Source organism: Methylobacterium sp. J-070, assembly GCF_022829385.1.
Lineage (GTDB): Bacteria > Pseudomonadota > Alphaproteobacteria > Rhizobiales > Beijerinckiaceae > Methylobacterium.
This window is the reverse complement of the sequence record NZ_JAKSXX010000101.1, coordinates 113,889-169,786: the sequence shown is the minus strand read 5'-3', so window position 1 is coordinate 169,786 and position 55,898 is coordinate 113,889. Positions and strand designations below refer to the sequence as shown.

Annotated in this window: 52 protein-coding genes (2 of these 52 cut by a window edge); 28 read left to right on the top strand and 24 right to left on the bottom strand. The window is 70.7% G+C overall.

The window, feature by feature from the left end:
* The 3 genes in view from lptC to lptB are tightly spaced (at most 8 nt apart) and all read left to right on the top strand, a layout consistent with a single transcriptional unit that may run on beyond the window.
* Positions 1 to 348: the 3' end of an LPS export ABC transporter periplasmic protein LptC gene (gene lptC / locus MKL01_RS08025; protein ID WP_243904683.1), read on the top strand. The gene continues 372 nt to the left of window position 1, outside the view; the window shows 348 of its 720 coding nt (coding positions 373–720); its start codon lies beyond the left edge, outside the window; it ends in the stop codon at positions 346 to 348.
* The gene (locus MKL01_RS08020) at positions 345 to 1,037 is read left to right on the top strand and encodes an LptA/OstA family protein (protein WP_243904682.1); all 693 of its coding nucleotides are present in this window, start codon (positions 345 to 347) and stop codon (positions 1,035 to 1,037) included. The genes lptC and MKL01_RS08020 overlap by 4 nt, the downstream gene beginning before the upstream one ends.
* An 8-nt stretch (positions 1,038 to 1,045) precedes the next feature.
* Entirely contained in the window at positions 1,046 to 1,903 is an 858-nt protein-coding gene (lptB, locus tag MKL01_RS08015) for an LPS export ABC transporter ATP-binding protein (RefSeq protein ID WP_243904681.1), read from the top strand.
* On the opposite strand, the gene MKL01_RS08010 is transcribed toward lptB, so the two are convergent.
* Both MKL01_RS08010 and MKL01_RS08005 read right to left on the bottom strand, forming a co-directional pair.
* Positions 1,893 to 3,089 carry an MFS transporter gene (locus MKL01_RS08010; RefSeq protein WP_243904680.1) on the bottom strand — a complete coding sequence of 399 codons (1,197 nt, stop codon included), beginning with the start codon at positions 3,087 to 3,089 and terminating at the stop codon, positions 1,893 to 1,895. The two genes, lptB and MKL01_RS08010, sit on opposite strands and share 11 nt — an antisense overlap.
* Positions 3,090 to 3,294: 205 nt before the next feature.
* Positions 3,295 to 4,446 (bottom strand): dimethylmenaquinone methyltransferase, encoded by a 1,152-nt coding sequence (locus MKL01_RS08005; RefSeq protein ID WP_243904679.1) that lies wholly within the window; start codon positions 4,444 to 4,446, stop codon positions 3,295 to 3,297.
* Between the two features lie 182 nt (positions 4,447 to 4,628).
* Between MKL01_RS08005 and MKL01_RS08000 the strand changes: the two genes are divergently transcribed.
* The 4 genes from MKL01_RS08000 (at position 4,629) to MKL01_RS07985 (ending at position 9,139) form a co-directional block, all read left to right on the top strand.
* Entirely contained in the window at positions 4,629 to 5,942 is a 1,314-nt protein-coding gene (locus MKL01_RS08000) for an MFS transporter (RefSeq protein WP_243904678.1), read from the top strand.
* A 521-nt stretch (positions 5,943 to 6,463) separates the two neighbouring features.
* The gene (locus tag MKL01_RS07995) at positions 6,464 to 7,567 is read left to right on the top strand and encodes a helix-turn-helix transcriptional regulator (protein ID WP_243904677.1); all 1,104 of its coding nucleotides are present in this window, start codon (positions 6,464 to 6,466) and stop codon (positions 7,565 to 7,567) included.
* Between the two features lie 201 nt (positions 7,568 to 7,768).
* The gene (locus MKL01_RS07990; RefSeq protein WP_243904676.1) at positions 7,769 to 8,299 is read left to right on the top strand and encodes a GNAT family N-acetyltransferase; all 531 of its coding nucleotides are present in this window, start codon (positions 7,769 to 7,771) and stop codon (positions 8,297 to 8,299) included.
* 228 nt (positions 8,300 to 8,527) lie between these two features.
* Positions 8,528 to 9,139 (top strand): DUF2147 domain-containing protein, encoded by a 612-nt coding sequence (locus MKL01_RS07985; RefSeq protein WP_243904675.1) that lies wholly within the window; start codon positions 8,528 to 8,530, stop codon positions 9,137 to 9,139.
* Between the two features lie 13 nt (positions 9,140 to 9,152).
* Here MKL01_RS07985 and MKL01_RS07980 read toward each other — a convergent pair whose 3' ends face one another.
* Both MKL01_RS07980 and MKL01_RS07975 read right to left on the bottom strand, forming a co-directional pair.
* Positions 9,153 to 10,376, bottom strand: a complete 1,224-nt coding sequence (locus tag MKL01_RS07980; protein WP_243904674.1) for a serine hydrolase domain-containing protein — start codon at positions 10,374 to 10,376, stop codon at positions 9,153 to 9,155.
* A 52-nt stretch (positions 10,377 to 10,428) separates the two neighbouring features.
* Positions 10,429 to 10,926 carry a DUF427 domain-containing protein gene (locus MKL01_RS07975; protein WP_243904673.1) on the bottom strand — a complete coding sequence of 166 codons (498 nt, stop codon included), beginning with the start codon at positions 10,924 to 10,926 and terminating at the stop codon, positions 10,429 to 10,431.
* Positions 10,927 to 11,039: 113 nt separating this feature from the next.
* On the opposite strand from MKL01_RS07975, the gene otsB reads away from it, so the two are divergent.
* The 3 genes from otsB to MKL01_RS07960 all read left to right on the top strand — a co-directional run bounded on the left by otsB (position 11,040) and on the right by MKL01_RS07960 (position 13,485).
* Entirely contained in the window at positions 11,040 to 11,783 is a 744-nt protein-coding gene (otsB, locus tag MKL01_RS07970) for a trehalose-phosphatase (protein WP_243904672.1), read from the top strand.
* 180 nt (positions 11,784 to 11,963) lie between these two features.
* A complete protein-coding gene (locus MKL01_RS07965; protein ID WP_243904693.1) occupies positions 11,964 to 12,413 on the top strand; it encodes a DUF4260 domain-containing protein in 450 nt (149 codons plus the stop codon).
* Between the two features lie 64 nt (positions 12,414 to 12,477).
* Positions 12,478 to 13,485, top strand: a complete 1,008-nt coding sequence (locus MKL01_RS07960) for a glucokinase (RefSeq protein ID WP_243904671.1) — start codon at positions 12,478 to 12,480, stop codon at positions 13,483 to 13,485.
* A gap of 102 nt (positions 13,486 to 13,587) precedes the next feature.
* Here the strand turns inward: MKL01_RS07960 and MKL01_RS07955 are convergent, their stop codons facing one another.
* Complete coding sequence (locus MKL01_RS07955; protein WP_243904670.1) at positions 13,588 to 15,060, bottom strand: MFS transporter; 1,473 nt, start codon at positions 15,058 to 15,060, stop codon at positions 13,588 to 13,590.
* Positions 15,061 to 15,216: 156 nt separating this feature from the next.
* Between MKL01_RS07955 and MKL01_RS07950 the strand changes: the two genes are divergently transcribed.
* The 3 genes from MKL01_RS07950 (at position 15,217) to MKL01_RS07940 (ending at position 17,661) form a co-directional block, all read left to right on the top strand.
* A complete protein-coding gene (locus MKL01_RS07950) occupies positions 15,217 to 15,507 on the top strand; it encodes a hypothetical protein (RefSeq protein WP_243904669.1) in 291 nt (96 codons plus the stop codon).
* 95 nt (positions 15,508 to 15,602) lie between these two features.
* Positions 15,603 to 16,544, top strand: coding sequence for a 2-hydroxyacid dehydrogenase (locus tag MKL01_RS07945; protein WP_243904668.1), 942 nt, complete (start codon positions 15,603 to 15,605; stop codon positions 16,542 to 16,544).
* 268 nt (positions 16,545 to 16,812) lie between these two features.
* Positions 16,813 to 17,661, top strand: a complete 849-nt coding sequence (locus MKL01_RS07940; RefSeq protein ID WP_243904667.1) for an oxidoreductase — start codon at positions 16,813 to 16,815, stop codon at positions 17,659 to 17,661.
* A gap of 265 nt (positions 17,662 to 17,926) precedes the next feature.
* Here the strand turns inward: MKL01_RS07940 and MKL01_RS07935 are convergent, their stop codons facing one another.
* The 10 genes from MKL01_RS07935 to urtA all read right to left on the bottom strand — a co-directional run bounded on the left by MKL01_RS07935 (position 17,927) and on the right by urtA (position 27,627).
* A complete protein-coding gene (locus tag MKL01_RS07935; protein WP_243904666.1) occupies positions 17,927 to 18,496 on the bottom strand; it encodes a ClpP family protease in 570 nt (189 codons plus the stop codon).
* Between the two features lie 65 nt (positions 18,497 to 18,561).
* Entirely contained in the window at positions 18,562 to 19,617 is a 1,056-nt protein-coding gene (locus tag MKL01_RS07930) for an aliphatic amidase (protein WP_243904665.1), read from the bottom strand.
* Positions 19,618 to 19,829: 212 nt separating this feature from the next.
* Entirely contained in the window at positions 19,830 to 20,147 is a 318-nt protein-coding gene (locus MKL01_RS07925; protein WP_243904664.1) for an FmdB family zinc ribbon protein, read from the bottom strand.
* A 2-nt stretch (positions 20,148 to 20,149) separates the two neighbouring features.
* The gene (gene fmdA, locus MKL01_RS07920) at positions 20,150 to 21,379 is read right to left on the bottom strand and encodes a formamidase (protein ID WP_243904663.1); all 1,230 of its coding nucleotides are present in this window, start codon (positions 21,377 to 21,379) and stop codon (positions 20,150 to 20,152) included.
* A gap of 62 nt (positions 21,380 to 21,441) precedes the next feature.
* Positions 21,442 to 22,461: an alpha/beta fold hydrolase gene (locus tag MKL01_RS07915; protein ID WP_243904662.1), complete on the bottom strand. Its 1,020-nt coding sequence runs from the start codon at positions 22,459 to 22,461 to the stop codon at positions 21,442 to 21,444.
* A gap of 10 nt (positions 22,462 to 22,471) precedes the next feature.
* On the bottom strand, positions 22,472 to 23,179 hold the full coding sequence (urtE, locus tag MKL01_RS07910; RefSeq protein WP_243904692.1) for an urea ABC transporter ATP-binding subunit UrtE: 708 nt from the start codon (positions 23,177 to 23,179) through the stop codon (positions 22,472 to 22,474).
* A gap of 56 nt (positions 23,180 to 23,235) precedes the next feature.
* Positions 23,236 to 24,021, bottom strand: coding sequence for an urea ABC transporter ATP-binding protein UrtD (urtD, locus tag MKL01_RS07905; protein ID WP_243904661.1), 786 nt, complete (start codon positions 24,019 to 24,021; stop codon positions 23,236 to 23,238).
* A gap of 8 nt (positions 24,022 to 24,029) precedes the next feature.
* A complete protein-coding gene (urtC, locus tag MKL01_RS07900) occupies positions 24,030 to 25,202 on the bottom strand; it encodes an urea ABC transporter permease subunit UrtC (RefSeq protein ID WP_243904660.1) in 1,173 nt (390 codons plus the stop codon).
* A gap of 13 nt (positions 25,203 to 25,215) precedes the next feature.
* Entirely contained in the window at positions 25,216 to 26,142 is a 927-nt protein-coding gene (urtB, locus tag MKL01_RS07895; RefSeq protein ID WP_243904659.1) for an urea ABC transporter permease subunit UrtB, read from the bottom strand.
* A gap of 219 nt (positions 26,143 to 26,361) precedes the next feature.
* Positions 26,362 to 27,627 carry an urea ABC transporter substrate-binding protein gene (urtA, locus tag MKL01_RS07890; protein WP_243904658.1) on the bottom strand — a complete coding sequence of 422 codons (1,266 nt, stop codon included), beginning with the start codon at positions 27,625 to 27,627 and terminating at the stop codon, positions 26,362 to 26,364.
* A gap of 262 nt (positions 27,628 to 27,889) precedes the next feature.
* Here urtA and MKL01_RS07885 point away from each other — a divergent pair, with 262 nt between their 5' ends.
* The 4 genes from MKL01_RS07885 to MKL01_RS07870 all read left to right on the top strand — a co-directional run bounded on the left by MKL01_RS07885 (position 27,890) and on the right by MKL01_RS07870 (position 32,898).
* Positions 27,890 to 31,258, top strand: coding sequence for an ATP-binding protein (locus tag MKL01_RS07885; protein ID WP_243904657.1), 3,369 nt, complete (start codon positions 27,890 to 27,892; stop codon positions 31,256 to 31,258).
* A complete protein-coding gene (locus MKL01_RS07880) occupies positions 31,251 to 32,168 on the top strand; it encodes a DNA-binding response regulator (protein ID WP_243904656.1) in 918 nt (305 codons plus the stop codon). Before MKL01_RS07885 ends, MKL01_RS07880 begins: the two co-directional genes overlap by 8 nt.
* Before the next feature lie 113 nt (positions 32,169 to 32,281).
* Positions 32,282 to 32,494 carry a hypothetical protein gene (locus tag MKL01_RS07875; RefSeq protein ID WP_409566218.1) on the top strand — a complete coding sequence of 71 codons (213 nt, stop codon included), beginning with the start codon at positions 32,282 to 32,284 and terminating at the stop codon, positions 32,492 to 32,494.
* A 32-nt stretch (positions 32,495 to 32,526) separates the two neighbouring features.
* Positions 32,527 to 32,898 (top strand): DUF6894 family protein, encoded by a 372-nt coding sequence (locus tag MKL01_RS07870; RefSeq protein ID WP_243904655.1) that lies wholly within the window; start codon positions 32,527 to 32,529, stop codon positions 32,896 to 32,898.
* 12 nt (positions 32,899 to 32,910) lie between these two features.
* Here MKL01_RS07870 and MKL01_RS07865 read toward each other — a convergent pair whose 3' ends face one another.
* Positions 32,911 to 33,354 (bottom strand): DUF488 family protein, encoded by a 444-nt coding sequence (locus MKL01_RS07865; protein ID WP_243904654.1) that lies wholly within the window; start codon positions 33,352 to 33,354, stop codon positions 32,911 to 32,913.
* A gap of 202 nt (positions 33,355 to 33,556) precedes the next feature.
* Between MKL01_RS07865 and MKL01_RS07860 the strand changes: the two genes are divergently transcribed.
* Positions 33,557 to 34,441, top strand: a complete 885-nt coding sequence (locus MKL01_RS07860) for a glycoside hydrolase family 25 protein (protein ID WP_243904653.1) — start codon at positions 33,557 to 33,559, stop codon at positions 34,439 to 34,441.
* A gap of 136 nt (positions 34,442 to 34,577) precedes the next feature.
* Positions 34,578 to 35,348 (top strand): Crp/Fnr family transcriptional regulator, encoded by a 771-nt coding sequence (locus MKL01_RS07855; RefSeq protein WP_243904652.1) that lies wholly within the window; start codon positions 34,578 to 34,580, stop codon positions 35,346 to 35,348.
* A 29-nt stretch (positions 35,349 to 35,377) separates the two neighbouring features.
* Here the strand turns inward: MKL01_RS07855 and MKL01_RS07850 are convergent, their stop codons facing one another.
* On the bottom strand, positions 35,378 to 35,773 hold the full coding sequence (locus tag MKL01_RS07850) for a VOC family protein (protein ID WP_409566217.1): 396 nt from the start codon (positions 35,771 to 35,773) through the stop codon (positions 35,378 to 35,380).
* A gap of 204 nt (positions 35,774 to 35,977) precedes the next feature.
* Here MKL01_RS07850 and MKL01_RS07845 point away from each other — a divergent pair, with 204 nt between their 5' ends.
* Positions 35,978 to 36,907 carry a DnaJ C-terminal domain-containing protein gene (locus MKL01_RS07845; RefSeq protein ID WP_243904651.1) on the top strand — a complete coding sequence of 310 codons (930 nt, stop codon included), beginning with the start codon at positions 35,978 to 35,980 and terminating at the stop codon, positions 36,905 to 36,907.
* A 139-nt stretch (positions 36,908 to 37,046) separates the two neighbouring features.
* Positions 37,047 to 37,871, top strand: a complete 825-nt coding sequence (fabI, locus tag MKL01_RS07840; RefSeq protein WP_243904650.1) for an enoyl-ACP reductase FabI — start codon at positions 37,047 to 37,049, stop codon at positions 37,869 to 37,871.
* Between the two features lie 98 nt (positions 37,872 to 37,969).
* On the opposite strand, the gene MKL01_RS07835 is transcribed toward fabI, so the two are convergent.
* Together MKL01_RS07835 and MKL01_RS07830 are read right to left on the bottom strand one after the other, a co-directional pair.
* Positions 37,970 to 39,124, bottom strand: a complete 1,155-nt coding sequence (locus tag MKL01_RS07835; protein WP_243904649.1) for an AAA family ATPase — start codon at positions 39,122 to 39,124, stop codon at positions 37,970 to 37,972.
* Positions 39,125 to 39,139: 15 nt separating this feature from the next.
* Positions 39,140 to 40,075, bottom strand: coding sequence for a polyphosphate kinase 2 family protein (locus MKL01_RS07830; RefSeq protein WP_243904648.1), 936 nt, complete (start codon positions 40,073 to 40,075; stop codon positions 39,140 to 39,142).
* Between the two features lie 96 nt (positions 40,076 to 40,171).
* On the opposite strand from MKL01_RS07830, the gene MKL01_RS07825 reads away from it, so the two are divergent.
* From MKL01_RS07825 to MKL01_RS07810, 4 genes are all read left to right on the top strand, one after another.
* On the top strand, positions 40,172 to 40,759 hold the full coding sequence (locus MKL01_RS07825) for a histidine phosphatase family protein (protein ID WP_243904647.1): 588 nt from the start codon (positions 40,172 to 40,174) through the stop codon (positions 40,757 to 40,759).
* Positions 40,760 to 40,870: 111 nt separating this feature from the next.
* Positions 40,871 to 44,938, top strand: coding sequence for a Pls/PosA family non-ribosomal peptide synthetase (locus MKL01_RS07820; protein WP_243904646.1), 4,068 nt, complete (start codon positions 40,871 to 40,873; stop codon positions 44,936 to 44,938).
* 358 nt (positions 44,939 to 45,296) lie between these two features.
* A complete protein-coding gene (locus MKL01_RS07815; protein ID WP_243904645.1) occupies positions 45,297 to 46,448 on the top strand; it encodes a sensor domain-containing diguanylate cyclase in 1,152 nt (383 codons plus the stop codon).
* A 324-nt stretch (positions 46,449 to 46,772) separates the two neighbouring features.
* A complete protein-coding gene (locus MKL01_RS07810) occupies positions 46,773 to 46,979 on the top strand; it encodes a SlyX family protein (protein ID WP_243904644.1) in 207 nt (68 codons plus the stop codon).
* Positions 46,980 to 46,995: 16 nt separating this feature from the next.
* Here the strand turns inward: MKL01_RS07810 and MKL01_RS07805 are convergent, their stop codons facing one another.
* The gene (locus MKL01_RS07805) at positions 46,996 to 48,429 is read right to left on the bottom strand and encodes an NAD-dependent succinate-semialdehyde dehydrogenase (protein WP_243904643.1); all 1,434 of its coding nucleotides are present in this window, start codon (positions 48,427 to 48,429) and stop codon (positions 46,996 to 46,998) included.
* 98 nt (positions 48,430 to 48,527) lie between these two features.
* Positions 48,528 to 49,319: a class II glutamine amidotransferase gene (locus MKL01_RS07800; protein ID WP_243904642.1), complete on the bottom strand. Its 792-nt coding sequence runs from the start codon at positions 49,317 to 49,319 to the stop codon at positions 48,528 to 48,530.
* 322 nt (positions 49,320 to 49,641) lie between these two features.
* On the opposite strand from MKL01_RS07800, the gene MKL01_RS07795 reads away from it, so the two are divergent.
* A complete protein-coding gene (locus MKL01_RS07795) occupies positions 49,642 to 50,034 on the top strand; it encodes a response regulator (protein ID WP_243904641.1) in 393 nt (130 codons plus the stop codon).
* Between the two features lie 519 nt (positions 50,035 to 50,553).
* Here MKL01_RS07795 and rpsU read toward each other — a convergent pair.
* The gene (gene rpsU / locus MKL01_RS07790; RefSeq protein ID WP_243904640.1) at positions 50,554 to 50,889 is read right to left on the bottom strand and encodes a 30S ribosomal protein S21; all 336 of its coding nucleotides are present in this window, start codon (positions 50,887 to 50,889) and stop codon (positions 50,554 to 50,556) included.
* 323 nt (positions 50,890 to 51,212) lie between these two features.
* On the opposite strand from rpsU, the gene MKL01_RS07785 reads away from it, so the two are divergent.
* Positions 51,213 to 52,259 (top strand): threonine aldolase family protein, encoded by a 1,047-nt coding sequence (locus MKL01_RS07785; RefSeq protein ID WP_243904639.1) that lies wholly within the window; start codon positions 51,213 to 51,215, stop codon positions 52,257 to 52,259.
* Positions 52,260 to 52,645: 386 nt separating this feature from the next.
* On the opposite strand, the gene MKL01_RS07780 is transcribed toward MKL01_RS07785, so the two are convergent.
* Positions 52,646 to 53,833, bottom strand: coding sequence for a DUF1501 domain-containing protein (locus MKL01_RS07780; RefSeq protein ID WP_243904638.1), 1,188 nt, complete (start codon positions 53,831 to 53,833; stop codon positions 52,646 to 52,648).
* The gene (locus MKL01_RS07775; protein WP_243904637.1) at positions 53,830 to 55,359 is read right to left on the bottom strand and encodes a DUF1800 domain-containing protein; all 1,530 of its coding nucleotides are present in this window, start codon (positions 55,357 to 55,359) and stop codon (positions 53,830 to 53,832) included. The genes MKL01_RS07780 and MKL01_RS07775 overlap by 4 nt, the downstream gene beginning before the upstream one ends.
* 194 nt (positions 55,360 to 55,553) lie before the next feature.
* Here MKL01_RS07775 and MKL01_RS07770 point away from each other — a divergent pair, with 194 nt between their 5' ends.
* Positions 55,554 to 55,898, top strand: partial view of a peptide chain release factor 3 gene (locus MKL01_RS07770; RefSeq protein ID WP_243904636.1) — the 5' end (the start) only. The gene runs 1,269 nt beyond the window's last position; the window shows 345 of its 1,614 coding nt (coding positions 1–345); the start codon lies at positions 55,554 to 55,556; the stop codon falls past the right edge of the window.

Genomic DNA, 55,898 nt, shown 5'->3' with positions numbered 1-55,898 from the left:
CAGGGCGGCGTCGCCCGGCTCTCGGCGGCCTCGGGCCTGTTCGACACCACCCGCGAGGCCCTCGACCTCAAGACCGACATCCGGATCTGGACCGACAAGGGCGAGGAGGCGCGCCTGCGCTCGGCCGCCGTGGCGCTCAAGACCGGTGCCATCAGCTCGCAGGAGCCCGTCACGGTGTCGAGCCCGCGGGCCCAGGTGGATGCCGACAGTCTCGATGTGGTCGAGAGCGGCAAGCGGATCTCCTTCGTGGGCAACGTCCACGTGGTCATCGTCAATGAGGATCAGGCCGAGAAGCCGGCTTTGCGCGTCCAGACCTCGGATGCCCGGCCGGCGGACGCGGCCCGATGAGCGCCGCCCGCATCCTCTGCGCTGTTTGGGCGGTCGGGCTGCTTCTCGGCGGCCCGGCCCTGGCCGAGAAGCCGGCGCGCAAGGATTCGCCCTTCGGCAACATCGGCGGCGGCGGCAAGGACCCGATCAAGATCGACGCCGACCGGCTCGACGTGTTCGATCGGGAGAACCGGGCGGTCTTCGCCGGCAACGTCGTGGCCGTGCAGGGCGACAGCACGATCCGATGCTCGACCATGACGGTCTACTACAAGCGCGGCAAGGACGGGTCGGCCAGGGACGGGTCGGGCAAGGACGCTAAGGGCGAGGCGAAGGCCGGCGAGGCCGCCGAGGCGGCCCCGGCCCGGAACCCCGCCGAGAACGGCATCCAGAAGGTGGACTGCGCCGGTCCGGTGACGGTGGTGCAGAAGGATCAGGTCGCCACCGGCGACCACGCGGTGTTCGACCAGGACGCCAAGCGGATCGTCCTCACCGGCAACGTCGTGCTGAGCCAGTGCCAGAACGTCACCCGCGGGCAGCGGCTGGTCTACGACATGAATACCGGCCGGGCCAACATGGACCCGGTGGCGGGCGGCCGCGTCTCGGCCCTGTTCGTGCCGGGCGAGAAGGCCGAGGCGAAGGACGGCAAGGCGAAGGGCTGCGCGCAGCCGCCGGCCAACCTGCCGACCAAGCCCCGGGCGCAGGCCAATTGAGCGGCGCCATGGCGTTCCAGGCGGGCCCGCAGGAACCGGCGGGCCGTTCGGGCTGGCTCGGCCGCCTGTTCGGCCGGCGCGGGCGGCCGCCGGCCGGCGCTGAGGCCGAGGCCGATGCATGGCCGCGGACCGACGAGGGCGGACCGGGCATCCTCAGCGTGCGCGGCCTGCGCAAGAGCTACGGCGCCCGCACGGTGGTCCACGAGGCCGGTCTGACGGTGCGCACCGGCGAGGCCGTGGGGCTGCTCGGGCCGAACGGCGCCGGCAAGACCACGATCTTCTACATGATCACCGGCCTGGTGGCGGCCGACCGCGGCGACATCAGCCTGGACGGGCTGCCGATCACACACCTGCCGATGTATCAGCGGGCGCGGCTCGGCATCGGCTACCTGCCGCAGGAGGCCTCGATCTTCCGCGGGCTCACCGTCGAGGACAACATCCGCGCGGTGCTGGAGGTGACGGAGCCCGACCGCAAGGAACGCGCGCGCCGGCTCGACGCGCTGCTCGAGGAGTTCGACATCGCCCGCCTGCGCAAGGCCCCGTCGATCGCGCTCTCGGGCGGCGAGCGCCGGCGCTGCGAGATCGCCCGGGCGCTCGCCTCCTCGCCGACCTTCATGCTGCTCGACGAGCCCTTCGCGGGCATCGACCCGATCGCGGTGGGCGACATCCAGGATCTGGTGAAGCACCTGAAGCAGCGCGGCATCGGCGTGCTGATCACCGACCACAACGTCCGCGAGACGCTGGGCCTGATCGACCGCGCCTACATCGCCCATTCCGGCCGCATCCTCACCGAGGGTACGCCGGATGAGATCGTGGCGAACCCGGAGGCGCGCCGGCTGTATCTCGGCGAGGATTTCAAACTCTGAGGGGTGCCGGCGTCTCCGCTTTGGGCCGGCGCCGCGTCAGGGCCAGGAACGTCGCCGTCGCCGTCAGGACGCATCCGGCGGTGAGAAGCAAGACAGCCTCCCGGCCCAACGTCGTCAGGATCGTCGCCAGGATCGGCGGGGCGGCCGCCGTCACGAGGTTGAGGGGGAGCGCGATGCGGGAGGCGGCGCGCGCATAGGCGGCCTTGTCGTAGAACGCCATCGGCAGGGTCGCGCGAACCACCGCCAGGACGCCGCTCCCAAGGCCGTAGATCAGGATGAAGAGCATCACGGCGCCCGGGGTCCCGCCGCCCGCGGCGAGCAGGATCAGCGCCGTGACCACGAGGGCTCCGGCGAACAGGCCGCTGGTCAACCCGTCCCACCGGCCGCCGCCGAGGAAGTCAATGCCCCGCGCGCTCACTTGGACGATGCCGAGCATCGAGGCGTAGCCGACGGCCTCCGGCCGGCTCAGTCCCTCGGCCACCAGCAATTCGATCAGGGTGGCGCTGAGGCCGAACGTGACGAAGGCGTTGAGGGTGATCCCGCAGGCAATCAGCCAGAACGTACTCGTCTGAGGCAGCGCGCTCACCTCGGGTCCCGGCTCCGCCCCGGTGGGGGGCCGCACGCGCGGCGGCAGGCCCCAGCGGTACAGGGGCAGGCAGAGGAACCACATCGCCCCGGCATAGACGAGGCAGGTCGCCCGCCAGCCGCCGAGACCGGTCAGGAACGCCGTGGTCGGCCAGAACAGGCTGCTCGACAGGCCGGTGGCCAGCATCAGCGCCGCGATGGCCCGGCGGGCGCCGTGCCCGGCAATCTCGTTCAGGAGAATGCTGGCCGCATTGGTGAGCGTCGCACATCCGGCCACGCCGAGGATCGTCCAGGCCGCTAAATAGGCGACCGGACCGTGCGCCGCCGCCAAGAGGACGAAACCCGGACCGGCGAGCGCGCTCCCGGCGATCATCACGGTCCGCGCGCCATACCGGACGAAGGCGCGCCCGAGGATCGGCGCGGCCACACCCATGGTGGCGTAGCGCACCGAGTTCCCGGCGAACACCGCGGCCAGGTCCATCCCGAGATCGGCCGCGACCAGGGGGGCGACCACCGCCGTGAGACCGACGCTGCCCCAACCGATGATCTGGGCGGCCGCGAGGACGATCAGGACGCGCAGGCTCGCGTGTTCGGGGCGCATCGGCGATGGGAATTTCGAGGCGGCATCGGGTGCCAAACGTCCATGATCAGTCCGCTTGGTGACAGAAGAATGTCGTGACTGCGCAGCGTGCAGTCGCTGCCGCCGGTCAATCGTTCGCAAATTCTGCTTGATGCAACTTGAAATTATTGATGGCGTGGCGCGAAAACTCGGTGCGGCGCGATCAGTCTTCTCTGCGCGGCGAGCCTCACCCCTTCCAATTCTTCAGCGCCGCGAACGGGCTGTCCGAGCCTGCGGGCTTCTCAGGGTTCAGCACCGGTTCCACCTGCGCGATCGCGTCGGCCATCGAGAAGGCCGAGCCGCTCTGGAGACGGCCCCCGGCGGCGTCCCGGTGGCCGCCGCCGCGGAACAGGCGGGCGCCGTCGAGCGCCGTGCCGTCGTTGGAGCGGAACGACAGGTTGCCCATCCGCTGGACGTTGACCACGCGCTTGGCCCGGCCCGCATCCATGATCAGGTCGGACACCCGCTGGAAGGTCCCGGAATCGAGGGCGAAGGACAGGAGCGTGCCGTCCTTGAGCGGGCGGAACAGGGTGTCCGAGCGGGCGAGCGCCCGGGCGAGCCGCATCCGCGTGGTCAGCGCCGGGTCGTCGTCCGGGGCCTCGCGCAGCAGGGCGTCGACCACGCCGGTGCGGATCGCCGTGGCGCGGCGCTCGAGGTCGGCCGGGCTCGCGCCCTCCCGCAGGGCCGCGGCTGCCGCCAGCAGGATGTCGGAGACGAACCGGTCGTGCCAGGGATGCCCGACCGGTACGAAGCTCGACACCACGTCCCAGAACAGCTCGTCGAGCGCGAGGCCGCCCCGGAAGGCCGGGCTCTCCTTGCGCCAGAGGTCGAGGGCATCGACCGCCGTCAGCAGGCTCGACAGGTCGGCCTCGGGCTCGCGGGTGGCGAACAGGGCCCGGTGCTCGAAGGTCATCCGGGTGGCGCAGATGTCCTCCTCGATCAGCACCGCACTCTCCGGATCGCCCAGGTCGACCCGGTGCAGGCCCGGCCGCTCCGGGTCGACGGCGATCTCGAAGCCGAGGCGGCGCAGCTGGTCCAGGGACGAGGCGTGGTGGTCGAGCACGACGAGCCGGTGCGTCCGGCCCGCCTCGCGGCGCCGGTTCATCGCGGCGAACTTCTTCAGGCCCGCGATGGTCTGCTCCTCCAGCCCGAGGTCCGTCATCAGCAGGATCTCGCTCTCGGCCGCGCGGCCGAGGCGCTTGATCTCGTCCTCGAAGACCGGGCCGACATCGCTGTAGCGGGGCACGTGCACGACGCGCTCGACCGTCGCGCAGGCGGCGGCGACCGTGGAGGCGCCGTAGCCGTCGAGGTCGTGGTGGGTGATCTGGGTCAGGCGCAACGGGGTTGTCTCGGACGGTGACGGTGACGGGCGGTCTACGACGCCCGGGGCCGGGAGGCGAGGGGCGGCGGGGCCTTTCGCCGGGCGGCGTTCGGTGCAGAATGCGGGCGGGCCGTCGCGAGTCGCGAACGATCGGTGGGCCCCGGAGACCCCGAAGGGGCCCGCCATATCGGGAGGACACCATGGCCTTGGCCGCAACGCCGCGCGTGAGGCGCATCCAGACGATCTCGCTGGCGCTCCTGGTGACGGCGGGCGTCGTCAACTACGTCGACCGCGCCACCCTGGCGGTGGCCAACCCGCTGATCCGGGCGGATCTCGGCCTCTCGATCCCCGACATGGGGCTGCTGCTCTCGGCGTTCCTCTGGGCCTACGCCTTCGCGCAGCTGCCGGCCGGGGCGCTGGCCGACCGGCTGGGCCCGCGGCTGACGCTGACGCTGGGCCTGACCTGCTGGTCGCTCGGCCAGATGCTCGGCGGCGCCGTGACGTCGTTCTGGCAGTTCGTGAGCGCGCGCATCGTTCTGGGGATCGGCGAGGCGCCGCATTTCCCGACCTGCGCCCGGGTGTCCCGCGACTGGTTCAACATCCGCCAGCGCGGCACCGCCACGGGGATCTGGAACTGCGCCTCCTCGCTCGGCACCTTCCTGGCCCTGCCGCTGCTCACCTTCCTCATGGTGAGCTTCGGCTGGCGGGCGATGTTCGTGATCATGGGCGCGGCCGGGCTCGTCCTGGCCTCGATCGTCTACCTGGTGTTCCGCAACCCGCGCGAGTCGGCGCTGACGCCCGGGGAACGCGCCTTCCTGGAGGAGGGCGACGCGCCGAACGCGAGCCGGCCGGTCACCTGGAGCGCGTGGCGGCGCCTGTTCGGTTTCCGGACCAGCTGGGGCATGATCGTCGGCTATTTCGGCTGCATCTACATGACGTGGCTCTACACCGCGTGGCTGCCGAGCTACCTGGAGATCGAGCGGCACTTCACCCTGCAGAAGACCGGCCTCGTCGGCTCGATCCCCTTCGCCTTCGGGGTCATGGGCGGCATCCTCGGCGGCCGGGTCGTGGACATGCTGGTCCGCCGCGGCGTCGATCCGATCCGCAGCCGCAAGATCCCCATGGCCGCCTCCCTGGTGGCGACGGCGGCCTTCACGGTCGTCGCGGCCCTGACCCCGAGCGACACCCTGGCGATCGCCTGCATCTCGGCCTCGCTGTTCCTGGTCTACATGAGCTCCTCGGCCGCCTGGGCGATGGCCTCCGTGGCGGCGCCGGCCAGCTGCACGGCGTCGCTGGGCGCGATGCAGAATTTCGGCGGTTACATCGGCGGCGCCCTCGCGCCGACGGTGACGGGCTTCATCGTCGGCGGAACGGGCCATTTCTCCCTGGCCTTCATCACCGGCGCGGTGATCGCCCTGGTGGCGGCGCTGGGCTACTGGACGCTGATCCAGGATCCGATCGCCGACGAGATGCCGGCGGAGCCGCTCCCGGGCGGCCTGCGCGCCGCCGAGTAGGGGAACGGGCACCGGGTGCGGTTCGCGGCGCGCCTGCGGCGGGAACCGGGCTCGCGCGTCGTCGCGCGACACGGCACGATGAGCCTGGCCGGTTTCGCACCGCCGCCCTGAGGCTTCCCGCAGAATGGGCGCCGCGCCTCACGCCGCCGCGGCTGGAGCGCTCCCGGCCTATGGCGATGCCGCCTCGGCACGCGCAGGCGCGTCGAGGCGTGGCCCGGCGGCTCTGCTCCGCGGCGAGGCGGTAGGGCACCGCTGCCGTTGGATGCGCCGCGCCGGCCGGCGGAGGGCGGCCCGTGACGACGCGCATCTCAGGTTGCGACAAAAACGATCCCGATCCCGCCGCAATAATCGAACTTGGGTTAAATTCTATACATTTCCGTCAAAACTGTGTAGTTTGCGCATGGATTGCGCAGTTTATACGACTCAATATATATTCGCGCATCTTGATGTCGCGAGCCTTGAATGAAGTCTGAACCTCACCTCGCCGATCGGAAGTACCCGGCCGGCCGGCCCTGGCTTCGATGGCTGGGCTGATCCGCAACCACGTCCCGCGCCTGCGCGAGGACTTGGTGGACGGCTTCCGGCAGGATCTCGAGGAGACGGTCATCGATGCGGCGCGCTGGCCGGATCTGATCGAACGGGCGTCCCGCGCCGCCGGCAGCGAGGGGGCCCTGCTGCTCCGCTCCGAACGGATCGGTCTGGACGCGCTCTACACGCCGTCGCTCGCGGGCGCCGCGCGCCGGTATTTCGACGAGGGCTGGTATCGCGACGATTACCGCCTGCGCGGGATGCCGATGCTGCGCGCCCGGGGCATCGCGGTCGACCAGGACTTCACCTCGCCGGAGGAGATCGCGCGCCTGCCCTACTATCAGGACCTGCTCGCCTCGCATGGCCTGCGCTGGTTTGCGGGGATCGGCTTCGAGGTTGAGGGGCGGCTCTGGTGCCTGTCGCTGCAGCGGACCGTGGCGCAGGGTCCCTTCGAGCCGCACGAGCAGACGCGGCTGGCGATGCTGTCGCCGCTGCTCCGGCGCGCGGGCCTGCTCACCGCGATCGTCGAAAAGTCGCGGCTGGCCGGGCTGACCCAGGCCTTCGACGTCATCGAACGCGCCGCCCTGGTCCTCGACCACGCGGGCCGCGCCCTGAGCTGGAACGAGGCGTTCGGTGCCCTGTTCGGGCGCGCTCTGAAACTCGTCGGCGGGCGTCTCACCGCGGAGGATCCGGAGGCGGCACGACACCTGGAGGCGGTGGCGCGTCCCTTCGGCCGGCCGCCGGTCTCCGTCGTGGTTGTGGCCCGCCGGGATGCGCAGCCGATCGTGCTCCATGTCGTCCCGCTGGTCGGCCCGAGCCGCGGCCTGTTCGCTGGCGGATGCACGCTGATCCTGGCCAGCGTGCCCGGAATCGCCCCCGTGCCGGCGGCCAGCCTTCTCCAGGTCGTCTACCGGCTCACGCCCGCGGAGGCCCGCCTGGCTCAGGCGCTATTCGGCGGCATCTCCCTCGCCGAGGCGGCATCCCGCTTCGCCGTCACCGCCGCGACGGCCCGCTCGCAGCTCAAGGCGATCTTCGCCAAGACCGGAGCCACCCGCCAGTCGGATCTCGTCCGCCTCGTGACCGGCCTCGCGCGCTGACCGGCCCCCGGCTCCGCCTCGCCCCGAGGGGCGGTTTCGAACCGGACACCGGGCGGATCAGCGGTGACCATGACGGCGCCGCGGCGGATCGTGCCGACGGCCGTCTCCGAGCCGACAGGAAGGCCGAGCAGGGTCGGGCGGACCGGCCGGCATGGTGTCCGCACGTTGCGGAACGTCAGGATCTTCGGATACCCTTCCCCGGTGACCGATACCATACGCGAAGCCACCGAGGCCGATCTCCCGGCCATCACGGCGATCTACGGCGAGGCCGTCGGCACCAGCACGGCGAGCTTCGAGACCGAGCCGCCGACGCTCGACGAGATGATCCGGCGCTTCTCGGTCCTGCGCAATGGCGGCTTCCCCTATCTCGTCCAGATCCGGGACGGGACGGTTGCGGGCTACGCCTATGCCGGCCCCTACCATCAGCGCGCGGCCTACCGTTCGACGGTCGAGGATTCGATCTACGTCGCCCGGGCATTCCGCGGCTGCGGGGTCGGCCGCGCCCTGCTGGCGGCCCTGATCGCGGAGAGCGAGCGGATCGACTGCCGGACGATGGTCGCCGTCATCGCCGAAAGCGGATCGGCCGCCTCCGTCCGGCTTCACGCGAGGCTCGGCTTCACGCCGGTCGGTATTCTGGCGGCGGTCGGGTACAAGCACGGGCGCTGGCTCGACGTGACGCTGATGCAGCGCGCCCTCGGACCGGCCCGCAGCGCTCCGCCGACCCGGGTCTGACATCCCGCGCAGCCTGCGCTGGAAACCCGCGCGCCTCTTCAGCCTCAGGCTGCGTTGTCATGATGCGGACAACTTCGCGCGGGACAGGGCGGGCATGAAGCGCGCGCCGCCCGGCGGTCCGTCCGGCGCAACGCGATGACGCGGGATGGGGCACCCGCCACACGCGCAATTGACGCGTGGGCGGGCGGTCTGGTCTCCATCGCGGCGCGCGAGGCAAGGAGTTCGGGAATGACGTTCACTTCGATCGGCCGCCGGGTCGCGCCGCTGGCGATCTTGGCGCTCGCGGCGCTGGCGGCTCCGGCTCATGCCGCGACACCCACGGATCCCAGCGGCACCTACCTCACCGAGGACGGCCGCGCCCGTGTCCGCCTCGAGAAGTGCGGGAGCGCCGCGGATCGGCTCTGCGGCTACGTGGTCTGGCTGAAGGTCCCGCTCAACGAGAAGGGCGAGCCGCGCATCGACTTCAAGAATCCCGATCCCAAGAAGCAGGCCCGCCCGTCGCTCGGCCACCAGCTGGTCATGGGCCTGAAGCCGAATGCCGACGCCCATTACGAGGGCAAGATCTACAATTCCGAGGACGGCAAGTCGTACGACGTCACCATCTGGACCGAGAAGCCCGGCGAACTGACGGTCCGCGGCTGCCTGATCGCCTTCCTGTGCAAGTCGCAGACCTGGAACAAGGTGAGCGATCTGGCGCCCGGTCAGCTCGCCGGCCCGACCAACGGCCCGAACGGCCCGCACAGCGATCCGGAATTCGCCGGCGCGGCGAAGCCCACCGCCAAGGCCGGCGCGAAACCGGCAAAGGCCGGTCCCGCCGCAGACGCCCCGCCGCAGGAATGAGCGCGGCCGCGCCTTAGGCCTCCAGCGCCGCGTAGGTGAGGACGCGCAGCTCCCGCCGGATCGGCAGCGCCGAGGACGGAACGAGCTGCGTCATGAGCACCACCGAGAGGTCCTCGGCCGGGTCGATCCAGAACGCCGTCGAGGCGAGGCCGCCCCAGGCGACCTCGCCCGGTGTGCCGAGGATCTGGGCCCGGGCCGGGTCGAGCATCACCGAGAAGCCGAGGCCGAAGCCGATCCCCGTGTAGGAGGTCTCGGCGAACCGGGGCGTGCCCATGGCGGCGAGGTCGCCGGGCAGGTGGTTGGCGAGCATCAGCGCGACGGTCTTCCGGCCCAGCAGCCGCGTGCCGTCCAGCGCGCCGCCCCCGAGGATCATCCGGCAGAAGCGCTGGTAATCGGCTGCCGTCGAGACCAGCCCGCCCCCGCCCGACGCGATGGCCGGAGGCTGCGCGAACGCGGTCTCGACCGAATCGTCGAACAGGCTGAGACGCCGCTCGCGGTCGTACGCGTAGGTCGCGCAGAAGCGCGGCATCAAAGCGGGGCTGACTTGGAAATCCGTATCGACCATGCCGAGCGGGTCGATCACGTTCTCGCGAAGGTAATCCGCGAAGGGCCGGCCGCTGAGCACCGCCACGTAGTGGCCGAGCACGTCGGTGGCGACGCTGTAGTTCCACGCGCTGCCCGGCTGCGCGAGCAGCGGCATCCGGGCGACGCGCTCCGTCATCTCGGCGAGCGTGCCCTCCCGCGCCAGGAAGTCGATGCCCTGCGCGCGATACTGCGCGTCGACGAGGGTCGCCTCCATGAAGCCGTAGGTCAGGCCCGCCGTATGGGTGAGCAGGTCGCGGACCGTGATCGGCCGGCGCGCCGGCTCGGTCTCGAGCTTGGCCCGGTTGCCGCCGACCGCGACGCGCATGTCGGTGAACTCGGGCAGGATCCGCGACACCGGATCGTCGAGCTGGAACAGGCCCTGCTCGTAGAGCTGCATCACCGCCACCGAGGTCAGCGGCTTGGTCATCGAGTAGATCCGCGTGACCGTGTCGAGGGTGAACGGCGTCCCGCGGGAGAGGTCGGCCTGACCGCAGGCACGCGCGAAGGCGATGCGGCCCCTTCGCGCCACCGTGACCGACAGTCCGGCGAGCCGCCCCTGCGCGACCAGCCGGTCCATCCACGGTCCGATCCGGGCGAGCCGATCCGGGCTGAATCCGGCGCCGCTCGGATCGGTCTCGCTCAACGCGCTCATGCCCTCTCCCTCGCTTCAACTTCGCCGCGCCGCCGCGGCACGTCCGCGGCCGTCACCAGCCCATCGAGCCCGGGCCGCCCTTGAACGGCCCGACGATGCCCGGCGTGATCCAGCCACCGTAGAAGGTCCCGGGCTGCGGCGTCACCCGCATCGCGCCGACGAAGCAGCCGTCCATCGGCGCGGCGTAGAACGCCACGTAGCCGGCGATCCGGCGGAACTCCGGCGTCGGGTCGGGATAGGACCACGCTCCGCCGGGCACGAGCCGCCCCCCGCCGTGCACGTCGAACAGCCGCGCCTGGCCTTTCCACTCGCAGATGCCGCCGCGCCGCGGATTCGCCAGCGCGCCGGCGACGATGTCGTCTGGCGGCAGGTAGTAGGTGGGCGGGTGCGAGGTTTCGAGCACCCGGAAGCCGGCCTCCGTCTCGGCGATCACGGAGCCGCCGAGCACCACCCGCAGCCGCTCGGTCACCGGCTCCAGCCGGGGCGGCCTCGGATAGGCCCAGACGCTCTCCTCGCCGGGCTTCACCGGATCCGGAACCGGCCATGTCATGGAAAACCTCGTGTCAATCGCGCCCGCGGGGAGATAGGGCGCCGCGCCGCCGTTTGTCGGCGGGCCGGCCCGTGCTAGCCCCTCGCCGACGCTCGCGACCGGGATCACCCGTGATGGATATCGCCCTCTTCCTCGACTTCGACGGCACCCTGGCCGAGATCGCGCCCCGACCGGACGCCGTTCAGGTGGAGCCCGGCCTCGTGGACACCCTCGAGGCGCTGCGCGGTCGCCTCGGCGGCGCGCTGGCGGTCGTGACCGGGCGTCCGGTCTCGGTGATCGACCGCTTCCTGGCGCCGTCCCGGCTCGATGCGGCGGGCCTGCACGGCGTCGAGCGCCGCGTCGGCGGAGCGACCACGGGCGCTGCGGCCGCGGATCATCCGGAGCTGCGCCGTCAGGTCGCCCGGCTCCAGGCGGAGAGTGCCCCCCTGTCCAACGTGCTGATCGAGGACAAGGGCGCCTCCGTGGCGGTGCACTGGCGGCTCGCGAACCCCGAGGATGCCGGCCGGGCCGAGGCGCTGGTCAGGGCATCGGCGGACGCTCTCGGCGGCGCCTACCGGCTGCAGCTCGGCAAGGCGGTGGGCGAGATCGTTCCCGCGCAGGCCACCAAGGCCCACGCGATCCGGGCGTTCATGGAGTCGCCGCCCTATGTCGGGCGGACGCCCGTCTTCTTCGGGGACGACCGCACGGACGAGATCGCCTTCGCGTCGGTCCGCCAGGATGGCGGCATCGCCGTCCGGGTCGGCGACGGCGACACCGTGGCGACCCGCCGCCTGCCCGACCCGGCCGCGGTCCGGGCGCTGCTGCGGGACTGGGCCGCGGGGGGCGCCATCGATCCCGGGGCGCTGCCGCAGGCCTGAGCGCGCCCTGTCCGGCTGCCCGGGCCCGGGGTCTTGGAACGGCAGCGCCTCCGGGTATCGATGACGCGTGCGGTCGGTGCGGGCTCGCCACCGATCCGCGCGAAAGATCGGGCCGTCGGCCAAGGCGTCGGCTTGCTTTCGCCGATCCGCGTTCCGGGGCTCGGGCCAACGGGGGTTGCGATGCCGGATGGCGCTGTCATTGGCGGGCCGCGGGTTCTGCTCCGCCTGGAGGGCGTCTGCCTCCTCCTCGCCGCCGCATGGGCCTATGCCTGGCTCGGGCAGTCGTGGTGGATCTTCGCCGCCCTCCTGCTCGTCCCCGACCTCAGCATGCTCGCATACGCCGCGACACCCGCGATCGGTGCCGCGCTCTACAATCTGACCCACACGCTGTCGCCGCCGCTGATCGGCCTGTGTCTGACGTTGGCCTACGGCCGGACCGACCTCGCCGGGTTGGCCCTGATCTGGCTCAGCCATATCGGCCTGGACCGCGCACTCGGCTACGGACTTAAATACAGGCGCGGTTTCGGCCATACGCATCTCGGCGCCATCGGCCGGAGGCAGGCAGTCGATGAGCCGCCGGGAACGCCCTCAGGCACGCATCCTGCCCGGGACGGTTCCCGGAGCCCTTGATCCCACGGGCCCACCACCGGACCGGTATCCGGTCCGGGGGGCGCTCCAGCAGAGGCACGTTGCGATGTTCGAGTTCCCGGTCCTGGTCGGCGACATCGGCGGCACGAACGCGCGGTTCGGCCTCATCGAGAAGTCCGGCGACCAGCCGCGGCTCCTCTCCCACGAGGCCACCGCCGACCATCCCGATCCGTCGCGCGCCATCGCGGCGTCGCTGGCCAAGAGCGGGGAGCGGATGCCCCCGCCGCGTTCGGCCATCCTGGCGATTGCCGGCCGGGTCGACGGACCGGAGATCCAGCTGACCAACGCGCATTGGAAGATCGCCGGCCAGCGCATCGCCGAGGATTTCGGCCTGTCCTCGGCGGTGGTGGTGAACGACTACGTGCCGGTAGCGGCGGGCGCCGCCGACATCGCGCCGCACGACCTCACGCCGGTCGGACCCTGCCCGCCTGTGCCCGGGGGCGCCCGCGTGGTGCTGGGTCCGGGCACCGGGTTCGGCGCGGCGGCCCTTGTGCCCTACGCGGCCCATCTGGCGATCGTGTCCACGGAGGCCGGACACACCGATCTCGGACCCGCCGACGCCTTCGAGGAAAAGGTCTGGCATGCCCTGGAGCGGGTCGAGGACCGGATCACCGTGGAGGCGGTGCTGTCCGGCCCCGGGCTCTCGCGGCTGCACGCGGCGGTGGCGCATGTCCGCACCGGACAGCCGCACGCGCGGATCGACCCCGCGGCGGTGACCGAGGCCGGGCTCAAAGCCTCCGATCCCCACGCCGCCGAGACGCTGGAGCTGTTCGGCCGGTTGCTCGGCCGCGTCTGCGGCGACCTGGCGCTCACCTTCCTGGCGACCAGCGGCGTCTATATCGGCGGCGGCATCGCGCCCCGGATCCTGAAGGTGCTGGAGGCGTGCGGCTTCCGCGACGCCTTCGAGCGGAAGGCGCCCTTCGCCGCGATGATGCGCCAGATCCCGACCAGCGTCATCACCGTCCACGACCCGGCCTTCCGGGGCCTCGCGGCGCTGGCCAACGAGGGGGCGAAGTTCGTCTACCACGGACAGGTGTGGCGGAGGGGGGGCTGACGACCGCCCCTCCGCCGGCGTTCCCCGCGGCGGTCGATCCCGAAGCGCCCGGCGCGCCCCGGGATCGACGACGTCGCCGGAGCGACGCCGTGGGGAGGGGGCTCACGCGGCCGCCAGCGGCTTCGAGACCTCCTCCAGCGACTTGCCCTCCGCGGCCGTGCCCCAGATCCCGCCGACCACCGCGGCGACCAGCATCAGCACCGCGCCGATGCCGTAGCCGAACAGCACCCAGTCGCGGGAGCCGGTCTCGACCAGGCTGCCGAACAGGAGCGGGCCCGACACGCCGCCGATGCCCGTGCCCACCGCGTAGAAGGCGGCGATCGCCAGCGCCCGGATCTCCAGGGGGAAGGTCTCGGATACGGTGAGGTAGGCCGAGCTCGCCGCCGCCGAGGCGAAGAAGAACACCACCATCCACGCCCCCGTCTGGCCGACCGGCCCGAGCAGGTCGAGGCGGAACAGCAGGCCGACGGCGGCGAGCAGCAGCGCCGAGATCCCGTACGTGAAGGCGATCATCGGGCGGCGGCCGATCGTGTCGAACAGCCGTCCGAGCAGCAGCGGCCCCAGGAACGAGCCGAGCGCGAAGGGCAGCAGATACCAGCCGACGCTGTTGCCCGGTACGTCGTAGAACCGCTCCAGGACCAGCGCGTAGGTGAAGAACAGGGCGTTGTAGAAGAACGCCTGCGCGACCATCAGGGCGAGGCCCACCATCGTCGCGAGCCGGTTCGTCACGAACAGGGCCCGGAACACCTCCGAGAGCGGTGTGTGGTCGCGGGTGCGCACCTTCATGCGCTTGGTCTCGTCCACGCGCGGGAGCCTCACGCCCTCGTCGGTGAAGCGCTTCTCGATGCCGGTGACGACCCGGTCGGCCTCCGCCGCGTAGCCGTGCGTCGCGAGCCAGCGCGGGCTCTCGGGGATCCAGGTGCGCAGCAGCAGGATCACGAGGCCGATGGCCCCGCCCGTGAAGAAGGCGACGCGCCAGCCCCAGGCCGGATCGATCACCTCGGGCTTCAGCAGCACGATCGACATGAACGAGCCGAGCGCGGCGCCGATCCAGAACGAGCCGTTGATCACCAGGTTGGTCCAGCCGCGGACCCGGGCCGGGACGAGTTCCTGGATGGTCGAGTTGATCGCCGTGTACTCGCCGCCGATCCCCGCGCCGGTGAAGAAGCGGAAGAGGCAAAAGCTCCAGACGTTCCACGACAGGCCGGTGGCCGCCGTGGCGACGAGGTAGAGCGCCAGGGTAATGAAGAACAGCTTCTTGCGCCCGATCCGGTCGGTCAGCCAGCCGAAGCCCAGCGCGCCGGTCACCGCGCCGACCAGGTAGCAAGAAGCGGCGAGCCCGACGTCGAACTCCGAGAACGACATCGGCGGCTTGCGCAGGGCGCCCACCAGGGAGCCGGCGAGCGTCACCTCGAGCCCGTCCAGAACCCAGGTGATGCCGAGCGCCACGATCACCAGGACGTGGAAGCGGCCCCAGGGCAGGCGATCGAGGCGTGCCGAGATGTCGGTGTCGATGACGCGGCCGATCTCCGCACGCTCCGGTGTCCCGGCCACTCCCTCGACCTTGCTCGCCATGTCCGCTGGTCCCCCTGTCTTGCCGTTTACCTTGCCCGGACAGCCAGCATTTACCGCGACTCCAGGCAGGTGTTGGCAACGACTTGGGAATCGGTTCGGTTCGATCCCGTCTTCACATGCGGAGCGCAGAACTGGGGCGTCCACGCGGTATCCCCCATGCCCTCTCGTCCTGCCCGTTCCCGCCTGCGTCCGCCGGCCCACCTCGCCCTGCTCACCGTGATGACGCTGGCGGGGCTCGCCACCGTCCCCACGCAGGGGGCCGACGGCCATCTCGAACGCCCGAAGCCCCGCGTCCAGGTGCCTGCGGCCGATCGCTGGCGCCTGAGGCCCACCGAGCCGGTGATGCCGAGCACGACCGGCAGCATCGGCGGCCGCGGCGAGACCGCGATCCCCGCGGACCGGCGCAACGTCCGCCTGGTCTACCCGGCGTTGATCGAGCGGCGCTGACCGCGGCGCCGGGCTTGGCGATCCGGACCGGCTCAGGCACAGCGCCTGCGTCGTCCGTGGCGGACGACGGGTTCGAGCCGATACGGAGCGTGCGGATGATGGAGGCCATCGCCCTGGTCGGGTGCAAGAGCCCGGCGGAGGAGGCCCAGTACCTGCGGATCCTGACCGCGGCGATGCCGGCGGAACGCGTGGTCCCGTTCCGCACCATGGGCGCGGCCGAGCGCGAGGCGGCGCGGGTCGCCATCGTGGCCAATCCGGATCCCGCGGATATCGCGGCCCTGCCGGGCCTCGTCTGGGTCCAGAGCCTGTGGGCCGGCGTCGAGCGGCTCGTCGGCGCCTTCGACCGGCCGATCCCGATCATCCGCCTCGTCGACCGGGAGATGGCCCGCACCATGGCCGAGGCGGTGCTCGCCTGGACCTACTACCTCCAGCGCGACATGCCGGCCTACGCGCGCCAGCAGCGCGACCGGGTCTGGCGCCCGCATCCCTATCGCAAGCCTGCGGACACGACCGTCGGCCTGCTCGGCCTGGGGGCGCTCGGGACCGCGGCGGCCGAGCGGCTCGTCACCGCCGGCTTCCGCGTCGCCGGCTGGAGCCGTACGCCGAAGGCTTTGCCCGGCCTCGACATGGCCCACGGAACGGACGGCCTCCCGGCGATGCTCGGCCGGTGCGACATCCTGGTCTGCCTGATCCCGCTGACGCCGGAGACCCGCGGTCTCGTCAATGCCGAGCGCCTGTCGGCGCTGAAGCCCGGGGCGGCGCTGATCAACTTCGCCCGCGGGCCGATCGTGGTCACCGACGACCTGATCGCGGCCCTCGATCGCGGCCACCTCGCCCACGCGGTCCTCGACGTCTTCGACGCGGAGCCGCTGGCCGCCGATTCGCCGCTCTGGTCCCATCCGGGCGTGACGGTGCTGCCCCACATCTCCGGCCCCACCGACCTGGACTCCGCGGCCGCCACCGTGGCGGCCAATCTGGAGGCGTATCGCAGGACGGGCGCGCCGCCCCGCGGCGTCGATGCGGCCCGCGGCTACTGACGCGAAACCCGCCCTCCGGCCGGGTGGTCGGGATGCCCCTCGGCCGCACGCCGTCCGAGAATCTGATTCGAGCACCGGCGTCGCCGCGGCCTTGGATACGGCGCGCCGCGTCCGCGTTGCCGGGAGTGGGCACGCCTTCTGGGCGGAGGCCGGTTCGGGCGTCTCCCGCGAGGATCGGGTGGCGGCGATCGCCGACCTGCCCTCGGTCGATCGCCCGACTCGACCGGCCGAGACGCCCTGACCACACCGCGAGGACGACGGACGCTCCATGACGCAGAACACCAAACCGGTCTGGTTCATCACCGGCTGCTCCACCGGCTTCGGGCGGGAACTCGCCAAGCTCGTGATCGCGCGGGGCTGGCGTGCGGTCGTCACCGCCCGAGACCGGGCCACGGTCGCCGATCTCGCGGAGGCGGCAGGGGACCGGGTCCTGGCGCTGGCCCTCGACGTGACCGACGCGAGCCAGGTCGAGGCCTCGGTACGCGCCGCATCCGAGACATTCGGCCGGATCGACGTGCTCGTGAACAATGCGGGCTACGGCTATCAGGCGTCGATCGAGGAGGGCGAGGACGACAAGATCCGCGCTCAGTTCGACGCCAACGTGTTCGGGCTGTTCGCGCTGACCCGGGCGGTGCTGCCGGTCATGCGGGCGCAGCGCTCCGGCCACATCCTCAACGTCACCTCCGTGGCGGGCTTCGTGGGCTTCCCGGCCTCGGGCTACTACGCCGCCACCAAGCACGCCGTAGAGGGCTTTTCCGACTCCCTCGCCGCGGAGGCCGGCCCGCTGGGCATCCGCGTGACCTGCATCGAGCCCGGGCCGTTCCGCACCGACTGGGCCGGCCGCTCCCTGGTCCAGACGCCCAGCGCCATCGCGGACTACGCCGAGACCGCGGGCGCGCGCCTCAAGGCCACGGCGGAGAAGAGCGGCACGCAGGCCGGCGATCCGGTTCGGGCCGGCGAGGCGATGATCCGGGTGACCGAGATCGCCAACCCGCCGCGCCACCTCGTGCTCGGCGCCTGGGGCTATGACGCGGTCACGGGCCGGTTGAAGCAGAGGCTCGCCGAGATCGAGGCATGGCGGGAGACCAGCCTGGGCGCCGATTATCCGGAGGGGTGAACACCCGTCGCCGCCGACGCTCCCACCCGCACCCTCGGCCTGAAGTGCCGGAGCGGAGTGAAGGCCTCACAGGAGCTTTCTCAGTCGGAGGCGCGATCCCTCGAGGCCTCGTGCGAAGGCCGCCGGCGGGGGCAAATCACGATCCGGGATAGGGTCGAGCAGCCGCGGACGCGGAGGGGCCGACCGGTCCCAGACCCGTCCCGGCGAGCGAAGCGATCCGGGTCGCCTCGCGTCGGCCCCTGTCGCGCTCTGCCCGCGATCACGGTCAGATCACCGCTTCGATCAGCCCCCGCTTTCGGGCTTCCTCGGCTTCCAGGTACCAATTCGACGGCGCCTTCTCCAAAACCTCCTCCAGGCTCACGTCCGAGCCCTGGATAAGGTTCGAAAAGCCCTCGTTCTGGATCACGATCGAACATTCGATCTCGTGGAGCGTCGCCTTCACGGCGGCAACGCAAGTGGTGAGCGGCCCCTGGACGTGGAGCTGCTTGTTCATCTTGCGCTCGTGGATCATGAGCCGAGCGCCGCGGGTCAGGTAGCGGTTCGGCCGGGCGAAGAAGCTCATGAAGGTCGTGCCGGCGGAGTAGATCGCGGCCTTGCCGAGGAAGACGAACCGCCGGTCGGGGTTCATCTCGGAGTGGTAGCGGATGTCCTCACCCATCATCCGGGCGACCTCGGGGTCGCCGCCGAGTGTCGAGAGCTCGATCACCACGATCTCGCGGTCGTCCGCCGCGCCGAACTGGCGGCGGAAGTCCTTGTACATGTCGTAGTCGACCGGGCCCGACAGCAGCACGGCGGGGCTGCGGAACGCGGTCGGGCCGAGGGGCGTGGTGTCCATGGGGATCCTGGGCGTTGCGCCGGCCCGGTCCGCCTCCCGGGACCGGGCCGGTCGTTGCGATGCTGTCAGCGGACCGGGTCGGGGGCACCCTGGCCCTTGCCGACGAACGGGATGCCCTCGATCGGGCATTCCTCGGTGCCGACGCCTTGCCGGGTAATGGCCCGGACGGCGTCGCGGGTTCCGTCGGGATCCTCGATCCAGCGCCGGTAGAACTCGTAGGGGCATTCCGACATCCCGTGCCGGTTCTCCTTCGAGTTGATCATGCCGGTGTAGCCCCGGTGCAGCAGCTTGAAGAGGTGGTTCTCCGACTGGCCGTGGGCGCGGAAGTCCCGGATCAGGAACTTCGACAGGGCCGCGTACTGGATGCCCATCTCCTCCTCGCCGCACTCGCCGAGCGTCCTTCCGTCGAAGCCGATGATCGCCGAGTGTCCGAAATACGTGTAGACGCCATCGAAGCCCGCCGCGTTCGACACCGCCACGTAGACGTTGTTGGCGAAGGCCATCGCCTTCGAGATGACGACCTGCTGCTCCTTCGCCGGGTACATGTAGCCCTGGCAACGGATGATCAGCTCGGCGCCGCGCATGGCGCAGTCGCGCCAGATCTCCGGGTAGTTGCCGTCGTCGCAGATGATCAGGCTGATCTTGAGGCCCTTCGGACCGTCCGACACGTAGGTGCGGTCGCCCGGATACCAGCCCTCGATCGGGGTCCATGGCATGATCTTGCGGTACTTCTGCACGATCTCGCCCTGGTCGTTCATCAGGATGAGGGTGTTGTAGGGCGCCTTGTTGGGGTGCTCCTCGTGGCGCTCGCCGGTGAGCGAGAACACGCCCCAGACCTTGGCCTCCCGACAGGCGGCGGCGAACACCTCGGTCTCGGCGCCGGGCACCGTCGAGGCGGTCTCGTACATCTCGGCGGCGTCGTACATGATGCCGTGGGTCGAGTATTCGGGGAAGATCACGAGGTCGAGACCGGGCAGGCCGGTCTTCATCCCGACGATCATCTTGCCGATCGCCTTGGCGTTCTCCAGCACCTCCGCGCTGGTGTGCAGGCGCGGCATCTTGTAGTTGACGACGGCGACGCCGACGCTGTCCTGGCTGGACGAGATGTCTCCGTGCATCATGGCGTGATGTCCTCCTGGTGTTCGGGCTCGCAGGGTGCCGTTTCCCTCCCCCCGCTGCGGGGGAGGGTGGCCCCCGAAGGGGGTCGGGAGAGGGAGCGCCGCGTCCGGACAGGGCGCGACCGGCGTGACATCCTGACCTGTCGCGCGGCCCCTCTCCCGCCCCGCATCCGCGGGGCACCCTCCCCCGCAGAGGGGGGAGGGTGGTTGGTGGTCTAGTGGCTGATCATCCAGGGCCGCGCGCTCGGAAAGCTCTTGGCCGCGGCGGGCGCCGCGGTCGCCTTCTTCGGTGAGCAGCAGCCGCAGCCCGCCCCGTGGCTCCCCGAGCGCCGCGGCGCGTGGCGGCTGCGCTCGTTGGTGGCGTGGGCGGCCTTCAGCCCGGCCTCCATCCCGGAAATGCGCGGCGCCGTGAGGAAGGCCCGCTTGCAGGCCTCCCCGCAATCCGGGCAGGCGTGCGGATCCTTGAACTCCGCCATCGGCCGCATGGCGGTGAACGGCCCGCAGGCCGCGCAGGCGTACTCATAGACGGGCATGATCACAGATCCGGCGAGAGCGGCATCTGGATCGAGCCGTCCAGGAACCTCGTCGGTCCGTCCGCGCCGGGGTTGATGTCGAACTCGAAGATCTTGGTCGGTATCCACAGCGTCGCGCAGGCATTCGGGATGTCGACCACGCCCGAGATATGCCCCTGGACCGGCGCCGTGCCGAGGATCGAGTAGGCCTGGGCCCCCGAGTAGCCGAACTTTTTGAGGTACTCGATCGCGTTGAGGCAGGCCTGCCGGTAGGCGATGTGCACGTCGAGGTAATGCTGGCCGCCGTGCTCGTCGACGGAAATGCCTTCGAAGATCAGGTGGTCGTCGAATTTCGGCGTGATCGGCGACGGCTTGAAGATCGGGTTCTTGATCCCGTACTTGGCCATGCCGTCCTTGATCAGCTCGACCTTGAGATGAACCCAGCCGGCCATCTCGATGGCGCCGCAGAAGGTGATCTCGCCGTCGCCCTGGCTGAAGTGCAGGTCGCCCATGGAAAGGCCGGCGCCTGGCACGTAGACCGGGAAGTAGATCTTCGAGCCGCGCGACAGATCCTTGATGTCGCAATTGCCGCCGTGCTCCCGAGGCGGGACCGTGCGGGCACCGGTGGCGGCGGCCGTGTCCTTCGCGTCCCCCGTCAGGCGGCCCATATGGGCGGTCGGCCCGAAGGGGAGGGTGGCCAGCGCCGGGACGCGCTCCGGGTTGGTGTCGTAGAGCGCCTTCTCGCGGGTGTTCCAGGTCTCCAGCATCTTCGGATCGGGCAGGCAGCCGATCAGGCCGGGATGGATCAGGCCGGGGAAGCGCACGCCGGGCACGTGGCGGGACTTGGTGAACATGCCCTCGAAGTCCCAGATCGACTTCTGGGCCTGCGGAAAGTGCTCGTCGAGAAAGCCGCCGCCGTTCTTCTTCGAGAAGAAGCCGTTGAAGCCCCACTGGCTCTCGGGCTTGGCGCCAATGTCGAGGAGGTCGACCACCAGCAGGTCGCCGGGCTCGGCGCCCTCGACGCCGATCGGGCCGGAGAGGAAGTGCACGATCGACAGGTCGATGTCGCGGACGTCGTCGGCGGAATCGTTGTTCTTGATGAAGCCGCCGGTCCAGTCGTAGGTCTCGACGATGAAGTCGGCCCCCGGCTTGACGTAGGCCACCATCGGGATGTCGGGGTGCCAGCGGTTGTGCACCATGTCGTTGTCGTAGGCCGATTGCGTCAGATCGACCTTGATCAGCGTCTCGGGCATGTTCTGTCTCCAGCTCCCTAGGATTTTGGGGCAGGCCCCGTCCGCGCGCCGTTGCGCGTCTCTCACCCGCTCGCGAGCAGCTCCTTGAGCGCGTCGTCGAGGACCTTGATGTCGTCCGGGCTGGTGCCGGGCCCGCCCGCGAAGTGGCCCCACCACGTGTCGATCACGCGCAGCTCCGCGTTCGGCATGGCGGCCGCCTCGATGGCGTTGTCCTCGGGCGGGAAATACAGGTCCGTGGAGGCGGGCATCAGGATCGCCCTGGCGCGGATCGCGCCGAGGGCGGCCTTGAAGTCGCCCTTGAAGGTGTCGTTGGCGCTGATGTCGCCGTGCTGCCACGTCCACAGCATGGCGAGCAGGTTGTTGGCGTCGCGCTCGTAGAACAGGCCTTCCCAGAACCCGATCAGGAAGTCCTCCAGAGAGGCGTAGCCCATGTGGGTGATGTCGGCCTCGAGCCGGTAGAAGGTCTGCGACAGGCCCCAGCCGGCGTAGACCCGGCCGAAGGCGCGCAGGCCCCGGGTCGGCGGGCTCGTGTACCAGCCCTCCGCCCAGGCGGCGTCGGCCTGAAGCGCCGCCTTGGCCCCCTCCAGGAAGACGTAGTTGTGGCGGGAGCACTTGGCCGACCCCTGAAACGGCAGGATCCTCGGCACCATGTCGGGGTACATCGACGCCCAGTGGTAGGTCTGGAGCGCGCCCATCGACCAGCCGGTGACGAGCACGAGTTTCTCGATGCCGAAATGCTCGGTGACCAGGCGGTGCTGGGCGCGGACGTTGTCGTAGGCGGTGACGTTGGGGAAGCGCGGCCCGTTCCAGGGCGCGGGCGTGTTGCTCGGCGAGGACGAGAGCCCGTTGCCGAACATGTTCGGGATGATGATGAAGTACTTGTCCGGGTCGAGCGCCTTGCCGGGGCCGATCAGCCACTCGTTCTCGGTGTGCTGGCCCGAATACCAAGTCGGGTAGACGATGGCGTTGTCCCGGGCGGCGCTCAGGGTCCCGAAGGTCTTGTAGGCGAGCTTGGCCGCGCGCAGCGTCTTGCCGCACTGGAGCACGAAGTCGCCGAGGTCGAAGATCGCGTGATCGGCCATGCAGGTGTCCCTAGACCGACAGGAACCGGGCGACGGCCGCCTCGTCGATGCCCGCGCGCGGGGCCTCGTGGACGATGGCGCCGTTCTCCAGCACGATCACCCGGTCGGCGACGTCCAGCGCGAAGCTCAGGACCTGCTCGGAGACAACGATCGAGAGGCCGCGCGCGTCGCGGATCTTCTTCAGCGTCCGGCCCATCTCGCGGATGATCGAGGGCTGGATGCCCTCCGTGGGCTCGTCGAGGAGCAGCACCTTCGGTTGGCTCGCCAGCGCCCGGGCGATGGCGAGCTGCTGCTGCTGCCCGCCCGACAGGTTGCCGCCCCGCCGTCCCTTCATCTCCAGCAGGACCGGGAACATGTCGTAGAGGTCCTGCGGCACCTTGCGGGTGCCGGTCACCGTCAGGCCGGTCTCGATGTTCTCCTGGACCGTCATGGTGGAAAAAATCATCCGGCCCTGCGGCACGTAGGCGAGGCCCCTGGCGACCCGGGCATGGCTCTTGAGCGCGGCGACGTCCGCGCCTTCGACCCGGATCGACCCGGCCTTGACGGGCACGAGGCCCATCAGGGTCTTCATCAGCGTGGTCTTGCCCATGCCGTTGCGGCCCATCACGGCGACGATCTCGCCGGGCGCCACCGAGAAGGTCAGCCCGTGCAGGACCTCGCTCTGGCCGTAGGCGGCGTGGAGATCGTCGACGGCGAGCGCCGGCGTTGCGGCCGCCATGGCGGCGATCGGAGGCGCCTGGACGAGGGGCGTGGAGGTCTGAAGCGACGCCATCGTCAATGTCCCAGATACACTTCGATGACCTTCGGGTCGTTCTTGACCCGGTCCATCGAACCCTCAGACAGCACCTTGCCCTGGTGCAGGACGGTGACCCGGTGGGCGATGTCCTCGACGAACTTCATGTCGTGCTCGATCACCAGCACCGAACGGCCCTTGATGATCTGGTTGAGCAGCTCGGCGGTCTTGATCCGCTCGCCGACGCTCATGCCGGCCACCGGCTCATCGAGCATCAGGAGCTCCGGGTCCTGGATCAGCAGCATGCCGATCTCCAGCCACTGCTTCTGGCCGTGGCTGAGGAACTCCGCCCGCTCCCGAAGCTGGTCTTTCAGGAAGATCGTCTCGGCGACGGCGTGGATGCGGTCGCGGACCTCGGCGTCCCGCTTGAAGGTGAGCGCCCCGAAGACCGAGCGACCCCGGGGGAACGAGATCTCCAGGTTCTCGAACACCGTCAGGTCGTCGTAGATCGACGGCGTCTGGAACTTGCGGCCGACCCCGGCCTGCACGATGGCGCTCTCGGAGAGCTTCGTCAGCTCCTGGCCCTTGTACTTGATCGAGCCGGCGCTGGCCTTCGTGCGCCCGCAGATCAGGTCGAGCACCGTGGTCTTGCCGGCGCCGTTGGGGCCGATGATCACCCGGATCTCGTCGGGTTCGACGTAGAACGACACGTCGTTGACCGCCTTGAACCCGTCGAACGAGACGGTCAGCGCCTCGACGGCGAGGAGATGGTCGGGCGGGGCCGCCTCGGCGCCGACCACGGGGGAGGACAGGATCGCGGCGTTCATGGAAGAACTCACTCGGCCGGGGCGCCGTGGGGCGGGACGATGGCGGGCGGCGGGGCGCGCAGACCCTTCACCCGGCGGGTGAGGCGCGGCTCGATCTGCTCGCGCCAGATGCCGGCGAGACCGTTCGGGAAGGCCAGCACCACCGCGATGAACAGGGCGCCGAGGCCGAACAGCCAGAGATCCGGAAAGCTCTCGGAGAAGCTGGTCTTGGCCCAGTTGACCAGCAGCGTGCCCCAGACCGCGCCGAACAGCGACAGGCGGCCGCCGACGGCGGCGTAGATCACCATCTCGATCGACGGGACGATGCCCACGAAGGAGGGCGACATGAACCCGACCTGCAGGGTGAACATCGCCCCGCCGATCGCCGCGAAGGCCGCCGCCAGGCAGAAGGCGAAGACCTTGAACCCTGCCACCGAGTAGCCCGAGAACCGGACCCGGTCCTCCTTGTCGCGCATGGCGACCAGGATCCGGCCGAGCTTGGACTTCTTCACGTACTGCGCCGCCAGGATGCAGGCGATCAGCAGGCCGCCGTTGACGAAGTACAGGATCACCTTGGCGTGGTCGGTGCGGATGTCCCAGCCGTGGAGGGTGCGCAGGTCGGTGATGCCGTTGATGCCGCCGGTATAGCCCTGCTGGCCGACGATCAGGATCGTCAGGATCGCGGCGATCGCCTGGGTGATGATGGCGAAGTAGGTGCCGCCGACCCGGCGCTTGAACATCGCGTAGGAGATCAGCATCGCGAACAGGACCGGGACCGCCACGACCAAGATCAGGGTCAGCGGCAGGCTCTTGAACGGCTGCCAGAACCACGGCAGCGCCGTGATCTGGTTCCAGTCCATGAAGTCCGGGATGCCCGGCGTCGACTGGATCTTCGTGTTTTCGATACTTGAAGCCTCCAGCTTCAAGTACATCGCCATACAGTAGCCGCCCAGTCCGAAAAAAACGCCCTGGCCGAGCGACAGGATGCCGGCATAGCCCCAGCAGATGACGAGCCCGAGGGCCACGAAGGCGTAGGTCAGGTACTTGCCGACGAGGTTCAGGCGGAACCCGTCGAGCGCCAGCGGCAGCACCACCAGGATCACCCCGGCAAGCAGCAGCAGGCTCAGCCACTCCACCGGCTTCATGAACGGGTTGTCGTTGACGGTGACCGACTTGGTCAGGGTCTGGACCGGGTTCGTCATCGGGTGAAAATCCTCAGCGCCGGACCTTGAGGGTGAAGAGGCCCTGCGGCCGCAGCATCAGGATGCCGACCACCGCGAGCAGGGTGATCACCTTGGCCATCGAGCCGGAGAGGAAGAATTCCAGGGTCGACTGGGTCTGCGAGATCGAGAAGGCCGACGCGATGGTGCCGAGCAGGCTCGCGGCCCCGCCGAACACGACGATGAGGAAGGTGTCGACGATGTAGAGCTGGCCCGAGGTCGGCCCGGTGGAGCCGATCATCGTGAAGGCCGAGCCGGCGATGCCCGCGATGCCGCAGCCGAGGCCGAAGGTGTAGCGGTCGACCTTCTCGGTATCGATGCCCACCGCCCCCGCCATGGCGCGGTTCGACATCACGGCCCGGACCTGCTGGCCGAAGCGCGAGCGGAAGATCAGCAGCGCCACGCACAGGGTGATCAGGATGGTGACGGCCATGACGAACAGGCCGTTGATCGGGATCTCGATCGTGTCGGTGACCTGCACCGAGCCGATCAGCCAGGACGGCAGTTCGACGCCGACCTCGCGGGCGCCGAAGATCGACCGGTAGGCCTGCTGCAGGATCAGCGACAGGCCCCAGGTGGCGAGCAGGGTGTCGAGCGGGCGCTTGTAGAGGAACCGGATCAGGCTCCATTCCACCAGCATGCCGAGCGCCCCGGAGGCCAGGAACGCCAGCCCCATCGCGACGAAGAAGTAGATGGGAAACAGCGCCGGCAGGTAGGACTGGCAGAGCGACGAGCAGAGATAGGTGACGTAGGCCCCGAGGATCATGAACTCCCCGTGGGCCATGTTGATCACGCCCATCTGGCCGAAGATGATCGCGAGCCCCAGCGCCATCAGAAGGTAGACGGAGAACAGGATCAGGCCGGCGAAGCCCTGCATGGCGAAGATCGCGCCGAGGTCGCCGAGGGAATAGTCGCCCAACATTATCTCGTGTCTCCGATCCGACATGCGTCTCGCCGCCGGCGAGCGCCCGTGATCCCATCCAACCACCTCATCCTGAGGTGCCGCAGCGCAGCGGAGGCCTCGAAGGGAGGTTCCAGAAGTCTCGGTGGGTGCTGGAGGGCTCCTTCGAGGCAGGGCGATCGATGATCGCCCTGCACCTCAGGATGAGGTTGCGTCTTGGAGGCGCCTGACCGACGGAGACTACTGGTACCCCTTCGGGAACGGATCCGGCTTGATCAGCTCGGGACTGGTGTAGACGATCTCGAACTGGCCGTCGGGCTTGGCCTTGCCGACCCGGGTCTTCGACCAGAGGTGGTGGTTCTCGTCGATCTTGACGTAGCCCTCGGGGGCGCCCTTGAACTCCAGCCCCGGCGAGGCCGCCACGACCTTGTCGACGTCGAAGGATCCCGCCTTCTCGCAGGCCATCTTCCAGAGATACGGGCCGAGATAGGCCGCCTGGGTCACGTCGCCGATGACGGTCTTCTCGCCCCACATCTTCTTGAACGCGGCGACGAAGGCCTTGTTGTTGTCGTTCTGGATCGACTCGAAGTACTTCATGCACGCGTAGGCCCCGGCGATGTTCTCGCCGCCGATGCCGTCGATCTCGTCCTCGGTGACCGAGATCGTCATCAGCACCTGCTTGGACAGGTCGATGCCGGCCGCCTTGAGCTGCTTGTAGAACGCCACGTTCGAGCCGCCGACCACGTCGGCGAAGATCACCTTCGGTTTCGTGAGCTTGATCTTGTTGATCACCGAGTTGAACTGGGTGTGGCCGAGCGGGAAGTACTCCTCGCCCACGACCTTGCCCTTGAGCACGTTCTCGACGTGCTTGCGGGCGATCTTGTTGGAGGTGCGCGGCCAGATGTAGTCCGAGCCGATGAAGTAGAAGCTGTCGCCGCCCTTCTCCTTGTGCACCCAGTCGAGGCCGGCGAGGATCTGCTGCGTCGCCTCCTGGCCGGTGTAGAAGACGTTTTTGGACTGCTCCAGACCCTCGTAGAAGGTCGGGTAGTACAGCAGGCCGTTGTACTGCTCGAACACCGGCAGCACCGCCTTGCGGGAGGCCGAGGTCCAGCAGCCCATCACGGCGGCGCAATGGTCGTTGACCAGGAGCTTCTTGGCCTTCTCGGCGAAGGTCGGCCAGTCCGAGGCCCCGTCCTCCTGGATGATCTTGATCTTGCGGCCGAGCACGCCGCCGGCCTCGTTGATCTGGGCGATCGCGAGCTTCTCGGCTTCCTGGGCGCCGGTCTCCGAGATCGCCATCGTGCCGGTGATCGAGTGCAGGATGCCGACCGTCACCTCGGTGTCGGTCACCGCGAGGCCGGTGGTGTTGACCGCCGAGGTCGGGGCGGCCCAGGCGCTGCGGGGCATCAGTGCCAGCGCCGGTGCGCCGGCGAGCCCCATGAGCAGCCGGCGCCGCAACGGGGAGCGCAAGCCGTGATCGGCGCCAATGTCCGTGTCGTCTGCCATGTGCCTGACCCTGTTCGCGTCCGGGGCCTTTGAGAGGCGGCCGCGGATCGACGGGCGCAGGCTAGGTCGTCGGTTGCGCTGCGGCCTATACGCGATTTTGCGTATGGCGGTGCTTTTGCATGCGGTGCACCATGCCGGCGGAATACTTTGAGGTCATGGTGCGTGTGAGTGCGAATAACGGGGGCGCCGCCCGGCTGCTCGGTATTTCGCGCGCGCGCGCGCCGGCGCGGGCCGCAGGTACACGTTCCAGGACCGGGGCCCGATGAGCGGCCCGCAGCGCATCATTCCCATCCGCCGGGACTACAACCGCTTCGTCGCCGACGAGACGCTGGAGGATTACGCCCTCCGCTTCACCGCCAAGAAAGCGCGGCGCTGGTCCGGGTTCGAGGTCGCGCAGACGGCTTTGGGCTCGGTCTCGTTCCTGGCGCTCGAGGCGATCGGCGGCACCCTGGCGCTCACCGCGGGCTTTCCCAACACCCTGGCGGCCGTTCTGGTCGTCGGCCTGATCATCTTCGCCACCGCGGCGCCCATCACCGTCTACGCCGCCCGCTACGGGGTCGACATGGACCTGCTGACCCGCGGGGCCGGGTTCGGCTACCTCGGCTCGACGATCACCTCGCTGATCTACGCGAGCTTCACGTTCCTGTTCTTCGCCATCGAGGCGGCGATCATGGCGCTCGGTCTGCAGCTCTGCTTCGGGCTGCCGCTCGGGATCGGCTACCTCGTCTGCGCCGGGGCGGTGATACCCCTTGTGGTCTACGGCATCCGGCTGATCAGCCGGTTCCAGATCTGGACGCAGCCGCTCTGGATCGCCCTGAGCCTGCTGCCGCTCGCCTTCGTGGCGGCGCAGGGGGCCGGGCCGCTGCAGGCGCTTACGGTCTTCCCGGGCCTCGACGGCGGCGGGGCCGGCTTCGACCTCGCCCGTTTCGGGCTCGCCACGGGCGTCCTGCTGGCGCTCCTCGCCCAGGTCGGCGAGCAGGTCGACTTCCTCCGGTTCGTGCCGGAGCCGACGGGGCCGCGCGACCGCGGCTGGTGGCTGGCCGTCCTCGCCGGCGGCGCCGGCTGGATCCTGCCTGGGATGCTCAAGATCCTGCTCGGCGCCGCCCTGGCGGTCCTGGCGCTCGGCCACGGCGTGCCCCCCGAGCACGCCGCCGAGCCGACGCGGATGTACGCGGTCGCCTTCGGCTACCTGACCGGGGAGGCGAGCCGGGCGGGTCTGCTGCTCACCGGATTGTTCGTCCTGGTCTCGCAGCTCAAGATCAACCTGACCAACGCCTATGCCGGCTCGATCGCGTGGTCGAACTTCTTCTCCCGGCTGACCCACAGCCATCCGGGCCGGGTGGTGTGGCTGGTGTTCAACGTGGCCATCGCGCTGCTGCTGATGGAACTCGGCATCGACAAGACCATCGCCAGCACCCTGCCGCTCTACGCCGCGGTGGTCTCGGCCTGGATCGGGGCGCTGGCCGCGGACCTCGCGGTCAACAAGCCCCTCGGGCTCTCGCCCCCGGGCATCGAGTTCAAGCGCGCCCATCTCTACGCGGTGAACCCGGTGGGGACGGGGGCCATGGTGCTGGCGCTCGCCTGCGGCGGCGGCGCCTATATCGGCTGGCTCGGGCCCGGGCTCCAGCCGTTCGCGCCGCTCCTGGCGCTCGCCACCGCGTTCTGCGCCGCGCCGGCGATCGCCTGGGCGACCGCGGGGCGCTGGTATCTCGCGCGGGCGCCGAAGCGCGACTGGGGCGCCGGCGAGGTCACCTGCCGGGTCTGCGAGCTGCCCTTCGAGGGCGAGGACATGGCGCATTGCCCGGCCTACGACGCCCCGATCTGCTCGCTCTGCTGCTCCCTGGACGCCCGGTGCGGCGACCTGTGCAAGCCGCACGGCCGCTTGGAGGTGCAGGCGCAAGCCGCCGTCGCCCGGATCCTCCCGGGCCGCACCGCCGCCTGGATCGGCGCGCCGCTCGGTCGCTACCTCGCGGTGATGCTGACGCTCTGCGCGGTGATCGGCCTGATCCTGGGCATCGTCCACGCCGGTGCGACCATCGCGCATCCCGAGCATCGCGAGTTCCTGCGCGGGGCGCTCACCAGCGTGTTCTTCACCCTGATGGTCATCCTCGGCGTCGTGGCGTGGCTGTTCGTGCTCGCCCAGGAGAGCCGGCGCGTCGCCCAGGCCGAGACCATGCGCCAGACCGCCCTCTACGAGGCCGAGATCGCCGCCCACAAGGTCACCGACGCCAAGCTGCAGGAGGCCAAGGAGCGGGCCGAGGCGGCGAACCTGGCCAAGAGCCGCTACGTGGTCGGGATCAGCCACGAGCTGCGCACCCCGCTCTCGACGGTGCTCGGCTACGCGCAGCTCCTCGAATCCGATCCCGCGATCCCGGCCCACCGCATCAACGGGCTCCGGGTCATCCGGCGCAGCGCCCAGCACCTGTCCGGCCTGATCGACGGCCTCCTCGACATCTCCCGCATGGAGGCCGGGCGCCTGCAGATCCACCGCGACGAGGTCCGGCTCCACGATTTCCTCGACCAGCTCGTCGACATGGTCCGCCTCCAGGCCCGGGAGGCGGGGCTGGAGTTCCGCTTCTCCCGGCCCGAGATCCTGCCGGCGGTGGTGGCCACCGACGAGAAGCGGCTGCGGCAGGTGCTGCTGAACCTGCTGTCGAACGCCATCAAGTTCACCGAGACCGGCACCGTCTCGCTGGACCTGAGCTACCGCAGCCAGATCGCGGTGTTCACGATCCGCGACACCGGGCCGGGCATCCCGGAGGCGGATCTGGCGCGGATCTTCGAGCCGTTCGAGCGTGGCTCCACCCCCGCCGCCCGCAGCACGCCGGGCACGGGGCTCGGGCTCACCATCGCCAACCTGCTCGCGCAGCTCCTGGGCGGGGAGATCACAGTGGCGGCGGCGCCGGGCGGCGGCACGCAGGCGCGGCTGCGGCTGATGCTGGCCTCCGTCGCGCAGCCCGCTCCGGTCATCGCGCCGCCGTCGGCGCCGGCGGTGGAGCGGGACTATGTTGGCGCGCGCCGGACCGTCCTGGTCGCCGACGACGACAGCGCCCACCGCGCCCTGATGCGGGCGATCCTCGAGCCGCAGGGCATCGCCGTCCTCGAGGCCGGATCGGGGCCCGAATGCCTGACGCGGGTTGCGGACGGCGGCATCGACCTGATCCTCCTCGACATCGCCATGCCGGGGATGAGCGGCTGGGCGGTCGCGGCGGCGCTGCGGGCGGCGGGACATCCCGGGCCGATCGCCATGATGTCGGCCAACGTCCACGAGATCAGCCCGCTGCGCGGCGACGATGCCCCCCACGACGCGATCTTCGCGAAACCCTTCGACCTGCGCGACGTCCTGGAGCGGATCGGCAAGCTCCTGCATCTCGAATGGACCGAGGTCGCGGCGCCCCCGCGCCGCGCGCCGGACCGCGCGCCGCAATCCGGGCCCGGGCCCGGGCCTATCGCGGAACTGCTCCGGCTCGGCCGGATCGGGCACATCCGCGCCATCGAGGCCAAGCTGACCCAGATGGAGGGCGACGCGACCGTGCCGCAAGCCTTCGTGGCTCAGATGCGCGGGCTCGTGGAGGGCTACGATCTGCGCCGCTACCTCTCGGTTCTCCAGGGTCTCGCCCGCGATGACTGAGCCGCCGCCGGTCCGGGCGCAGCGCGACGTCGTCCTGGTGGTCGACGATTCGCCCGACACGCTGAGCTTCCTCACCGAGGCGATCGAGCGGTCCGGCGCCACCGTCCTGGTGGCGGTGGGCGGCGACCTTGCGCTCGCCCTGGTGGACGAGATCACCCCCGACGTGATCCTGCTCGACGCGATGATGCCGGGCCTCGACGGGTTCGAGACCTGCCGGCGGCTGAAGGCCAAGCCGCAGCTCGCCGGCGTGCCGGTGATCTTCATGACCGGGCTCTCGGAGACCGAGCACATCGTGAAGGGCCTGAGCGCCGGCGGGATCGACTACGTCACCAAGCCCATCGCCCCCGACGAAATCCTCGCCCGGATCCGCGTGCATCTCGCCAGCGCCCGGGCGGCGCAGAGTGCCCGGGCGGCCCTCGACACCGCCGGGCGGACGCTGTTCGCGGTCTCGGAGGACGGGGCGGTGCTGTGGTCGACGCCGCAGGCGGGCCGGCTGCTCGCCGGGCTGGCCTCGGACCCCTCGGGCGCCCTCGCGCTGCCGGCCCGGGCCCGCGACTGGCTGCGCGGCCGCCTCACCGGGACCGCCAACCCCCTGACCCTCACCGATCCCGGCGGCGCGGCCTACGCGCTGAGCTTCATCGGCCGCACCCCGGACGAGATCCTGCTCCGCCTGTCCCCGGAGGAGCGGGCGGCGGGGGTCGAGCGGCTTCGGGCCCGCCTGCCCGTCACCGGCCGCGAGGCCGAGGTGCTGCTCTGGCTCTCCCGGGGCAAGTCCAGCCGCGACATCGGCGAGATTCTGGGCCTGAGCCACCGCACCGTGACGAAGCACCTCGAAGGCATCTACGCCAAGCTCGGTGTCGAGAACCGCACGGCCGCCTCGATCATCGCGGCGCGCCACCTTCAGGACTGAGCGCGGCCGCGGATCCCCGGTCTTGTCCACAGGCGGCGCGGCGCCGCGAAACGCCTTGGTAAGCGCCCGCGCCCCACGGTCTCGGCGCAGACCGAAATCCCGGCCCGGACGCGATGATGACCAGCCACCAGCTCGCCGATGAACTGAAGCGGATCGCCACCACGCAGGTCAGCGACATCACCCGCGCGGTCAAGGAGGGCCAGAAGTCGATCGCGCTGAACGAGGTGCGGGACATGGCGCGCCGCCTCGGCCTGCTGGCCGACGCCTTCGATCCCGAATCGGCCGCCGAGAAGGCCGAGACCGTCGACGGCGCGCAGGCGGCCTGACGCACGCCCCCCGGCCTTCCAGGAGCGCCTCCATGGTCCGCGCCCACTTCACCATCCGCCTCGGCGAGACCGCATTGCCGGCATCCGCCGCCCAGTGGATCGCCGATGCCGACGCCGCCCGCGTGGCGGCGCGCACCATCGTGCAGGGCCTGATGCGCCAGCACGGCGGCGACCCGCGCCTGCTCGACGCCTCCGTGGTGATGACCGATTCGGACGGAGCGACGCTTCTGGAGCTGTCCTTCTTCGACGCCCTCTACATGCCGGTCGAGCCGGTATCCGATCCGGACCGGCGGCCGCGTCCGCCGCGCGCGGTGCGGTCGGGACGCCTGGACGCCGCGCTGGGCCCGGTGCGGCGTCTCGCCGGCGCGCTGGGCGCCCGCATCCCGGTGCGTCCCGGGCTCTGAGCCCGGCGCGACTCACCCGAACAGGTCGCTGACTGAAAACCCGCGCTGCGCGAGGTGCTCTGCCAGGACGCGCCGGTGGCATTGCGCCGGGTCGCGCTCGAAGCAGAGCAGGCAGACCGGCGCGGCCTCGGCCATCGCGGCGAGCTCGTCGAGCGCGGCCTGGCCGGCGGCGGTGTCGAGCACCTCCTCGCAGTAGATGCGCCGCATCAGCGCCGCGTCCCCGGCCCTGGCCGCCTGCCGGCCGGATTTGGGCGTGCCCAGGCTCCGCAGATGGGCATAGCCCAGCCCCGCATCGTGAAGGGACGCCGCGAGTGCCCCCTTCGAGAAGCCGCGCTTGCGCGAGTTCGCCACGGCCCGGACGTCCGCCAGCACGGCGACGCCCGCGTCGCGCAGGACGCCCCCGAGGCGCTCCGAGTCGAGGCCTTCGTACCCTATGGTAAAGATTTGCTTGCTCACGGCGGTGTGACCGGACTCGCGTTTCAGGGCCGGCACTTAGCCGGGTGACATCCTGTGAAACAGCCGGGGACGCCCGGCGTATGTCGCGGCGCTGCAACGCATCTCGGAATTCCGCCGCAATGATCGCAAAGCTCCGTTAACCGCGCCGGGGCCATCGAATACGTCTGTCTGTGGCGCTCTTTCGGTGGCGGGCTGAGCACTGATGAAGCGGTTCACCAACCTTTCGCGGTCGTCGTCCGGCGATTTGGTCCGGGGCGTCGGCGGTCGTCTCGCGGCGGCCCGGCGGATCGCCGGGCGTGTCGCCGCCGCCGCGATCCTGGCGGGCCTCGCCGCCTGCGCGTCGAACAGCGACTTCTACCCGACCAAGGGCGACGCCAAGCCCCATCCGGGCGTGGCCAAGGCCAAGCAGCACCCGATCCAGGGCATCGACATCTCGAAGTGGCAGGGCAACGTCGACTGGGCCTCGGTCCGGGCGGCCGGCACCCAGTTCGCCTTCATCAAGGCGACCGAGGGCGGCGATCACGTGGACGAGCGCTTCCGGACCAACTGGGACGGCGCGGCGCGGGCCGGGGTGCCGCGGGGCGCCTACCACTTCGTGTTCTGGTGCCGCTCGGCCCGGGAACAGATGGAGTGGTTCAAGCGGAACGTGCCCAACGATCCGACCGCCCTCCCGCCGGTGCTCGACGTCGAGTGGAACGGCCACTCGCAGACCTGCCCGAAGAAGCTGCCCAAGGCCCAGGCCCTCGCGATGGTCACCGAGATGCTGGAGGAGATGGAGCGCTATACCGGCAAGCGCCCGATCATCTACACCGACATCACCTTCCACAAGGACGTCCTGGAAGGCGAACTGCCCGACTACCCGCATTGGCTGCGCTCGACCGCGGCGGAGCCCGAGCAGCGCTTCGTCAACCGCAAGTGGATGCTCTGGCAATTCACCTCCACAGGCCGGGTCCCCGGCGTGCAGGGCGATGTCGACCGGAACGCCTTCTACGGCACGCCGTCAGACTGGGCTTCGTTCCTGTCCACGGACTGCGATCCGCGGGAGCACAAGCGGCTCTCCGAGCAGGGGCTTTGCACGGACAAGTAGATGCCGGCTCGGGAAGCAAACAAAGGTTAGTTCCGGCGCGCGGCCCGCGGAGTATCGAGTTCCGGTCCGGGCGTCGGCGAGGCGGCCCGGTCAGGATCCCGTCGGGAGCCTCTTCTCCCGCACCGCACCGCGCACGATGCCCATCGACAGTGACGCCCGCACGGGCAACCTGCTCCTCGACGCGCTCTCCATCCCGGATCGCGCGCTGATCACACCCCACCTCGCAGCCGTCTCCTACGACAGGGGTGCGACCGTGTTCGAGGCGGGGGACGAGGTGACGCACATCACCTTTCCCCGCGCGCACGCCGTGGTCGCGCTGGTGGTGACCACGCGGGACGGGCGGTCCGCCGAGACCGCCACCATCGGCCACGAGGGTGCGGTCGGCGGGATCGTGAGTCAGGGGCGCGTCCCGGCCTCGGCCAACGCGCTGGTTCAGGTCGGTGGACCGATGCTGCGCCTCGAGATCGGCCGGCTTCAGGACGCCGTGGCCCGATCCGCCACGCTGCGCGAGCTGCTCGCGCGCTACGCCGATTGCTTTCTCGCGCAGCTCTTCCAGACGGCCGCATGCAATGCCGTGCATCCGATCGAGCAGCGGTGCCTGCGCTGGCTCCTCACCCACCAGGATCGGCTGACGGGCGACACGCTGCCGATCACCCACGAGGTGCTGGCGGCGATGCTCGGCGTCCAGCGCACGTACCTGACGCGCATCCTGCGGATGCTTCAGGACCAGGGCCTCGTCCGCGTCGCGCGCGGGCGCATCACCATCCTCGACCGCGCGGCGGTTTCCGCGGCGGCGTGCGAGTGCCATGCCCGCGTCCAGCTCCATTGCGAGGCGGTGCTGGGCGCGGTGTACGGCACCGACGACGACCACGACCGGATCGTGCCGCTGGCAGCGGGCGCCCGGTAGCGGACTATCTTCCGGACCGTTCGCCGTCCTCAGGACGGCGCGCGCTCCAAGATCTCGATCAGCGCCCCGTCCGGACCCTCCACGAAGGCGATTCGCAGTCCGGGTCCGCGCGCGGTGATGCCGGTCCGCACCGGCACGCCCCGGGCGGTGAGGTCGGCCATCGCCGCCTCGATGTCGGCGGTGCGCAGCCCGATATGCTCGATGCCCAGACAGGGCGTCGCCGCGGCGGCGTTGATCTCGGCCGGCGCCTGCTCGATGAAGAGCGCGAGACCGCCGAGATCCAGCACCACACGCTCGACCGGGTCGTCGCCGACGCGCTTGACCTCGCGCGCCCCGAAGGTCTCGATGTAGAAGCGCGCGGCCCTCACGGCGTCGCGGCTGCGCAGATGGACGTGATCGCAGGCATATTGCATCGGGTCTCGCATCTCCGGCGATTCGGCGGTCGCGGGCCGGTTCAGGACGCCCGCCCCGATCGCCCGGTCTAGTTAGGTTCGGGCCTGCCGGGGGCGAGATCCGCCGCTTGACGTCACGCGCGAACCCGCAGACTTTCGGCGCAGACAGCGTTGCAGAGATGCAACAACCTCCCCACATCCGGGGTCCGAACCCCACACCGCACAGCCAAGAGTTCCATGCGCAATCCCTACGACGTGCTGGGCGTGGCCAAGGGGGCGAGCGAGGCCGACATCAAGAAGGCCTATCGCAAGCTCGCCAAGGACTTCCACCCCGACCGCAACAAGAACGACGTGAAGGCCAAGGACCGGTTCGCCGAGGCGAACTCGGCCTACGAGATCCTGGGCGATTCCGAGAAGCGCAAGCAGTTCGACCGCGGCGAGATCGATGCCGACGGCAGGCCGCGCGCGACCGGCTTCGAAGGTTTCGGTGGCGGTGGCGGCTTCGGCGGCGGACGCGGCGGCGGATTCGACTTCGAGAACATGGCCCGCAACCGGCAGGGCGGCGTGGGCGGCATGGGCGAGGACATCTTCTCGCACATCTTCGGCGAGGCCTTCCGCGCGGGCGGGGCCGGCCCCGGCACCCAGCGCCCGGCCGCGAAGGGCGAGGATGTCGCCGCCGAGCTGTCGGTGACCCTCGAACAGGTCGCCAGCGAGGAGAAGCTGCGCCTGTACCTGCCGACCGGCCGGGAGGTCGACGTGGTCATCCCCCGGGGCGTGGTCGACGGCCAGACGATCCGGCTCCGGGGTCTTGGCCAGGGCGCGGGACCCCGCAGCGAGCCCGGCGACGCGCTGCTGACCATCCGGATCCGACCGCATCCCAGCTTCACGGTGGACGGATCGGACCTGCGCACCACCGTCGAGGTGCCGCTGGAGGACGCCGTGCTCGGCGGGACGATCCGCGTTCCGACGCTGACCGGCGCCGTCGAGATGAAGATGCCGGCGATGACGAGTTCCGGCCGCACCTTCCGCCTGCGCGGCAAGGGCCTGCCGCGGAAGGACGGGGTCCCGGGGGACCTGTTCGCCACCACGGCGATCGTCCTGCCGCAGGGCGACGACGCGGCGCTGACGGAGTTCGCCCGGGCCCGGCGCAGCGCCAAGGCCGCTTGAGCCCGGGCTTCCCGAGCGGCCGGCGACGGCGGCCCGAACCTGAAAGCGCCCGGGGGCACCCCGGACTTCCGTCCCCGGGCCGCCTCCGGTAAGGAGGCCCCCCGGTGCCGCGCGGTGCCGCGAGGCTTCGGGATCGATCATGGCGGAACACGGGCAGGGCCTTCTGGCGGGCAAGCGGGGCATCGTGCTCGGGGTCGCCAACAACCGCTCGATCGCCTGGGGCATCGCCCGCAGCGCCCGCGCCCACGGCGCGGAACTCGCCTTCACCTACCAGGGCGATGCCCTGCGCAAGCGGGTCGAGCCGCTCGCCAAGGAACTCGACGCCCACGTCATCGGCCATTGCGACGTCACCGAGGCCGCCACGATCGACGCGGTGTTCGCCGAGGCGTCCAAGGTCTTCCCCGAGGGGATCGACTTCGTGGTCCACTGCGTCGCGTTCTCCGACAAGGACGAGTTGACCGGCCGCTACATCGAGACCTCGGAGGACAACTTCACCAAATCGCTCCTGGTCTCGTGCTACTCGTTCACCGCGGTGGCGCAGCGCGCGGAAAAGATCATGCGCCCGGGCGGCTCGCTGGTGACGCTGACCTATTACGGCGCCGAGAAGTGGATGCCGCACTACAACGTGATGGGCGTCGCGAAGGCGGCTTTGGAAGCGTCGGTCCGTTACCTCGCCGCCGATCTCGGGCCCAAGAACATCCGGGTCAACGCGATCTCGGCCGGGCCGATCAAGACGCTGGCCGCCTCGGGGATCGGCGATTTCCGCTACATCCTGAAGTGGAATGAGTACAACGCCCCCCTGCGCCGGACCGTCACCATCGGCGAGGTCGGCGAGACGGCGGCCTACCTCGTCTCCGACATGGCCGCCGGCATGACCGGCGAGATCCTGCACGTGGATGCCGGATACCACGTCGTCGGCATGAAGAACCCCGACGCGCCGGACCTGACCCTCGACAAGGATTAGGCGCGGTCCGTCGTCGCGAGCGCCGGCGGCACTCCACGAGGAATGACCGGGCGGAGGCGCTTCGGTCTCGGTCCGCGCGCCTCATCGGAGCCGGGTGGTCAATCCGCGTCCGCATCCGCGAAGGTGCCCGAGAGCCTCAGGCCTTCGATCCAGGTCTCGCCGTCGCGCTTGAGCACCGTCCGCGGCCGGGCGACCCCGAGCGCAGCGATGTCGGCAGCGAGCCGCTCGGAATGCGTCACCAGCCAGACCTGCGTGCGTGCCGCCGCGCGGGCGATCAGCCCGGCCAGGGGTTCCATCAGGTCTGGATGCAGGCTGGTCTCCGGCTCGTTCAGCGCAATGAACGGCGGCAGGCGGTAGCCGAGCAGCGCGCCGGCGAGGGCGAGGTAGCGCAAGGTCCCGTCCGACAGTTCCGCGGCGGCGAAGACCCGGCCGCGGAAGTCGGGAAACGACACGCCGAACTGCGCCTCCCGTCCCGGTTCGGGCACCACGAGGCGCGCGCCCGGGAAGGCGTCGTCCACGGCGCCATCGAGTTCGGTCGTGTCCTGCCGGATATGCGCCAGGGTGGCGAACACCGCGGCGAGGTCCGAGCCGTCCGAGGCCAGGGTCGGGGTGGTCACCGCGAGGCACGGCCGCCGGAGGGGCGCGTCCGCGTCGGTCCGGAAGCCGTGGTGGAACCGCCACGCCGTCATCGCCTGCCGCACGAGGGCGATCTCCGGCTGGCTGGCCGCATCGAGCAGGCCGCCGAGCGCGGTCTCGGTGGCGAGCAGGTCCGTCCCGAGGGATTGCTTGCGCCCGGCCGCATCCCGGACGAAGCCGGTGCGGCGGTCGCGGTCGAGGATCACGGCCGCCCGTCCGCCGGTCAGGACGGTCAGGCGCTCGGCCTTCACCTGCGGCTCCTGCGGGAACGCCGCTCCGTAGGTCGCGCCACCGGCCTGCGGCACGAGCCCGATCTCCACCGCGTAGGTGAAGTCCTGGCCGGCGCGCGCGTTGCGCAGGGTCACCGACAGGGTGATCCGGGCCGGCTCGCCCTGCCGCCGCCGGCCGGCCCAGAGCACCGACTCCATGCCGCCCTCCGCGGCGAGGTCGCGGGTCAGCGTGCCGCGCGCGGCGGCCTGCAGGAGTTCGAGCGCCCGGTAGAGGTTGGTCTTGCCGGTGCCGTTGCCGCCCACGAAGACCGACAGGGCGTCCACCGGGAAGCCGATCCGCCGGAGGGAGCGGTAGCCCGAAACGGCGACCTCGCGGACCTCCAGCATGCACAGCTCTCCGCCTCAGTCCGGGACCTTGAGGTCGGCGATCCCCTTGGGGGCCTCGGGGAATCGCGGGTCCATCGCCTCCAGCGTATCCGCGACCGTCTTGGCGATCACGTAGTTGCGGAACCATTTGTGATTGGCCGGCACGACCAGCCACGGGGCGTGCGGCGTCGAGCAGCGTCCGAGCGCGTCCGCGAAGGCCTGCTGGTAGGAATCCCAGGATTTCCGCTCGACGAGGTCGCCGGGATCGAGCTTCCAATGCTTCTCCGGATCGGAGATCCGCGCCTCGAGACGCTTCTTCTGCTCGGCCTTCGAGATGTGCAGGAAGAACTTCAGGATCGTCGTGCCCGACTCGGTGAGCAGCCGCTCGAAGTCGTTGATCAGCCCGTAGCGGCTCCGCCAGACCGCGTCGGGGACGAGACCCTTCACGCGCACCACCAGGACGTCCTCGTAGTGGCTGCGGTTGAACACCCCGATCATGCCGCGCCCCGGCGTCCGGGCGTGGTAGCGCCAGAGGAAGTCGTGGTCGAGTTCCTCGCTCGACGGCACCTTGAACGACGCCACCGTGCAGCCCTGCGGATTCACGCCCTTGAGCACCGCCCGGATCGTCCCGTCCTTGCCGCCGGTGTCGATCGCCTGAAACACCAGGAGCAGGCTCCGGGCGCGCTCGGCGTAGAGTCGCTCCTGCAGCTCGACGATGCGCGCGCGCTCCGTCGCCAGCGCCTCCTTCGCCCAGGCCTTGTCGAGGCCGCCATCGGCGTCGGCGTCCACGGCGGCGAGGTCGAACGGCGCGCCTGGCGCGACCGACACGATGCCCCGGGCCGCCGGGATCGCGACCGGCCGGCCGGCATCGCCGGGACCATCGCCCCGCGTGCCCCCGTTCAGGTCGACCCCATCTGTCACCCCGCCGCCGGGCCTGTGGCCGGGATGATGCTTGCCGTGCTTCTTCGACATGGGCAGGACCTGTTTCCGGACGTTGCCGACCGACGGCGAGAACGGCCGTGCATCCTGGCCGTTCCAGACTCCCGCGCAGGACGGAGTTCGACAGGGTTGGCTACGATCTATTTCATCCGGCACGGCCAGACCGACTGGAACGCCGAGGGGCGTCTCCAGGGCGGCCGCGACACCGACCTGAACGCGCAGGGGGAGGCGCAGGCCGTCGCCGTCGCCGCGCGCCTCGCCGCCCAGGCGGGCGCGCTCCTCGCGGAGGCGGATTTCGTCGCCAGCCCGTTGAGGCGGACCCGGCGCACCATGGAGATCCTGCGGACGACCCTCGGCCTGCCCCCCGAGGCCTACCGCACGGACCCGCGCCTGCGGGAGATCGGCTTCGGCAGCTGGGAGGGGTCCACGTGGTCCGAGATCCGCCGCCGGGACCCGAGCGGCGCCGCGGGGCGTGAGCGCGACCGGTGGCGTCACCGTCCCCCCGGCACCGGCGGCGAGAGCTACGCGGCGCTCGTCGAGCGCGTCGGCCCGGCCCTCACCGGCCTGGAGCGCGACACCGTGGTCGTCGCCCATGGCGGCGTCGCCCGGGCGGCGCTGGTGGCGCTGGGTCACCTCGACCCCTACGCCGCGCCCCGCCTCGGCATTCGCCAGGGCGAAGTCCTGGTCCTGGAGCCCGGCGGCTGGCGCTGGGCTTGATCGCGTGCGCCGGGGCAGTGCAAAGCCGCCTCGATAACGGCACGATCGACGGGCTATAGGGCGACGGCCACGGTCAGTGCTGGCCCCGGCGGCCGGTCAGCGGAGCAGCGGATGAGTGACGTCGCCGAGAAGACCCGGCCCGGCCCGGCCGGGGAGCGCGAGCGTCCCGGCGACGGGGCTGCCGTGCTGCGCGGCGCGCACCGTCCGGAGCTGATCCGCGACGAGGTGCTGGGCGAGATCTTCCTGGACTCGGCCCGCGCCCGGCCGGACCATCCCTGCCTGATCGACGGCGCGCGCGTCGTGGCGGGTGGCCGCCACCCGCACCTGACCTACGCCGAGGTGGCCGCCCAGGCCGGGCGGATCGCCGCCGGCCTCGCCCATCGCGGCATCGGCCCCGGCGACGTGGTCGGTCTCTGGATGGCCCGGGGCCCGGATCTGCTGGTCGCGCAGATCGGCATCACCCTGTCGGGGGCGGCGTGGCTGCCCTTCGACGCCGAGGCCCCCGCCGACCGGGTGGGCGTCTGCCTCAGGGATTCGGCCGCGCGGGCGCTGCTGGTCTCGCCGGCGCTAAAACCCGCAGCGCCGGACGCGGCCCCGGCGCTGACCCCGGCGGATCTCGACGCCGCGACCCCCGCCGGGGCGCCGGTGCCGGACTCCCGTGCCGCCGGCCTCACCCCGGACCACCCCGCCTATCTGATCTACACCTCGGGCTCGACCGGCGTGCCGAAGGGCATCGTCATCAGCCACGCCAACATCTGCCATTTCCTGCGGTCCGGGAACGCCCTCTACGGGATGCGCGCCGACGACGTCGTCTTTCAGGGCGCCTCGGTGGCCTTCGATCTCTCGATGGAGGAGATCTGGGTTCCGTATCTCGTCGGCGCGAGCCTGTTCGTGGCGAGCCCGGCCATGATGGGCGACGTGGAGGCGCTGCCCGGCATCCTGGAGGCGGAGCGGATCACGGTGCTCGACACCGTGCCGACCCTCCTGGCAATGATCTCGGGCGATCTGCCGACGGTGCGCCTCGTCCTGCTCGGCGGCGAGGCCCTGCCCGAGCCGCTGGTCGCCCGCTGGGCCACCGGCGCGCGCCAGATGTTCAACACCTACGGCCCGACCGAGGCCACCGTGGTGGCGACGGCGGCCGAGATGCGGCCCGGCGAGCCGGTCACGATCGGCGGCCCGATCCCGAACTACTCGGTCTACGTGGCCGGGGAGGATCTCGGCCTGCTCGGCCGCGACCAGCAGGGCGAATTGCTGATCGGCGGTCCCGGCGTGGCCCGCGGCTACCTCGCGCGTCCCGAACTGACGGCGGAGAAATTCATCGCCAACCCCTTCGCGTCGGACGGGGCCGACCCGATCCTGTACCGCTCGGGGGATGCGGTCTCGCTCGACGCGGCCGGTCGGATCGTGTTCCACGGCCGCATCGACGATCAGGTCAAGATCCGCGGCTTCCGCGTGGAGCTCGGCGAGATCGAGGCGCGCATCCGCAGCGTGCCCGACATCAACCAGGCCGCCGTCGTGCTGCGGCAGGACGACGGCGTCGACCGGCTCGTCGCCTTCCTGATCCCGGAGCGCGGTCGGTCGGTGGACATCGCCGCCCTGCGGCGGATCCTCGCCGGCCAGATGCCGCCCTACATGGTGCCCGGCCACTTCGAGCTGGCCGAGACCCTGCCGCGGCTGACCTCCGGCAAGGTCGACCGCAAGGCCCTGAAGATCGCGCCGCTCACCGTGGTGGACGCCGACGGCGAGCAGGAGGCGCCGGCCAACGAGACCGAGGCGGCCCTGGTCGCGGCGGCCAAGCAGGTCTTCGGCAACCAGCCGATCCCGCTGGAGGGCGATTTCTTCGCCGACCTCGGCGGCCACTCGCTGCTGGCCGCCCGCTTCGTCTCGGCGGTCCGCGAGACGCCGGCGCTCGCCGGCATCACCCTGCCGGACGTCTACGCCCTGCGCACCATGCGCGGAATGGCCGACGCGCTGATCGCCCGCACCGGCGGCATGGGGGCGGCGGCCGCCATCCGGGACCTGAGCTTCGAGCCGCCACCGCTGCTGCGCCGGGCCCTGTGCGGGTTCGCGCAACTCGTGGCGCTGCCCTTCGTCATCGCGCTCGCCACGGTGCAGTGGCTCGGGATGTTCGTGACCTACCTGCTGCTCACCGGCGGCGGCCTCGGCTTCTTCGCCGAACTCGGCGTGCTGCTGCTGGTCTACGTCGCCATCAACGGCGTCACCGCGGTCATCGCGGTGGCGGGCAAGTGGCTGATCCTCGGCCGGACCAAGCCCGGTCGCTACCCGCTCTGGGGCGCGTACTACTATCGCTGGTGGCTCGCGCAGCGTCTCGCGCCGCTCGTCCACGTGAAATGGCTGCAGGGTTCGCCGGCGATCGCAGTCTACCTTCGGCTGATGGGTGCCCGGGTCGGCCGCGACACCCTGATCTCCGACGTCGAGATCGGCGCCCCCGACCTGCTGACCATCGGCGACGGCGCCTCCCTGGGCGGCCGCCTCGTCATCGCCAACGCCGAGATCGTCGGCAACGAGCTGGTCATCGGCACGGCGGAGATCGGTGCCGACGCGGCGATCGGCACCTCCTGCGTGATCAGCCACGACACGGTGATCGGTCCCCAGGCCGAGATCGGGGATCTCACCACCATCCCGGCCGGATCGCGCGTCGGGGCCGCCGAGCGCTGGGACGGGTCACCCGGCCGCAAGGTCGGGATGGCCGATCCGGCCGAACTGCCGGCCGCCGCCGAGGCCTCGTGGTCGCGCCGGGCCGCCTTCCTGGCGGCCTACGTGGTGCTGCTCGGCGCGATCCCCGCGGTGGGCCTGCTGCCGATCTTCCCGGCCTTCTTCATCTTCGACCAGATCTCGGACTCGCTGTCCGACATGACCGACGTCGACTACCACTTCTATCTGCCGATCCTCACATGGCCCACCGCCATGCTGATGACGGCCGGCACGGTGCTGCTGATCGCCGGCATCCGCTGGATCGTGCTGCCGCGGACGCGCTCCGGCACCTACTCGGTGCACTCGCTGTTCTACCTGCGGAAATGGTCGCTGGCGCTCGCCGTCGAGGTGACGCTGGAGACGCTCTCGTCGCTGTTCGCCACCGTCTACATGCGGGCCTGGTACCGGCTGATGGGGGCCAATATGGGCCACGGCGCCGAGATCTCGACCAACCTCGCCGGCCGCTACGACCTCGCCGAGGTCGGCGCGAAGAACTTCATCGCCGACGAGGTCGTGTACGGCGAGGAGGAGGTCCGCCGCGGCTGGATGCACCTGGAACCGACCCGAACGGGCGCGCGGGTCTTCGTCGGCAACGACGCCGTGGTGCCGCCCGGCGCGATCATCCCCGACGACGTGCTGATCGGCATCAAGTCGAAGCCGCCCGCGAACGACGCCATGAGTCCCGGCGAGACGTGGTTCGGCTCGCCGCCGATCCGGCTCCCCGCCCGGCAGAAGGTCGATCTCGGCTCGACCGCGCAGACCTACGAACCCGGCACGTGGCCGAAGGTGCGGCGCGGCGTGTTCGAGGCTTTCGCGACCTCGTTCTCGCCGATGCTCTACATCACCCTGGCGATCACGGTGATCGATTGGTACTTCTATCCGGCGATCCTCGAGAAGGACTGGTCGGGACTGGCCATCAGCTTCGTCACGGCGAGCGTCGCCATCGCGCTGATCCAGTCGAGCGCGGTGATCGCCATGAAGTGGCTGCTGATGGGTGTCTACAAGCCCGGCATGCAGCCGATGTGGTCCTGGTGGGCGATGCGCACCGAGGCCATCGCGGTGGCCTACTGGGGGCTCGCCGGCAAGGTGCTGCTGGAGCATCTCCAGGGCACGCCGTTCCTGCCCTGGGTGCTGCGTCTGTTCGGCGTGAAGGTCGGCCAGGGGGTGTGCATGCTGACCACCGACATCACCGAGTTCGATTGCGTCACGATCGGCGATTTCGCCACGATCAACCGTGTCTCGGCGCTCCAGACCCATCTCTACGAGGACCGGATCATGAAGATCGGCCGCGTGGTCGTGGGCAAGGGCGTGTCGGTGGGGGCGTTCTCGACGGTGCTGTACGACACCAAGGTCGGCGACTTCGCCCGGCTGCGGCCGCTGACCATCGTGATGAAGGGCGAATCGATCCCCGCCAATACCGAATGGGAAGGGGCACCGGCGGTTCCGGTGATCCACGCGGCCTGAGCCGGATTCCGCCAGGCGTCCCGAGGTGTCGGGCCTCCCGGTCTGACACCTCCGGAGCGTGGGGAGCCCTGCGCCTTCCTCGGCCCGGATAACCGACGTCGACCGAGGCGCGCTCGGGGTTCCGCACGCCGAGGGAAAGCATTCGCCGTTCAGGATGTCGCTGTTCGCGGAAACCCGGGCGCTCAGTGACCCCTCGGCGAAACGGGGCCGCCCGACTCGGTCGGGGATTCCATTCCAGTCCAATGGGTTATTGCATTGTAAACAAGTCTCTATCATCCTGTTATTATTGGTCGAATCGGCGCTCACCTCCGTGACGGCGAGTCGGGGATCGCCGGGGAACGGAGATCGATGGACGGTCGTGCAGCTTGATCCCGCCACCCTGCTGATCGTCAGTTCCGCCACGACCCTGCTGGTCGGCACGCTGTTCCTGGCAAGCTGGCGTCAGGCGCGCGACTGCCGCGCGCTCGCCCTGTGGGGGGCTTCGCATCTCGTCGGGTCGGTGGGCTCGGCCGGTCTGGCCCTGCGCGGCCAGATCCCCGACGTGGTGTCGATCGGCCTGGCCAACGCCGTGGTGCTGGCGGCCTACGGCCTGATCTGGAGCGGCGTCCGCTCGTTCGAGGGCCGGAGCGCCCGGTTGGATCTGGCGATGGCGGGCGCAGCCGTGTGGTGCGTCCTCTGCTGCGTCCCGGCGTTCTACGCCTCGATCAGCCTGCGCGTTCTGTACGCCTCGGCGGCGGCGACGGCCTATTGCGGCTGCGCCGCCGCGGAGATCTGGCAGGGCCGTGGGGAGCGCCTCGCATCCCGGATCAGCGCCGGAGCCGTATTGGGCCTGCACGGCCTCTTCTACTTCGTCCGGATCCCCGCGACGCTGCTGGGTCCGCCGATGCTCGGCCCGAACCCGCTGAACTCGCCCTGGGTGGCGATCCTGTGCTTCGCCGCCATGCTGTTTTCGATCGCCTCGGCGTTCACCTTCATGGCGCTCGTGAAGGAGCGGGCCGAGCGCGAGCAGCGCATCGCCGCCTCGACGGACGCGCTCACGGGCGTGCCCAACCGCCGGGCCTTCGCGGAGGCGGCCCTCGCGGCGATCGACGGACACCGGGACGGCGCGCTGCTGCTCATCGACCTCGATCGGTTCAAGGCCGTCAACGACGTCCACGGCCACGCGGTCGGCGATGCCGTGCTGGTCGGGTTCTGTACCATTGCGGCGTCCCTGTTGCCCCGGGGTGCGCTGCTGGGGCGCCTGGGCGGTGAGGAATTCGGCTGCCTGCTGCCGCACGTCTCGGCCGCCGAGGCCCTGGCCCGCGCCGAGGAGCTGCGCCGGACCTTCGCGCAGCTCGTGGTGCCCGAACTCCCCGGCCTGCGCGTCAGCGTCAGCATCGGGGTCGCGCAGCTGTACCGCGGGGTCGGCTACGAGGCGCTGATGCAGCAGGCCGACACTGCGCTCTACGCGGCCAAGAACGGTGGCCGCGACCGGGTGGCCCTGGCCGAGCCCGCGGCCCGGGCCGCCTGAAACGACCTACGGTCGACGGCTTCGGCGCCGCCGTCTCTGCGCGCGGCGATGTTATCGAGGCGGCGTCCCGGGTCCCGGCGTTCCGCCGACCGGGTCAGGCGCCAGCCGGTCCCAGAGCACCGCGCAGGCCCAGGCGGTCCGCTCCGTCTCCGGGACCAGCGGGCTGCGATGGCGCCTGTTACAGCTCCGTGCGCGGCGCGCCTCGCGCCCTTCTGCCGGACGTGTCGTTCCGGGTTGCGGCACAGGCGCGCTCTGATACGGTTTCGGGCCTCGGGACGGAGGAGGTCGCGCGCAGCCCTGCCGGTGTCCGAAGGGAAATCGGACATGGACGAGCCAAACCGGACCGATCGTCTCGAGATGCGTCTCACCGAGCAGGAGGCGACGATCGAGGACCTGAACCGGACCGTGACCGAGCAATGGCGGGTGATCGACCGCCTCGTCCGGCAGGTCGAGGGCCTGCGGGACCAGGTGGAGGAGGCGGCCGCCCGGGCCGCCCCGCGTGGGGTGGAGCCGCCGCCACCCCACTACTGATGCGTCGCGCGTCCGATCAGAAATTCGCCTGCGTGACGAACTTGGTCACCAGATAGGCGTCGAGCGCCTCCGGGCCGCCCTCGCTGCCGTAGCCCGAATCCTTGACGCCGCCGAACGGCGTCTCCGGGAGGGCGAGGCCGTGGTGGTTGATCGAGATCATCCCGCTCTCGACCGCGTTCGACACCCGGGCCGCCCGCTCGGCCGAGCGGGTATAGGCGTAGGCGGCGAGCCCGTAGGGCAGGCGGTTCGCCTCGGCGAGCGCCTCGTCGTCCTCGGAGAACCGGTTGATCATCGCCACCGGGCCGAACGGCTCCTCGTTCATCATCCGGGCGCTCAGGGGCACCTCGGTGAAGACGGTCGGCTCGAAGAAGTTGCCGCGATTGCCGATGCGCTTGCCGCCCGCCCGCAGCGACGCCCCGGCCGACTCGGCGTCCGCCGTCAGCGCCTCGATCGCCTCCAGGCGGCGCCCGTGGATCAGCGGGCCCATCTTGGTATCGGGATCGAGCCCGTCGCCGACCTTCGCGGCCTTGGCGTAGCCGGTGAAGCCCTCGACGAAGCGGTCGAACACCGAATCGTGCACCAGGAAGCGGGTCGGCGAGACGCAGACCTGGCCGGCGTTGCGGAACTTGGACGGGGCGAGGACGGCCACCGCCTTCTCCACGTCGGCGTCCCCGAACACGATGGCCGGGGCGTGGCCGCCCAGTTCCATGGTGGCGCGCTTCATGTGGGCGCCGGCCAGCGCGGCGAGCTGCTTGCCGACCACCGTGGACCCGGTGAACGAGATCTTCCGGATGACCGGGTGCGGGATCAGGTAGGCCGAGATGGTCGCCGGATCGCCGTAGACCAGCGAGAGCGCGTCGCCCGGGATGCCGGCATCCAGGAAGGCGCGGACCAGCGCGGCGCAGCTCGCTGGCGTGTCCTCCGGGCCCTTGAGGATCACCGTGCAGCCGGTGCAGAGCGCCGCCGAGATCTTGCGGACGGCCTGGTTGATCGGGAAGTTCCAGGGGGTGAAGCACGCCACCGGGCCGACCGGTTCGCGCACCACCGCCTGCAGCACGCCGTCGGCGCGGCCCGGGATGACGCGGCCATAGGCGCGCTTACCCTCCTCGGCGAACCAGTCGATGATGTCGGCGGCCGCCAGGGTCTCGACCCGCGACTCGGCCAGGGGCTTGCCCTGCTCGAGGGTCATGGTCCGGGCGATGTCGTCCACCCGGGCGCGCAGCAGGTCGGCGGCCTTGCGCATCACCTTGGCGCGCTCGAACGGCGCGACCTTCCGCCAGGCCGGGAAGGCCCGGGCCGCGGCCGCCAGGGCCTCGTCGAGATCCGCCGTGGTGGCGACGGCGCACTGGCCGATGGTCTCGCCGGTCGCCGGGTTCAGGACCCCCAGGGTTTCCCGGTCGGCGCCCGCGCGCCAGCGCCCGGCGATGTGAAGCTCGGTATCCGGATACATCGGTCGTTTCCCACCCGGCCGCACGACGGGCCGTGGTCGGAATGTGGCAGCGTGGCGCGCCGCGGCAATGCCCCCGGCGGCATGGCTGGGGGCAGCGTTCAGGCGGCGGCGCGGGCGCGGACGGCCTCCGGACCCTGTACGAGTGCGGGCGCCCCGCGGCGCGCCCGGAGCGTGCCGCCCTTCGGCACGACCTGCCAGCCCTCGCGGCAGCCGTCGATCGGCTCGGAGACGACCACGATGCCGCCGGGGCCATCGCGGAAATACAGGCTCGGCGGGCGGCCGTCGCAGGCCCAGCGGTAGGCGGTGAGCGTCTCGCCGTCGGTGAGCAGCGCGGTGAAGCGCAACGGCTCGCAGACGTTGGCGGCCTCCATCACCTCGCGGATGGATTTCAGCGTCCGCGCCATCGCGCCGACCGGATCCTCCTCGAGGCCGTTGGCGAGTGCGAGCAGGAAGATCGCTTCGGAATCGGTGCTGCCGCGGCGATGATCGTAGTACGCGTCCGGGATCAGGGCCTCGAGCCGGCGCTTGATCCGATGGTAGCCGCCGATCTGGCCGTTATGCATGAACAGGTGCCGGCCGTAGGCGAACGGGTGGCAATTGGCCCGGGCGGTCGCGGTACCCGTGGAGGCGCGGACATGCGCGAAGAACGTCCGCGCCCGAACCTGCCCGCAGAGGTTGACGAGATTCTCGTCCGACCAGGCCGGCGAGATGTCGCGATAGACGCCCGGTTCGGGGCGCTCGGCGTACCAGCCGATGCCGAACCCGTCGCCGTTGGTTTCAGTCTTCCCCTCATCGGCGTGCAACGACTGGTGCACCAGCGAGTGGGTCGGCGCGCAGACGAGGTCAGAGAGGAAGACCGGCTCACCGCTATAGGCGAGGAAACGGCACATGTGGGACGTCGATCCTTCAGCTCTGGTCCGCGTTGGATCCGATGGAGATGCACCGTCGGAATGGGTCGGCTCGCTCGCAGCAGGTTAACAGTCGGGCCGCTTCGGTGAACAGTTTCTTAACCGAGCGGTCCGTGCGCCAAATTCGGGCGTTCCGCACGGAAGTGACCCCATCTGACCGCATGGCAGGCAGACGGCCGCTGATTCGCTATGACTCTTGTGAGCCGGCTCGTGACAGGCCAGCATGGCCGAATCGGGGAATCAGAAGCCCATTGACGGGACCGTGACCCGAGGCGGGGCAACGCACCGAGAGCAGGAGACCTTCATGGATCGCGCACAGCCCGATAGTTCCGGCCCCGTGGCCCTCGTGGTGGAGGACGACGCGGCGGTGCGCGACCTCGCAACCGCGGTGCTGGAGGAGACGGATCTCGGCGTGATCGCCTGCGAGAGCGCCGAGGCCGCCCTGTCGGTGCTCGAACGCGCCGACGTCACCGTGGCGCTGCTCTTCGCCGACGTGCGCCTTCCGGGCGCCATGGACGGGATCTCCCTCGCCCAGGCAGTCGGCCGCCGCTGGCCAGACGTGCGCGTGGTCGTCACCTCCGGGGCGAGCCGGGACGCGCGCCTGCCCGATCAGGCGGTGTACATGCAGAAGCCGTGGCGGGCGCTCGATGTCCTGGTCCAGGCCGAGCGCGCCACGATCGCCGCCAAGGCGGCCTGAGCGGCGGACCGGCGGGCCCCTGCGTCGGCAGGGGTCGGAGGCGGGGAAACCCGCTTCCGAAGGCGGCAGAGCAGCGGCGCTTCCCCTGTGCGGGACGTCGTCCCGGCCCGATCCCTCCGCCGCAGAGCCGCGATGGTCGCCCATCCCGGGCGCGGAGCCGCCGACCCGCGCTCCCTCACGGGCTACGGGAGCCATACATCATCGGTAGCGACCCGGCAGCATGAGGCGCAGGCCACCTCTCCCGCCCGGGCGAGCGGCCTGTCGCGCCGCGCGGAAGCCGACATGCGACCATCGGAGGCCGCAGGCGCTTGGGGACCCGAGTGCCGTCCGGCGGCCGGATCACCCGTACGATCCGTGGCTTCAGCAACCCGCCGATCCGGAGGCGCGCGGAACAGCCGGCTTCAAGCGCCGGTCATGCCCGCGAAGACGCCCTGCGAACGGAAACCGCAGGTCCCACCGCAAAGAAAAAGCCCGGCCGCTCGCGCGGGCCGGGCTTTCTCGAAACCGAGATGGCGTCGCTCAGGCGACGGTCGCCGGGCTGACCGGGGTCTGGCCGGAGGCGTTGCCGCCCTGCGGTCCGGCCGCCGACGGCGACGGGAAACCGGGACGGCGGCTGCCGGCGGGGAAACGGGGCTTCGGCTTCGGCGCGGCGATCAGGCCCTCGCGGATCGCGGTCTTGCGGGCCTGCTTGCGGGCGCGGCGGACGGCCTCGGCCTTCTCGCGAGCCTTGCGCACGGACGGCTTCTCATAAGCCTTGCGCTGCTTCATCTCGCGGAAGATGCCCTCGCGCTGCATCTTCTTCTTGAGGACGCGGAGCGCTTGATCGACGTTGTTGTCGCGAACGAGTACCTGCAACGGACTTGATCCTCTGGACCTGAATTTTGGGCTCGCGCAGCCCGCCGCCGATCTGGAAACCGGCAACGTCCCTCGCCCGGGATGAACCCGGGAGGGACGGGAACGTCGGTTTCCGAATCGGCGTGGAGCCCACGCCTTGGCGCGCCTTCTACACCAAGCGCGAACCAGTTCCAACAGCTTCGCACGACCGATCTTCGCCGTCGCCGCGTCGATCGTTCATGCTCGGAGACTGCGACCGGTCCGATGCACGCCAGCCCTGTGTGCCCACGATTTGCAGCCCGGGCCGATTGCAACGCGCTCGGCGGCGGCTCTAGGCTGCGCCGATGCAGCACGACGACTCGCAGCAATTCGCCAGCGACAACTACTCCGGCATCTGCCCGGAGGCCTGGGCCGCCATGGAGGCGGCCAATCGCGGACACGCGCCGGCCTACGGCGAGGATGCCTGGACGGTCCGGGCCGCGGACGCGTTCCGCCGCCTGTTCGAGACCGGGTGCGAGGTGTTCTTCGCCTTCAACGGCACGGCGGCCAACGCCCTGGCCCTGGCCGCGCTCTGTCAATCCTACCACAGCGTGATCTGCGCCGACTCGGCCCATGTCGAGACCGACGAGTGCGGGGCGCCGGAATTCTTCTCCAACGGCTCCAAGCTGCTGACGGTCCGGACCGAGGGGGGCAAACTCACCCCGGAGGCGATCCGCGGCCTCGCCGCCAACCGCACCGACATCCATTTCCCGCGGCCCCGGGTGGTCACGATCACGCAGCCGACCGAGACCGGACAGGTCTATACATTGGCCGAACTGCGGGCCCTGTCGGAGACCTGTCGGGCTCTCGGCCTCGCGCTGCACATGGACGGCTCGCGCTTCGCCAACGCCTGCGCGAGCCTCGGCTGCAGCCCGGCGGACATGACCTGGCGGGCCGGCATCGACGTGCTGTGCTTCGGCGGCACCAAGAACGGCATGCATGCCGGCGAGGCGGTGGTGTTCTTCGATCCCAAGCTCGCGGAGGATTTCGGCTACCGGTGCAAGCAGGCCGGACAGCTCGCCTCGAAGATGCGCTTCCTGGCGGCGCCGTGGGTCGGCATGCTGGAGAGCGGCGCGTGGCTGGCCAACGCGACCCACGGAAATGCCTGCGCCCGCCGCTTCGCCGCATCCGTCGCCGGGCTGCCGGGGGTGCGGGCGCTGTTCCCCGTGGAGGCCAACGCCGTCTTCCTGACCATGCCCCCCGCCACCATGGAGGGCCTGCGGGCCCGGGGCTGGCGGTTCTACACCTTCATCGGCGGCGGAGCGCGGTTCATGTTCGCCTGGGATGCCCGGCCCGAGCGGGTGGACGAGCTGGTCGGCGACCTGCGCGCGCTGGCGGCCGCGGCGGCCTGACCGGGCGGACGCCAGGAAATCCGGTTCTTGGCCCTGCTTGCGTTCCAGCACCCGGACCTGGCCATTCAACCGTTCACGGCAGGCTCACGCATCCCGGGTTCTCGACATCGGCGTGGGATGGGGCGACCTCCTCAGAGAAGCGGCTCGGCGTCTCTCCCTCCCCCCCCTCTGCGGTGGAGGGTGGCCTGCGAAAGGGGGTGGGCGAGGGGAGCGACGACGCAGGATCAGGTTTTGCCCGCCGTGCCGGTCGCGGTCTTTCCTGAAGCCGCGCACCCCTCTCCCGACCCCTGCCGACGCAGGGGCCACCCTTCCCCGCAGAGGGGGAAGGGAGAGGGCGCCCGCGCTTTTTCCTGAGTCTTTAGCCCGCTCGCTTCGGCGCCGCCTCTCTACAAGAGCGCCAGCTCCGCCGGGTCGGCACTCGGAAAGATCCGGCGCAGGCTCGCCTGGTCGAGGCCGTAGAGCTTTCGGAACAGCCCGCCGAGCAAGGCCCGGTAGTCGGTGAGCACCGGGTAGTCCCGGTTCTGGAACAGGTGCGCCTCGTCGGCCCGCACCTGCGGCCCGGCGATGCGGCCGCCGCGGACGCCGCCGCCGAGGATCCAGTAGGCGCTGCCGTGGCCGTGGTCGGTGCCGCGGTTGCCGTTCTCCCGGAAGGTGCGGCCGAACTCCGACAGCACCACCACGACCGTGTCCGACCAGCCCGGCCCGATCTCCGCGACGAAGCCGGCGAGACCGCGCCCCAGCTCGCCCAGCCGGTCGGCGAGGTAGCCCGCGCCCGCGCCCTGGTTCACGTGGGTGTCCCAGCCGCCGACATCCACGAACCCGAGATTGAAGGTCTCGCGCATCAGGCGGCCGATGCGCCGGGCCGACAGCTCGAAGCCCTTGGGCGAGACCGCCCCGCGGTCGGCCTGGCCGGCATGGTCGGAGATCGACTGGTAGACCGCGTCGCGCACGCGGAACCCCTCGGACACCGCGGCCGCAAGCTTGGTGTCGCTGTACATGGCGGCGATGAGGCGCGCCTGCCGGTCGTCGATGCCGGGCTTGCCGACACCGTTGATGGCGACGTTCGGCACGGTCTCGCCGCCCCGGAAGATCAGCGGCATCTGGTCGGTGAAGGCGATCGGCCGGACCCGGGTCAGCTCCGCAGCCAGCCGCGCCATGAAGCCGGAATTGTAGTCGCGGGCGGCCCCCACCGTCTGCCCCATCTCGATCGTGTCCTGGGTCTCGAAATGGCTGCGCGTGAGGTCGTCGGTGCCGGCGAAGGGCACGAAGGCCGCCTGTCCCGACGCGTAGAGCGGCAGGATCGTCTCGCGCAGGGCCGGATGCAGGCTCCAGTCTGCGTCAAGGGTCGCCGCGGTCTTAAGGTCCGCGGCGTCGGGCCGGGCGATCGCGAGGTTCGGCCGCGACCGGTAATAGAAGTCGCTGCCGGTGGGGATCACCACGTTGGCGGCGTCGTAGGCGCCGCGCAGGAACACCACGAGGAGGCGCGCGTCGGCCTTCGGGGTCGCCCAGACGCGGCCGGCCACCGAGGACAGGCCGAGCGCCGCGGAGGCGCGGATCAGGTCGCGACGGTTCATCGCATGAATTCCGGCGAGGCGAGGTAGAGCGTGTTCCAGTCCTGGGGCGAGACCGCCTGGGCGAGCGCCGCCCGCGTCGAGGCCGAGAGGGTGGCCGACAGCGCGGAGAAGTAGAGCCCGTTGGCGATCACCGGGAAGCCCGGCTGCTCGGGCTGGTCGGGTCCTGCGGGCTTGAACAGGCCGGCCGGACCGGAGCCGATCTGCCGGGCGATCTCGAACCGCGTCGCGAGCTGGCCCGGCCCGCTCCAAGCCGCCGCATCGAGGGGGTAGCCGTCCGGCGTCGAGCGGTTGAACAGGCCCTCGCCGAGGCGGTTGAGCCAGCCGAGCACCGGGCCGGCATTGAGGATCACCCGGTCGTCGTAGGCCATGCGCAGGGCCGAGAGGACATAGCGCACCGGATCCTTGAACGCCTCGCTCCGGCCGGCCGCGAAGGTCGGCTCTCGCACCAGCGCTTCCATCACCGCGGCGATGTCGCCGTCCGTGCGCCCGAAGACGGCGGCCAGCCGCGCCACCAGCGCGTCGTCCGGCACCTGGCCGAGGAAGTAGGTGGCGAGCGCCCGGGAGACGTTCGCGGCGGTGGCGGGATGGCGGGCGATCAGGTCCACCGCCTCCTCGATCTCGGCCCAGCCGCGGCCTTGGATACGCGTCCCGAGAAGGATCTTGTCGCCGTAATCGTGCCGGTTCGGGTTGAACGCGAACAGGCCGTCGCGGCGGTATTCGGCGGCGTGCTCGGGGCGGAGTTTTGGATCCTCTGGCTTCAGGTCGATGCCGACCCCGCTCAGGATCCGGGCCAGCGCCTCCACGTCGCTCTGGCTGTAGCCGGAGCCGACGCCCATCGTGTGCAGCTCCATGATCTCGCGGGCGTAGTTCTCGTTCAGGTGGCCCGCCGCGTTGGCGTCGTTGTCGAGGTAGCGCAGCATGGCCGGGTGGCGCAGGCTCGCCATCAGCAGGTCGCGGAAATGCCCGAGCACGTGCGGGCGGATCGCCGTGTCGAGATAGTCGCCCACCGCGGCCCGCAGGGTCGACTTGCCCTGGTGGACGTTGAACCGGTTGAACCACAACCACGTCAGCCGCTCGCGCAGCTGGTCCGGGCTGTAGAGCGCCCGCAGCACCCAGGCGGAGGCGGCGTTCCGCGCAGCCGTGTTCAGCGCGGCCTGGAACGCCTGCTCGGCGGCCTTCCTGGCCTCGGGATCGGCCAGCTCCTTGGCGGCCTTGGCCTGCGCGTCCAGCGCCTGGGCGCGCGCGAACAGGCTGCCGGGCGGCGTCAGCGCGTCGACCTCGGCCTGCGCGGCCGGTGGCAGGCGCGTCTCGGCCGGCGGATGCAGCTGCGCGTGCAGCCAGCGCGTCCGGCCCTCGGCCTCGAGCCGCGCGAAGGCCGAGGGCGTGACGCCCCAGGTCAGCGCGTTCAGGAATGCGGCATCGGCCGCCACGCCGGGCGGCGGCGCATCGGCCGCACGGGGCCCGGGGCTCGCCGAGGCCAGGAGCAGGGCGGCGACCAGAGAACAGCGTGCTGCGGCCCGCGACATCGGAGCCTCGCGAAGCGTGGATCGGTCGGGGGAGCGTCGGGCCGCGCCCCTGTACCGGACCTGAAAGGCCGCCCCATGATGCCGGCGTCTTTGCCAATATCGGGCCTTGCCGCTACACGATCCCGAGATCCATCGTCCGAGACCGCGCGCGCCCCGCGCGCCGCCACGTCCCGCCGACCCAGAGCGTTCGCTCCATGCTGATGCAGACCAAGACCGAGGCGAAGCCGGCCGATCCGGTGTCGCGGCGGCGCACCTTCGCGATCATCTCGCACCCGGACGCGGGCAAGACCACGCTCACCGAGAAGCTGCTGCTGTTCGGCGGCGCGATCCAGCTCGCCGGCGAGGTCAAGGCCAAGCGCAACCGGGTCTCGACCCGCTCCGACTGGATGGGCATCGAGAAGGAGCGCGGCATCTCGGTCGTCACCTCGGTGATGACCTTCGAGTACGGCGACTGCGTCTTCAACCTGCTCGACACGCCCGGCCACGAGGACTTCTCCGAGGACACCTACCGGACGCTGACCGCGGTCGATTCGGCCGTG

Coding starts and splice junctions, on each gene's coding strand:
- MKL01_RS08020 (WP_243904682.1), top strand. CDS start 345: ATGAGCGCCGCCCGCATCCTCTGCGCTGTTTGGGCGGTCGGGCTGCTT.
- lptB (WP_243904681.1), top strand. CDS start 1,046: ATGGCGTTCCAGGCGGGCCCGCAGGAACCGGCGGGCCGTTCGGGCTGG.
- MKL01_RS08010 (WP_243904680.1), bottom strand. CDS start 3,089: ATGCGCCCCGAACACGCGAGCCTGCGCGTCCTGATCGTCCTCGCGGCC.
- MKL01_RS08000 (WP_243904678.1), top strand. CDS start 4,629: ATGGCCTTGGCCGCAACGCCGCGCGTGAGGCGCATCCAGACGATCTCG.
- MKL01_RS07995 (WP_243904677.1), top strand. CDS start 6,464: ATGGCTGGGCTGATCCGCAACCACGTCCCGCGCCTGCGCGAGGACTTG.
- MKL01_RS07985 (WP_243904675.1), top strand. CDS start 8,528: ATGACGTTCACTTCGATCGGCCGCCGGGTCGCGCCGCTGGCGATCTTG.
- MKL01_RS07980 (WP_243904674.1), bottom strand. CDS start 10,376: ATGAGCGCGTTGAGCGAGACCGATCCGAGCGGCGCCGGATTCAGCCCG.
- MKL01_RS07975 (WP_243904673.1), bottom strand. CDS start 10,926: ATGACATGGCCGGTTCCGGATCCGGTGAAGCCCGGCGAGGAGAGCGTC.
- otsB (WP_243904672.1), top strand. CDS start 11,040: ATGGATATCGCCCTCTTCCTCGACTTCGACGGCACCCTGGCCGAGATC.
- MKL01_RS07965 (WP_243904693.1), top strand. CDS start 11,964: ATGCCGGATGGCGCTGTCATTGGCGGGCCGCGGGTTCTGCTCCGCCTG.
- MKL01_RS07960 (WP_243904671.1), top strand. CDS start 12,478: ATGTTCGAGTTCCCGGTCCTGGTCGGCGACATCGGCGGCACGAACGCG.
- MKL01_RS07955 (WP_243904670.1), bottom strand. CDS start 15,060: ATGGCGAGCAAGGTCGAGGGAGTGGCCGGGACACCGGAGCGTGCGGAG.
- MKL01_RS07950 (WP_243904669.1), top strand. CDS start 15,217: ATGCCCTCTCGTCCTGCCCGTTCCCGCCTGCGTCCGCCGGCCCACCTC.
- MKL01_RS07945 (WP_243904668.1), top strand. CDS start 15,603: ATGATGGAGGCCATCGCCCTGGTCGGGTGCAAGAGCCCGGCGGAGGAG.
- MKL01_RS07940 (WP_243904667.1), top strand. CDS start 16,813: ATGACGCAGAACACCAAACCGGTCTGGTTCATCACCGGCTGCTCCACC.
- MKL01_RS07935 (WP_243904666.1), bottom strand. CDS start 18,496: ATGGACACCACGCCCCTCGGCCCGACCGCGTTCCGCAGCCCCGCCGTG.
- MKL01_RS07930 (WP_243904665.1), bottom strand. CDS start 19,617: ATGATGCACGGAGACATCTCGTCCAGCCAGGACAGCGTCGGCGTCGCC.
- MKL01_RS07925 (WP_243904664.1), bottom strand. CDS start 20,147: ATGCCCGTCTATGAGTACGCCTGCGCGGCCTGCGGGCCGTTCACCGCC.
- fmdA (WP_243904663.1), bottom strand. CDS start 21,379: ATGCCCGAGACGCTGATCAAGGTCGATCTGACGCAATCGGCCTACGAC.
- MKL01_RS07915 (WP_243904662.1), bottom strand. CDS start 22,461: ATGGCCGATCACGCGATCTTCGACCTCGGCGACTTCGTGCTCCAGTGC.
- urtE (WP_243904692.1), bottom strand. CDS start 23,179: ATGGCGGCCGCAACGCCGGCGCTCGCCGTCGACGATCTCCACGCCGCC.
- urtD (WP_243904661.1), bottom strand. CDS start 24,021: ATGAACGCCGCGATCCTGTCCTCCCCCGTGGTCGGCGCCGAGGCGGCC.
- urtC (WP_243904660.1), bottom strand. CDS start 25,202: ATGACGAACCCGGTCCAGACCCTGACCAAGTCGGTCACCGTCAACGAC.
- urtB (WP_243904659.1), bottom strand. CDS start 26,142: ATGTTGGGCGACTATTCCCTCGGCGACCTCGGCGCGATCTTCGCCATG.
- urtA (WP_243904658.1), bottom strand. CDS start 27,627: ATGGCAGACGACACGGACATTGGCGCCGATCACGGCTTGCGCTCCCCG.
- MKL01_RS07885 (WP_243904657.1), top strand. CDS start 27,890: ATGAGCGGCCCGCAGCGCATCATTCCCATCCGCCGGGACTACAACCGC.
- MKL01_RS07880 (WP_243904656.1), top strand. CDS start 31,251: ATGACTGAGCCGCCGCCGGTCCGGGCGCAGCGCGACGTCGTCCTGGTG.
- MKL01_RS07875 (WP_409566218.1), top strand. CDS start 32,282: ATGATGACCAGCCACCAGCTCGCCGATGAACTGAAGCGGATCGCCACC.
- MKL01_RS07870 (WP_243904655.1), top strand. CDS start 32,527: ATGGTCCGCGCCCACTTCACCATCCGCCTCGGCGAGACCGCATTGCCG.
- MKL01_RS07860 (WP_243904653.1), top strand. CDS start 33,557: ATGAAGCGGTTCACCAACCTTTCGCGGTCGTCGTCCGGCGATTTGGTC.
- MKL01_RS07855 (WP_243904652.1), top strand. CDS start 34,578: ATGCCCATCGACAGTGACGCCCGCACGGGCAACCTGCTCCTCGACGCG.
- MKL01_RS07850 (WP_409566217.1), bottom strand. CDS start 35,773: ATGCGAGACCCGATGCAATATGCCTGCGATCACGTCCATCTGCGCAGC.
- MKL01_RS07845 (WP_243904651.1), top strand. CDS start 35,978: ATGCGCAATCCCTACGACGTGCTGGGCGTGGCCAAGGGGGCGAGCGAG.
- fabI (WP_243904650.1), top strand. CDS start 37,047: ATGGCGGAACACGGGCAGGGCCTTCTGGCGGGCAAGCGGGGCATCGTG.
- MKL01_RS07835 (WP_243904649.1), bottom strand. CDS start 39,124: ATGCTGGAGGTCCGCGAGGTCGCCGTTTCGGGCTACCGCTCCCTCCGG.
- MKL01_RS07830 (WP_243904648.1), bottom strand. CDS start 40,075: ATGTCGAAGAAGCACGGCAAGCATCATCCCGGCCACAGGCCCGGCGGC.
- MKL01_RS07820 (WP_243904646.1), top strand. CDS start 40,871: ATGAGTGACGTCGCCGAGAAGACCCGGCCCGGCCCGGCCGGGGAGCGC.
- MKL01_RS07810 (WP_243904644.1), top strand. CDS start 46,773: ATGGACGAGCCAAACCGGACCGATCGTCTCGAGATGCGTCTCACCGAG.
- MKL01_RS07805 (WP_243904643.1), bottom strand. CDS start 48,429: ATGTATCCGGATACCGAGCTTCACATCGCCGGGCGCTGGCGCGCGGGC.
- MKL01_RS07800 (WP_243904642.1), bottom strand. CDS start 49,319: ATGTGCCGTTTCCTCGCCTATAGCGGTGAGCCGGTCTTCCTCTCTGAC.
- MKL01_RS07795 (WP_243904641.1), top strand. CDS start 49,642: ATGGATCGCGCACAGCCCGATAGTTCCGGCCCCGTGGCCCTCGTGGTG.
- MKL01_RS07785 (WP_243904639.1), top strand. CDS start 51,213: ATGCAGCACGACGACTCGCAGCAATTCGCCAGCGACAACTACTCCGGC.
- MKL01_RS07780 (WP_243904638.1), bottom strand. CDS start 53,833: ATGAACCGTCGCGACCTGATCCGCGCCTCCGCGGCGCTCGGCCTGTCC.
- MKL01_RS07775 (WP_243904637.1), bottom strand. CDS start 55,359: ATGTCGCGGGCCGCAGCACGCTGTTCTCTGGTCGCCGCCCTGCTCCTG.